The sequence below is a fragment of the Streptomyces sp. NPDC111656 genome, from assembly GCF_055656965.1.
Map to the genome: position 1 here is coordinate 282,792 of NZ_JBVKCA010000002.1, position 56,806 is coordinate 339,597.

Below are 56,806 nucleotides of genomic sequence, written 5' to 3' on the forward strand. Positions count from 1 at the left end.
AGTGCGACATCGCCGTCGATCCGATCGACGGCACCACGCTCACCGCCAAGGGCATGGAGAACGCGATCGCGGTGCTGGCCGCCGCCGACCGCGGCACCATGTTCGACCCGTCCGCGGTCTTCTACATGGACAAGCTGGTCACCGGGCCGGAGGCCGCCGACTTCGTCGACATCAACGCGCCCGTCTCGGTGAACATCCGCCGGGTCGCCAAGGCCAAGAAGTCCTCGCCCGAGGACGTCACCGTCGTGATCCTCGACCGGCCGCGCCACGAGGGGATCATCAAGGAGATCCGCGAGACCGGCGCCCGGATCAAGCTGATCTCCGACGGCGACGTCGCGGGCTCGATCCTCGCGCTGCGCGAGGGCACGGGCATCGACCTGCTCCTCGGCGTCGGCGGTACGCCCGAGGGCATCATCTCCGCCTGCGCCGTGAAGTGCCTGGGCGGCACCATCCAGGGCAAGTTGTGGCCCAAGGACGACCAGGAGCGACAGCGCGCGCTGGACGCCGGGCACGACCTCGACCGTGTGCTGCTCACCGACGACCTGGTCTCCGGCGAGAACGTGTTCTTCGTCGCCACCGGGATCACGGACGGGGAACTGCTGCGCGGGGTGCGGTACCGGGCGGAGACCGCGACCACCGAGTCGATCGTGATGCGGTCCAAGTCGGGTACGGTGCGCCAGATTCGGTCGGAGCATCGGCTGAGCAAGTTGCGGGCGTACAGCGCGATCGACTTCGATCGCGCCAAGTAGCTCCACGGGGGCGCTCCGCGGGGAGTGCCGGGGAACCGCGGGTTGCGGGTCACTGCGGGTGCGTCGTGACCGGTCGCGCCCACGCGGCGGAGCCGCAAATGTCACAGCCCCGCGCCCCTTACGGGGCACGTGCAAAGGGGCCTGCCCTGTGCGGAGGGCGGCCCCTTTGGCGTACGTGCGGTCAGCCGGCTGCGGCTATCGTGCCGCGGGCGGCCTTCTTGAGTTCCAGGTCGCGGCGGCGGCGCCGGGCGAGCACCACGCGGCGCTCGGCGGCGGTGAGGCCGCCCCACACCCCGTACGGCTCGGGTTGCAGCAGCGCGTGTTCGCGGCACTCGACCATCACGGGACAGCGGGCGCAGACGCGCTTCGCCGCCTCCTCGCGGGACAGCCGGGCCGCCGTGGGTTCCTTGGAGGGCGCGAAGAACAGGCCGGCCTCGTCCCTGCGGCACACCGCCTCCGTGTGCCATGGGGCTTCCTGATCCCTGTCCCGCACTGGCGCCCGCTGGGCCGGAACGGCAGCTACCTGCAGGGACTGATGCGGCGGTTGCAGCACGGTCTACTCCTGACGACGGCTTCGCGGGCGTGCCGGGCACCGGGGGAAGTCCCACAGCGCCCTCCAAGAGGCGATGCAGCAAGCCCTACCCGCTGTGCGCGCGCCTATGCACTGAGTTCCCGAGAGCGGAGCCGGTCGTTCAAAACGGGGCGCGGGTGAGTGGACCAATGCGCCCCGCGCGCCGTCGCGTTCACAGGCGTCAACGGTCGAGGTGCTTGCGCAAAGTCCTGTCCACGCGGTCCATCGTGCGGTCGAGGATGTCGGCGACGAGCTTGCCGCGCTTGGGCCGCGCCTCGATGTTCCCCAGCACCGCGAAGCCTTCGACGTAGACCACGGGAGCGTCGGGGTCGCCCCCGTCCGTGGTGTGCGTCTCGAAGTTGCCGAGGACGCCGCCGCCGCTGCCGCGCAGCGAGACGTTCTCCGGGACCTTGATCTCGACGTTGCCGAAGACCGAGATCGCCTTGATCACGACCTGTTGGTACTCGAAGATCGCCTCGCTGAGGTCGATGTCGACGGAGCCGAAGACGGCGTACGCGTGGATGCGGCGCCCGGCGCGCCAGCGGCCCTTGCGCACGGCGGCGCTGAACACCGCCACCACGTTCTCGTCGGCCTCCGCCGGGATGCCGCCCGGCTGGGGGCGGTTGGGCACGGACGTGTACGCGGGGGTCGCGCGGCCCGCGCGCGCGGCGGGCAGGTCCTGGACGAACCGGTCGAGCTCTCCCACCGTCTTCGTGGCCAGCACCCCCTCGATCCGCTCGGCGTGCTCGTCGGCGGTGAGGCGCCCCTCGGCGAGGGCATCGCGCAGAATGTCGGCGATCCGGTCACGGTCGGCGTCGGAGGCCCGGAGTTCGGCGTCGGAGGCCCGGGTTTCGGTGCGCTTCTGAAGGTCCACGACAGCAGCGTACCCAAACGCGATAGATCGCGACTACCCCTTCTCCCGACCTGTGGAAAACCGCCCCCTCGCGCCAACTGAGCCTTACCTCACAGACTCGGCGTCCGCGTCAGGTTCTACGCTGGTGGACGCTGCCAATGGAGGCATGCCGCTGTCTGTCGAGTGAGGAATGGGCTAGTGCCTGAGTTCGCGTACACCGATCTGCTCCCCCAGGGAGAGGACACCACCCCGTACCGGCTGGTGACCTCCGAGGGTGTCTCCACCTTCAAGGCCGACGGGCGCACCTTCCTCAAGGTCGAGCCGGAGGCGCTGCGCAAGCTCGCCGCGGAGGCCATCCACGACATCCAGCACTATCTGCGACCCGCGCACCTGGCGCAGCTGCGGCGCATCATCGACGACCCCGAGGCGTCCGGCAACGACAAGTTCGTCGCCCTGGACCTGCTGAAGAACGCGAACATCGCGGCCGCCGGCGTGCTGCCGATGTGCCAGGACACCGGCACCGCGATCGTCATGGGCAAGCGCGGGCAGAACGTGCTCACCGAGGGCGGCGACGAGGAGGCCCTCTCGCGTGGCATCTACGACGCGTACACCAAGCTGAACCTGCGCTACTCGCAGATGGCTCCGCTCACCATGTGGGAGGAGAAGAACACCGGGTCGAACCTTCCGGCGCAGATCGAGCTGTACGCGACCGACGGCGGCGCCTACAAGTTCCTGTTCATGGCCAAGGGCGGCGGTTCGGCGAACAAGAGCTTCCTGTACCAGGAGACGAAGGCCGTTCTGAACGAGGCCTCCATGATGAAGTTCCTGGAGGAGAAGATCCGTTCGCTGGGCACGGCCGCCTGCCCGCCGTACCACCTGGCGATCGTGGTCGGCGGCACGAGCGCCGAGTACGCCCTGAAGACCGCGAAGTACGCCTCCGCGCACTACCTGGACGAGATTCCGGCCGAGGGCTCGGAGCTCGGTCACGGCTTCCGGGACAAGGACCTGGAGCAGAAGGTCTTCGAGCTGACCCAGAAGATCGGCATCGGCGCGCAGTTCGGCGGCAAGTACTTCTGTCACGACGTGCGCGTGGTGCGTCTGCCGCGGCACGGCGCGTCCTGCCCCGTCGCGATCGCGGTGTCCTGCTCCGCCGACCGTCAGGCCGTCGCGAAGATCACCGCCGAGGGCGTGTTCCTGGAGCAGCTGGAGACCGACCCCGCGCGCTTCCTGCCGGAGACCACGGACGAGCACCTGGACTCCGCCGGGGACGACGTCGTCCGGATCGACCTGAACCAGCCGATGGACGACATCCTCGCGGAGTTGACGAAGTACCCGGTCAAGACCCGGCTCTCGCTCTCCGGCCCGCTCGTCGTGGCGCGCGACATCGCGCACGCCAAGATCAAGGAGCGGCTGGACGCGGGCGAGGAGATGCCGCAGTACCTGAAGGACCACCCGGTGTACTACGCCGGTCCGGCCAAGACCCCCGAGGGTTACGCGTCGGGTTCGTTCGGCCCCACCACCGCCGGCCGCATGGACTCCTACGTGGAGCAGTTCCAGGCCGCGGGCGGCTCCAAGGTGATGCTCGCGAAGGGCAACCGTTCCGCGCAGGTCACGGGCGCCTGTGACGCGCACGGCGGCTTCTACCTCGGCTCCATCGGCGGCCCCGCCGCGCGGCTCGCCCAGGACTGCATCAAGAAGGTCGAGGTCGTCGAGTACGAGGAGCTCGGCATGGAAGCCGTCTGGAAGATCGAGGTCGAGGACTTCCCGGCGTTCATCGTCGTCGACGACAAGGGCAACGACTTCTTCCAGGATCCCGCCCCGGCCCCGACGTTCACGACGATCCCGGTGCGGGGGCCCGGGCTGTCGTAAGTCCTCGGGTGCGGCGGGGACACTTCTCGCCCCCGCCGCCCCTACCCGTCCCCTCCCCCGGGGGCTCCGCCCCTCCGACCCCGCCGGGGCTGCGCCCCGGACCCCGCTTCGGCCCTGGACGGCCTCGTCCTCGAACGCCGGACGGGCTGAGTGGTGCCGTCCGACGAACAAGTCGAACGACTCTTCCAGGACCCGGCGCCCCAGCCGACGTTCACCTCGATCCCGGTTCGGGCCCCTGGGCCGGCGTAGCGCCCGCGGTGCGGCGGGGACGGCCCGCGGCGGAGCCGCTGATGGATTCAGCGCCCCCCGCCGCCCCTACCCGTCCCGTCCCCAGGGGCTCCGCCCCTTCGACCCCGCTGCCCGCGTCGATTCCGGTGCGGGCCCCTGGGCCGACGTAGCGTCCCGGGACGTCAGAGGCGGGTGTTCGCTGCCCGGGCGCGTCCCGCCACGCCCCGATGCTGTCCCACTTCGTCCCAGGAACGAGTGGGACAGCATTTTTGTGAGCTTTGCCGGAAACCCTCCGTCATGACCGGATCACAGCCTGTGGTCCGCAGGTCATCTCGGAGGGAAATCCCATGATTGGTCGCACTTTGCGCAACGGCCTGGTGGCCGCGATCGCGGCTGTCGCCGTCTTCCCGGTGACAGCCGTCGCCTCCGCCGCCCCGGCCGCCCCACACGTTCCCGGCCGGGGCGCCGCATCCTCGCCGGTCGCGTCGTCGAGCTGGTACCCGGCGTCCCCGCAGTCCTCGATCCCCGGCCTCCAGCGTGCCCCGCACACCCTGCCACTGGCCCCGAGGCACCACCACAAGCACTACGCGATCACCCACGCCCGGCACCACCTCACCCGGCACGTCCTGGGCCGGGTGACGACCCACCACATGCGTCTGCACGTCCGGTCCGGCCCGGGTACCGGCTACCGGATCGTCGGCTCACGGCGGGCCGGCCACGTGGTGACTCTCGTCTGCAAGAAGAGCGGTTCCTCCGTCATGGGCAACTCCCGCTGGTACAAGCTCGCCCACGGCCGGGGCTACGTCTCCGCCCACTACGTCCGCAACAGCCGCGCCGTCCGCTGGTGCTGACGAACACCTCGCCGCTCGCCTCCTGACGTCCGACGCCGGCCGGCGGGGCGCGGTCCGCCCCGCCGGTCGGTAGGACAAGTCGATCAGCCGACGACCCCACTCCCCTGACGAAACAGCAGGTCAACTCACCTTCATATTCGGTTCGCATTCGGGCGATCGGGGTGTGCCCGGGCGCCTTGCGAGGGAACACATCAGGGCGGTCACCCCGGCAGGGCGAGGGAGCGAGAGGAAGAGCCACGTGAGGGTCAAGAGACAGCCGCTGCCCGACTCGTTGGACGAGACAGAACACAGCAAGACGGTAGGTACAAGAACAGAACATATGGAAATGGAGGACATCGACGAGGAGCAGCTGCTGATGGAGCGGCTCCGGTGCCTCAAGCAGCGGACGGGGCTGAGTCTGGCCGCGCTGGCCTCCGTGACCCCGTTCAGCAAGTCGACCTGGCACCGCTACCTGAGCGGTGATCAGTTTCCGCCGCGCTCGGCGGTCGAGTCGCTCGGCCGCCTGGCGGACACCGACCCGGGTCCCCTTCTCTCCCTGTGGGACGCCGCGTCCCGGGCCCAGTCCAGGGCGGCGACCCCGCCCCTGGGGGCCCCGGTCCCACAGGCCGCGGTTCCGGACGCGCCGGTTCGGGGCCGGCGCGTCCGGGGGTCCAACCGGGCCGTCATCGCCCTCGCGGCGATGGCGGCCACGGTGGTGGTCACCGCGGGCGCCACCGACGTCCTCGACCCCGACCAGCCCGTGGCCCCCGCCAGCACCTTCTGCCGGGGCCACGGCTGCCAGGGGCAGTTCCCGACCTCCGAGGTCTGCGGCCGTGACGCGCGTACGGAGAGCACCGTCACGCGCGCCGGGCAGGTCGTGCTGCTGCGTTTCTCCCCCTCGTGCGCGACGGTCTGGTCGGAGGTCCGCACCAGGACCGGCGGGGCGCGGGAGATCTCGATCAGATCGGACCAGGACGAGCTGTCCGCCGCCTACCCGGGCGACCCCTCGGACGGCTACAGCAGCCCGATGCTGGCCGCGTCGAGCCCTCGCGGGGCGGAGGCCTGCGCCAAGGTCGGCGGGACGTCGGCGTGCACCGGCCCGCTCGGCGGCTCGCGGACCTGACTCCCGGGGAGAGCGGCTCACGGAGTTGAGTTCCCGGGAGAAACGGGAGCCGCCTTGCCGGGAACACGGGGCACGTCCGCGATGCTGTCCCCACTGGAGGTGATCGTCGATGGCCGACGAACAGGCAGCCCCGTACCGGATCGAGCACGACTCCATGGGTGAGGTCAGGGTGCCCGCGGACGCGAAGTGGCGGGCCCAGACCCAACGGGCCGTGGAGAACTTCCCCATCTCGGGTCAGCGTCTGGAGCGCGCGCACATCGAGGCGCTGGCGCTGATCAAGGGCGCGGCAGCCAGGGTCAACGCGAAGCTGGGGGTGGTCGACAAGGACGTGGCCGAGGCCGTCCAGGAGGCGGCGGCCGAGGTCGCCGAGGGTCGCTGGGACGCGCACTTCCCGGTGGACGTCTTCCAGACGGGTTCCGGAACGTCCTCCAACATGAACACCAACGAGGTCATCGCCACGCTCGCGACCGAGCGGCTCGGCAGGGACGTACACCCCAATGACCATGTGAACGCCTCGCAGTCGTCGAACGACGTGTTCCCGTCCTCGATCCACATCGCGGCCACCGCCGCCGTCACACGGGATCTCGTTCCGGCCCTGGAACACCTCGCGGCCGCCCTGGAGCGGAAGGCCGAGGAGTTCGCGGACGTCGTGAAGTCGGGGCGTACGCATCTCATGGACGCCACGCCGGTGACGCTCGGGCAGGAGTTCGGGGGGTACGCGGCGCAGGTGCGGTACGGCGTCGAGCGCCTCCGGGCCTCGCTGCCCCGGCTCGCCGAACTGCCGCTCGGTGGGACCGCTGTGGGCACCGGGATCAACACGCCGCCCGGGTTCTCCGCGGCCGTCATCGCGGAGGTGGCGCGGGCCACCGGGCTGCCGCTCACCGAGGCCCGTGACCACTTCGAGGCACAGGGCGCGCGGGACGGGATCGTCGAGACGAGCGGGCAGCTGCGGACCATCGCGGTCGGGCTGACGAAGATCGCCAACGATCTGCGGTGGATGGCGTCCGGTCCGCGCACCGGGCTGGCCGAGATCAGCCTGCCCGACCTCCAGCCCGGCTCCTCGATCATGCCCGGCAAGGTGAATCCCGTCATTCCCGAGGCGGTGCTGATGGTCGCGGCCCAGGTGATGGGCAACGACGCGACGGTCGCCGTCGCCGGGGCCGCCGGCAACTTCGAGCTGAACGTCATGCTTCCGGTCATCGCGAAGAACGTCCTGGAGTCGATCCGTCTCCTCGCCAACGTCTCGCGCCTGCTCGCCGACCGCACCGTCGACGGGATCGTCGCCCACCGCGAACGGGCCCGCGAGTACGCCGAGTCCTCGCCGTCGGTCGTGACACCGCTCAACAAGTACATCGGCTACGAGGAGGCCGCCAAGGTGGCCAAGAAGGCACTGGCGGAACGCCGGACGATCCGCCAGGTCGTCCTGGATTCCGGATACGTGGAGCGCGGTGACCTCACCCTGGAACAGCTGGACGAGGCGCTCGATGTCCTGAGGATGACGCATCCGTAAACGGCGTTCACCCCCGGATGACCTTGGAAGCCATGGGGTGACGCCTTCGTTACGTCATTCGCTCCATGACGCGAACCGTGACGCGCACCGCAGCGTCGTATGCCTGTGGCACCTAATATCTGGTCATGGCAGAGGGTGGAGCGGTGAGGCGAGTGGCGGCGGGCGGGTCGACGGTGTACTGGGCCCCCGGGAGTCACATTCTGTGGCGGTACCGGGAGAACGCCGGTGAGCACTTCCACATCTGCCGCCCCGTGACCGTCGTACGGGACGACGAGGAACTGCTCGCGGTGTGGATGGCGCCCGGCACCGAGTGCGTGAAGCCCGTGCTCGCCGACGGTACACCGGTGCACGGAGAACCGCTGGAGTCCCGCTACACCAAGGCGCGAACGGTGCAGCGGGGCCGCTGGTTCGGCAACGGGGTGCTGAAGCTGGCGCGGCCCGGCGAGCCCTGGTCGGTGTGGCTGTTCTGGGAACCGGGCTGGCGGTTCAAGAACTGGTACGTGAACCTGGAGGCGCCGCTCGCCCGTTGGGAGGGCGGGGTCGACTCCGAGGATCACTTCCTGGACATCTCCGTGCACTCGGACCGCAGTTGGCACTGGCTCGACGAAGACGAGTTCGCACAGGCGCAACGGGCCGGATTGATGGATACTCAACTGGCCGCACAGGTAAGACAGGCAGGGCACTGCGCGGTGGAGGTGATCCGTGCCTGGGGCGCGCCGTTCTCGGACGGCTGGCAGCACTGGCGCCCGGATCCCGCCTGGCCGGTTCCTTCCCTGCCGGACGACTGGGACCGTACGCCCGCGCACGTGTCCTCATGAGACCCTTGATGCGCCCCCGTGGTACAACCGTAGGATCGTCCTCCGCAAGGGCGCACAGCAGCAACTCCCGCAGCATGCGCTGGGCTTGACCATACGTCACCGAGGGGCGGCAGGACGTGAGCGAGGGGTACGAGGGCCACGGCGGTACGGTCGGCGGACGGCCCACCGGGCCGCACAGGGCGTTCGGCCCGACGACGGCGTTCACGTCGACGACGGGCAGGCCCCGTCCTGACGACGCGCAGAATCCGTTCCCGGGACACACATTCCGGGTATCGGGGCTGCGGGACGAACTGCACGCACGGCGCGCAGCCCCGGACGGATGGATTCGACACGCGTGACGGAGCACCCCACCTCGCACGAGCGCCGCCAGAGCGGCGCCGGCCGGCCCTCCACCCCCGCGGACCCCCGCGGGGCGCTCCTGCGTACCCCGGAGCCGCAGCGCGCGCCCGGCGCCTTACCCGCACAACCCGCCCGCACCGGCGACGCCGCGCCCACCGGTTCCGCTCCGAGCACGCCCTACGGCCAGCACGGATCGTCCGCCACCCAGGCGTCGGCGAGCACCGACACACCGTCGCCCTCGGGCACCGGCGCGTCCACGCCGCCGCCCGCCTCTCCCGGCCCCGAGCACTCCCAGCCCTCGGCCAGCGAGCCCGACGCGCACCGCCCGCGCCCGGCTCCCGAGGGCATCCCGGCCCAGCCGGGCGTGGAGGGCGACCGGCCGTCCGGGAACTCCACGGGCACGGACCGGCGTACCGGGCAGGGGCTGCCGCACGCGGGCCCGATGCCGATGCGTCGGGACGGGGACCGGCTGCGCTTCGTGGGCGCGGCGACCCGGCGGATCGCCCGCGGCATCGACCTGGACGAGATCGTCATGGGGCTGTGCCGGGCCACCGTGCCGACCTTCTCGGACGCGATCCTCGTCTATCTGCGCGACCCGCTGCCGGTCGGCGACGAGCGGCCCACCGGGCCCCTCGTGCTGCGACTGCGGCGCACCGACCGGATCCCCGAGGAGCGCGACACCGACAACGGCTTCATGCCCGCGCTGCGGCCCGAGCCGAACGAACTTTCGGCGATGACGGCCGAGCTGTGCGAGGTGCGCCCCGGCGGCGCCCTCGCCGAGGTGCTGCGCGGCGTGCGCCCGGTCTTCGCGGACGCGCCCGCCGCCCGGGCCGCGCTGCCCGAGCTGCTTGGCGACGAGCTGATCGTGCCCACCGGCCAGCGCGCGATCCTCGCCCCGCTGCGCGGGCGGCGCCGGGTGATCGGCGCGGCGCTCTTCGTACGCCGCCCCGAGCGGATGGCGTTCGAGACCGACGATCTGCTGGTCGCGGCCCAGCTCGCCACGCACAGCGCGCTCGGCATCGACAAGGCGGTGCTCTACGGCCGCGAGGCCTACATCGCCGACGAGCTGCAGCGCACCATGCTGCCCGAGACGCTGCCGCGCCCCACCGGAGTGCGGCTGGCCTCGCGCTATCTGCCGGCCGCGGAGACCGCCCGGGTCGGCGGCGACTGGTACGACGCGATCCCGCTGCCGGGCAGCCGTGTCGCCCTCGTCGTCGGTGACGTCATGGGCCACTCGATGACCTCGGCCGCGATCATGGGCCAGCTGCGCACCACCGCGCAGACCCTCGCCGGGCTCGACCTGCCCCCGCAGGAGGTGCTGCACCACCTGGACGAGCAGGCCCAGCGCCTGGGCACCGACCGCATGGCGACCTGCCTGTACGCCGTCTACGACCCGGTCGCGCACCGGATCACCATCGCCAACGCGGGCCATCCGCCGCCGGTGCTGCTGCACCTGGGCGGCCGGGCCGAGGTGCTGCGGGTGCCGCCGGGCGCCCCCATCGGCGTAGGAGGAGTGGATTTCGAGGCGGTCGAGCTGGACGCGCCCGCCGGGGCGACGCTCCTGCTGTACACGGACGGCCTGGTCGAATCGCGCCTCAGGGACGTGTGGACCGGCATAGAGCAGCTGCGCGAGAAGCTCGCCGCCACCGCGCAGCTCACCGGCCCGGACCATCCGCCACCACTGGAAGCGCTCTGCGACGAGGTGCTGGACATGCTCGGTCCGGGCGACCGGGACGACGACATCGCGCTGCTCGCCGCCCGCTTCGACGGGATCGCGCCGAGCGATGTGGCGTACTGGCACCTGGAGCCGGAGGACGCGGCCCCCGGGCGGGCCCGGCGTCTGGCCCGCCGGGCGCTGTCCCGCTGGGGTATGGAGGACATGAGCGACTCCGTGGAGCTGCTCGTCAGCGAGGTCGTCACCAACGCCGTGCGCTATGCGTCACGACCGGTCACCCTCCGTCTGCTGCGCACGGACGTGCTGCGCTGCGAGGTGGGCGACGACGTGCCGCAGCTGCCCAGGCTGCGGCAGGCGCGCGCCACGGACGAGGGCGGGCGTGGCCTGTATCTGGTCAACAAACTGGCCAGACGGTGGGGCGCCACGCGCCTGAGCACCGGAAAGGTGGTCTGGTTCGAACTGAACCGGGGCTGAATGGGCCGGGGGCCGAGGGGTACGCGATCCGTCTCGCCCCACGGCGGCCCGGTTGCCGACATCCTGTCGGCAGAGTTGACTGCTGAGGTGAGCGAAGCGATCTGAAGACTCTCTTTATGACGGGAGGACGCTCGTGACGCAGACACCCCAGAAGGCTCCGTACACCACGAACAACGTCGGCATTCCGGTGGAGAGCGACGAACACTCGCTGACCGTCGGTCCCGACGGCCCGATCCTGCTCCAGGACCACTACCTCATCGAGAAGATGGCGCAGTTCAACCGGGAGCGGGTCCCCGAGCGGGTGGTGCATGCCAAGGGCAGTGGCGCATACGGGTTCTTCGAAGTAACGAACGATGTCAGTCAGTTCACCAAGGCCGACCTTTTCCAGCCGGGCAAACGCACCGAAATGCTGGCCCGTTTCTCCACCGTGGCCGGCGAACAGGGGTCGCCCGACACCTGGCGCGACCCGCGCGGTTTCGCGCTCAAGTTCTACACCGAGCAGGGCAACTACGACCTGGTGGGCAACAACACCCCGGTCTTCTTCGTCCGTGACACGATCAAGTTCCAGGACTTCATCCGCTCGCAGAAGCGCCACCCGGCGACCGGGCTGCGCAGCAACGACATGCAGTGGGACTTCTGGACCCTCTCGCCCGAGTCGGCACACCAGGTGACCTGGCTGATGGGCGACCGGGGCATCCCGAAGACGTACCGCAACATGAACGGCTACGGCTCCCACACCTACATGTGGATCAACGGCGCCGGTGAGAAGTTCTGGGTGAAGTACCACTTCAAGACCGACCAGGGCATCGACTTCCTCACCCAGGCGGAGGCCGACGAGCTGGCCGGGTCGGACGCGGACAAGCACCGCCGGGACCTGTACGAGTCGATCGAGTCCGGGAACGCGCCGAGCTGGAGCCTCAAGGTCCAGATCATGCCGTTCGAGGACGCGGCGGACTACCGTTTCAACCCCTTCGACCTGACCAAGGTCTGGCCGCACGGGGACTATCCGCTGATCGACGTCGGCCGGATGACCCTCGACAGGAACCCCGAGGACTACTTCATCCACATCGAGCAGGCCGCCTTCGAACCGTCCAACCTGGTGCCGGGCATCGGCCCCTCACCGGACAAGATGCTGCTCGGCCGGCTGTTCTCCTATCCGGACACACACCGGTACCGGATCGGCCCGAACTACGCCCAGCTGCCGCCGAACCGCCCGCACGCCCCGGTGAACTCGTACGCCAAGGACGGCCCGATGCGCTACGAGCCGTCGCTCGCGGCGCGCCCGTACGCGCCCAACTCCTACGGCGGCCCCGCGGCCGACTTCTCCCGCTTCGGCGACCCGGTGAGCTGGGAGGCCACGGGCGAGCTGGTGCGCGAGGCGTACAAGCTGCACCGCGAGGACGACGACTGGGGCCAGCCGGGCACGATGGTCCGCCAGGTCCTCGACGACGCGGCCCGCGGCCGCCTGGTCTCGAACGTCAGCGGCCACCTGAAGGCCGACGTCTCCCGCCCGGTCCTGGACCGCGCCCTGCAGTACTGGCGCAACATCGACAAGGAACTGGGCGATCGGATCGCCCACGACGTCAACGGAGGCTGAGCGCCCGGGTATGCGGTGCGTGGCGCCCGAGGTGGAATCGATCCGACTCCACCTCGGGCGCCACGCGCTTGTGGCGTTGTAGGGGCGGCAGCATCCGGACGTGAGGACGAACCGTGCAGCTTCAAAACGTACTGAACCGTCTCGACCGGTGGCTGGAAGTCAACGCGCCGGATGATTTCAGCACGTTGAACCCGCCCGCGACGGCGTCGGAAATCGATGCGATCACCGAGGACAGGTTCCAGCTCGTCCCCGAGATCCGGACGTGGCTGGAGCATCACAACGGCGTATCGACCCACTTCCGGCACAGCGGCCCCGGCGGCTTCATTCCGGGCGGCCACTATCCGGTCGACGCCGAGCGCATGCTGCTCGGCCGGCGGGACATGGAGCAGGACGTGGCGTGGAGCCAGGAGGACGACAACGCGGACTTCGTCGTGGGCCGGACGGCTCATGTGAAATGGGTGCCCCTCAGCAGTACGCACGTCGGCACGCAGCTGATCGTGGACCATCGCGAGGGGTCGGCGTACGGCGCCGTCCTGGAGATCGACCAGGATCTGGAACTGTGGGGGGTCGTGCGCTGGAAGAGCCTGTCCGAGATGTTCCAGGAGACACTCGAATCCCTGGAGACCGGACGGCCCGTCGTCACGGCGATCGGCAGGGAGATCCGTCCCGAGACGGTCCGCGAGTCGGACGGTACGAGCAACGTCGTCTGGACGTGACGTGGGAGGGCCCACCGAGTAGTAGTCGACAGCGGCCGGACGCCACGCCCGGTGGGTCACCGGGCGCCCTTCTCCTTCGGCCCTGGCGGGCCTTTTTGACGGTTACTGCTGGTTGTTCGGGTTGAACGGGTCCTCTGGTGTGATCTCGTCGGTCGGGGTCTCCGCCGGAGTGGTCGGGGGCGTCGTCGCCGGGGTGGTCGGGGGCTCGGACGTCGGGGTCGGCGGCGCGCTGGTGGTGGGCGGCTCGCTCGTCGGCGGCTCGGTGGTCGGGGTCTGCGACGGCGTCTCGCTCGGCGTCTCGCTGATCGTCGGCGGGGTGGTGGGCGCCATCGCCGCGCCCTGGGTGGTGTCCAGGTCGAAGGTGGTGACGCCGCCCATCGCGTTGAAGGTGTACGCCGCCCATATCTGGGCCGGGAAGCCGCCGCCGTTGACACGGCCGCCGCCCGCGGCGCCCTTCAGGGAGACCTGCGTACCCTGCTTGACCACCTTGCCGGCGCTGTCCTTGCGGTCCTTGGGAACCTCTCCGAACAGACCGACCGAGGTGACCAGGTTCGGCGTGTACCCGGTGAACCAGGCCGACTTGTTGTTGTCGGACGTACCGGTCTTGCCGGCGACCTGCTGGTCGTTGCGGTCGACCGCCTGAGCCACCGAGACCTGGGCCGTACCGTCGTTGACCACGCCGGTGAGCACCGAGGTGACCGTGTCGGCCGCCTGGGAGCTGATGACCGGATCGCCGATCGGGTTCGGGAAGTCGACCGTACGGTCCTTGTGCTCGGCCGAGGCGACGAGGGCCGGGGTGACCTTCCGGCCGTGGTTGTCGAGGGTCGCGTAGATGCCGGCCATCTCCAGCGGGCTCGCGCCCATGGTGCCGAGGGTCTGCGCGGGCACCGCCTGCACGCCCTTGGTGTCCATGCCGAGCTTGCCGGCGACCTTGAGGACCTCGTCCATGCCGACGTCGACGCCCATCTGCGCGAAGACGGAGTTGATGGACTTGTTCATCGCGGTCTGGACGGTGACGTCGCCGTAGTCCTGGTCGTCCTCGTTGGGCGGCGCGAAGCCGATGCTGCTGCCCTCGACGGAGCGACCGCTGGTGCCGTCGTAGACCGTGTCCGCCGTGATGTCCTGGCCGTCCTGCGTCTTGGCCTGCTCGTCCAGGGCCGCCGCGAAGATCAGCGGCTTGAAGGTGGAGGCGGGCTGATAGTCGCGGCGCGTCGCGTTGTTCACGTAGTGCTTGAAGTAGTCCTCGCCGCCGTACATCGCCACGACCTTGCCGGTCTTGGGGTCGACGGACGCAGCACCGGCCTCGACATCACCGTCGACCTTGCGCTTCTTGGCGTCCAGCTTGCCGGTGAGCTTCGTCTTGACGGCGACTTCCAGCTGCGTCTGCTTCTTCTTGTCGATGTTGAGCGTGATCGTCCAGCCACCCGCGTCGACCAGCGCCTTGGCGTCTTCGTAGTTGGCGGCGGCCCCCTGGGCCACGAGCCGGTTGGCCAGCGCGCTGTTGGCCGAGTCCACCAGGTATCCGGTCTGGCCCTCCATGCCGGGCACGCCCTTGGGGTCCTGCGGGACCGGGAACTTCGCGGTCGCGCGCTTGGCGGCGGGCAGCCAGCCCTCCTCGACCATGTTGTTGAGGGTGTAGTTCCAGCGGGCCGTGACCAGCCGCTTGCCGGTGTCCGTGGCGACACCCCAGTCGTACTGGCTCGGGGCCTGGAGCAGCGAGGCGAGGTACGCGCCCTGCTCGACCGTGAGGTCGCTCGCGTCCTTGCCGTAGTACGCCTGGGCCGCCGCCTGGATGCCGTAGGAGTTGCGGCCGTAGTAGCTGGTGTTGATGTAGCCCGCGAGGATGTCGTCCTTGGACTGCTGACGGTCCAGCTTCAGCGAGATGACCAGTTCCTTCAGCTTGCGCGTGACGGTCTGGTCCTGGGTGAGGTAGTAGTTCTTGACGTACTGCTGGGTGATCGTCGAGCCACCCTGCTTGCCCTTGCCGGACAGGGTGTTGATCAGACCGCGGGCCGTGCCCTTGAGGTCCACGCCGGCGTCCTTGTAGAAGGACTTGTTCTCCGCGGCGACGAAGGCCTTCTGGACGTCCTTGGGCACCTTGTCCAGGCCGACGATCTCGCGGTTGACCTTGCCGGTTCGGGCGAGCGTGCTGCCGTCGCTGTACTTGTAGATGTTGCTCTGCTGCGTGGCGGCCGCGTTGCCCTGGGGTATGGACACCACCATGTAGAGCACGACGAAGGCGCCCATGCCGAGCAGACAGAATCCCAGGAAGGTGCCGAGGATCGTCTTCCAGTTCACGAACCGGCGTATGCCGGTGCGGCGTGGCTTTCCTCCGGACGAGGGCATGGCCGCCGCGCGGCGGCCACCGTGCTGCCGCGCTCGTCTCTCTTCCGCTCGTCCCATGGCTGCGTCCGCTCCGCTCGCTCTCGTGTCGCGCTCTCTTGTACGCGTGTCCTGCCGCGTTCACTCACGCGCTCGGGTGTCGCGTTCGTGTTCGCGCGTCACACAGGTTCGCCGCTGAGGTCAGCTCAGCAAACTAACACCACGCGCTATGACAAAGGGCTGCCGATCCGGTCTTTTGCGGACGTGACAATCAGCACGTACCACTCAGGACATCGCATCCGCCCCATCTCAATCGACGTGCGGGAGGGGTGGAAGGTTGTCGTGCCGGGTAAAGTGATATCACTTAGATAGGCCTGGATGGCCATGGACGGGCGGGGGCCATACGGGCTTCCGCCGTACGTACGACAACGGGGGGCACCCATGCCGGAACACGACTCCACTCCCAACGGCTCGACCGCCGGCGACTCGACTCCCGGCGACGCCTCGGCTCTCGCGGAGATCCCGCGGATGCCCGATCCGCGGGTACGGGAGTTCGTCGCGCACAGCATCGGCGGCGGGCTCGCGCTGCTGTTCGGCCTGGTCGGGCTGCTGCTCGGCGCCGGCGCGATCGCGGCCGCCACGACGGTCGACGCCGGCGGGGCCAAGGCCGCGCTGATCGTCCCCGGCATCCTGATCGGCCTCGCCGCGTTCATCGCGATGTGCGGGCTGAACACGGTGGCGCCCGGTGAGGCGCGGGTCGTCCAGCTCTTCGGGCGGTACCGGGGGACGGTCCGCCAGGACGGGCTGCGCTGGGTGAACCCCCTCACCTCCCGCACCAAGATCTCGACCCGGGTCCGCAACCACGAGACCGCCGTCCTCAAGGTCAACGACGCCTACGGCAACCCGATAGAGCTCGCGGCGGTCGTGGTCTGGAGGGTCGAGGACACCGCGCAGGCCACCTTCGAGGTCGACGACTTCCTGGAGTTCGTCGCCACACAGACCGAGGCTGCCGTACGGCACATCGCGATCGAGTACCCCTACGACGCCCACGACGCGGACGGTCTCTCGCTGCGCGGCAACGCCGAGGAGATCACCGAGAAGCTCGCCGTCGAACTGCACGCGCGCGTGGAGGCGGCCGGGGTCTCGATCATCGAGTCGCGCTTCACGCATCTCGCGTACGCTCCCGAGATCGCCTCCGCGATGCTTCAGCGCCAGCAGGCCGGGGCGGTGGTCGCGGCGCGGCGGGAGATCGTGGACGGGGCGGTCGGGATGGTCGAGGCCGCGCTCGCCCGGATCGCCGAGCGGGACATTGTGGAGCTGGACCCCGAGCGGAAGGCGGCGATGGTGTCGAACCTGTTGGTGGTGTTGTGCGGTGACCGGGCTCCGCAGCCCGTCCTGAACACGGGGTCCCTCTACCAGTGACGGATCCCTCCGAGGGTTCGGTCCCCGAGCGTCGGCCACAGCCGCGGCAGCCGCAGCCGCGTAAGCAGGTTCTGCTGCGGCTGGATCCGCTTGTCCATGAAGCGCTGGCCCGGTGGGCGACGGATGAGCTGCGCTCGGCCAATGCGCAGATCGAGTATCTGTTGCGGCGGGCGCTCGCGGAGGCGGGGCGGTTGCCGGGTGGGGCGGGGCCGATTCCACGACGGGGTCGACCGTCCGCTCCCACGACGGACGCGACGGAGGAGTAGTCACCGCCGGGCCCCTCTCCCCGCCGCGTCCGCCTGTCTGCTGCGTGCGGGTGGGTGGGTGGGTGGGTGGCTGGTCGCGCCGCTCCCCGCGCCCCTCAAAGCCGGAGGTCGCCCATCGCCTGCAGGCCGGTGGGGGCTGATCGCGCCGTTCCCCGCGCCCCTCAAAGCCGGAGGTCGCCCATCGCCTGCAGGCCGGTGGGGGCTGATCGCGCCGTTCCCCGCGCCCCTGGAGGCCGGAGGTCGCTCGTCGGCTGCGGGTCGGTGGGGGCCGGTCGCGCCGTTCCTCGCGTCCTTGAAAGCTTCGGATCGCCCGGTGTTCCAGGGCGAGGACGGAGGCCGTTCGCCCACCCGCCTCGGGCCGCACCTTTCAGCCCGTCCGGCGTTTGAGGACGAGGCCGTTCAGGCCGATGCGGGGGGCTGGGGGCGCAGCCCCCAGGGATGGGACGGGTAGGGGCGGCGGGGGCGAGGGAATCGTGGTGACGGAACCGTGACAATCGGGCGTGACCTGCACGGACGCAGGGTCCACCATGATCTATTCGCGGCGTGTATACGTGCCGTGTATACGCCGTGTGTAGAGTGCTCGACATGTCCATCGGTCACACCCTCCTAGGACTCCTGGAGTCCGGGCCCCGCCACGGTTACGACCTGAAGCGGGCCTTCGACGAGAAGTTCGGTCACGACCGGCCGCTGCACTACGGCCAGGTCTACTCGACGATGTCGCGGCTGCTCAAGCACGGACTCGTCGAGGTCGACGGGATAGAGGCGGGCGGCGGCCCGGAGCGGAAGCGGTACGCGATCACCGACGCCGGGATCACCGACGTCCAGCAGTGGCTCGCGACGCCGGAGAAGCCCGAGCCGTATCTGCAGTCGACCCTCTACACGAAGGTCGTCCTCGCGCTGCTCACCCACCGCGACGCGTCCGAGATCCTCGACACGCAGCGATCCGAGCACCTGCGGATGATGCGCATCCTGACGGACCGCAAGCGCAAGGGCGACCTCGCCGACCAGCTGATCTGCGACCACGCCCTCTTCCATCTGGAGGCCGACCTGCGGTGGCTGGAACTCACCGCCGCGCGCCTCGAAAAACTCGCCGAGGCGGTAACCCGATGACCCCCGCAGGCTCCCTGCTCACGGCCCACGACCTGCGCAAGGCGTACGGCCCCACCAACGCCCTCGACGGCGCCGAGTTCTCCATCCACCCGGGCGAGGTCGTCGCCGTGATGGGCCCCTCCGGCTCCGGCAAGTCGACCCTCCTGCACTGCCTGGCCGGCATCGTGACACCGGACTCCGGGTCCATCGTCTACAACGGCCAGGAAATGGCGACCATGAACGACGCCCAGCGCAGCGCGCTGCGGCGCAGCGAGTTCGGGTTCGTGTTCCAGTTCGGGCAGCTCGTTCCCGAACTGACCTGCGTCGAGAACGTCGCCCTCCCGCTGCGCCTCAACGGCACCGGGCGCAAGGACGCCGAGCGAACCGCCCTGTCCTGGATGGAACGTCTGGAGGTCGACGACCTCAAGGGCAAGCGCCCGGGCGAGATATCCGGCGGCCAGGGACAGCGGGTCGCCGTGGCCCGGGCACTGGTCACCAGCCCGCGCGTACTCTTCGCGGACGAGCCCACCGGAGCACTCGACTCCTTCAACGGCGAACGCGTGATGGATCTGCTCACCGAGGCGGCCCGCTCGACCAACGCCGCCGTCGTCCTCGTCACGCACGAGGCACGGGTGGCCGCCTACTCGGACCGCGAGATCGTCGTACGCGACGGAAAGTCCCGAGACATGGAGCGGATCGTATGAGCGCGGCTCCCAACGTCCGGCAGTGGTCCAGAGACCTGGCCATGGGCGCCAAGTTCGCCTTCACCGGCGGACGCGAGGGCTGGATGCGTGCGGTCCTCACGGCCGTCGGGGTCGGGCTCGGCGTCGCGCTGCTGCTGCTCACCACGGCGCTGCCGAGTGCGATCCAGGCCCGCAGCGACCGCGAGAAGGCCCGTACGGACATCACGTTCACCGATGTGGGCATACCCAAGGCGTCCGATCGGACCCTTCTCGTCGCGGCCGTCGACGACACCTACCGCGACAAGGACATCCGCGGACGCGAGGTGCAACCCGAGGGGGCCCGGGCGCCGCTGCCGCCGGGGGTGAAGAAGATCCCGGCGCCGGGCGAGATGGTGGTCTCCCCCGCGCTGGCGGACCTGCTGAAGTCCGACAGCGGGAAACTGCTGCGCGAGCGGCTGCCCTACCGCACCATCGGCACCATCGGGGAGCCCGGTCTCGTCGGCGCGAGCGAACTCAGCTTCTACGCGGGCGCCGACAACCTCGCCCCGAGGATCGACGGCTCCAGAGTGACCCGTATCGACCACTTCGGGGAGCCCCTCGGACCGCCCGACGAACTGGACCCGGTACTCCTCCTCCTGATCATCGTCGTCTTCGTGGTGCTGCTGCTGCCGGTCGGTGTCTTCATCGCCGCGGCCGTGCGCTTCGGCGGCGAGCGGCGCGACCGGCGGCTCGCGGCACTGCGCCTGGTCGGCTCCGACAGCCGGATGACCCGGCGGATCGCCGCGGGCGAGGCCCTCTCGGGCGCCGTCCTCGGGCTCGCCTTCGGCACGGTCTTCTTCCTGCTGGCCCGTCAACTGGCGGGATCCGTCGAGATCTTCGGCAAGAGCGTGTTCCCGAGCTATCTGAACCCCACGCCCGCACTGGCCGCCCTGGTCGCCGTCGCGGTGCCCGCGGCCGCGGTCCTCGTCACCCTGCTCGCACTGCGCGGGGTCGTCATCGAGCCGCTCGGAGTGGTCCGTGCGGCCAAGCCCGCGCGGCGCCGGCTGTGGTGGCGACTGCTGCTGCCGATCGGCGGACTCGCGATGCTCTACCCGATGATCGGCAAGGGCAACACCAGCGGAAACTTCAACCAGTACCTGGTGATCGGCGGTGTCCTGCTGCTCCTGATCGGCGTCACGGCGCTGCTGCCCTGGATCGTCGAAACGGTCGTCGCCCGGCTCGGATCCGGCTCGGTGTCCTGGCAACTCGCCATCCGCAGACTCCAGTTGAGCAGCGGGACGGCGGCCCGCATGGTCAACGGCATCGCGGTCGCGGTGGCCGGCGCCATCGCCCTGCAGATGCTGTTCGCCGGGGTCGAGGGCGACTACACCAAGGACACGTCGAACGACCTCGAGCGGGCACAGATGCAGGTCCGCCTCCCGTACGACGTCCCGCTCGACCAGGCCCGCGAGCAGTTCGCGCGGACCAAGGGCGTGCGACAGGTCACCGCGATCGGCACCGGTTCGCTGGGCGACAAGAAGCGGAACCCCAATACGGCCACGAGCGTGACCGTCGGCAACTGCGCGTCGCTGCGCGAGGTGGCCACTCTGAAGACGTGCCGCGACGGCGACGTCTTCCTCGTCAAGGGCCCCGACAGCGACCTGGACGCGGCGAAGCTCGGCAAGCCCGGCCGAACCCTCTACATCGACCCCTCCTACGACGAGAGCTTCAGGGGCAGGCAGGCCGCCTGGACCGTACCGCAGGACATCAAGGAAGCCCGGGTCCGCACGGACGCGACGAACGGTCTGGGCGGCGGCATCCTGTTCACCCCGAGCGCGCTGCCGGCCGGGGCCGCACAGGCGATCGAGGGCGACGCCTACCTGCAGATCGACCAGTCGACACCGGACGTCTACGATCTCGTTCGCAACACCACGGCGAAAGTCAGCCCGCTGGCCCACGCCTGGACCTGGGCGTCGACCGAGCAGGACAACCGCTACACCTCCATCCGCACCGGCCTGTCCGTCGGCGCGGCCTGCGTCCTGTTCCTGATCGGCGCGAGCCTGCTGGTCTCCCAGCTGGAACAGCTGCGCGAGCGAAAGAAACTGCTCTCCGTCCTGGTCGCCTTCGGCACTCGACGCCGCACGCTGAGCCTGTCGGTGCTCTGGCAGACGGCGATCCCGATCGCGCTGGGTCTGTTGCTCGCTTCCGTGGTCGGCGTGACCCTGGGCGTGGTCCTGCAGAAGATGACGAGCGTCTCGGTGCGCGTGGACTGGCCGAGCCTGCTGTCGATGACCGGCATCGGCGCGGGAGTCGTCCTGCTGGTGACCGCACTCAGCCTGCCACCGCTGCTGCGGCTGATGCGTCCGGACGGCCTGCGCACCGAGTGACGGGGCCCGTGGGCCGGGGCGCTCAGGCGTCCCGGCCCCACACCCGTACCGGCAGGGGTCGCAGCGCTTCCCGGAGCGCTGCGGCCAGTTCTTCGTACTCGCCGCCGCGCGCGGCCCCGGCGCGCATCGCCAGCGCGATCCGCCGGGTCGGCGCCGGGTCCGCGAAGTAGCCGGTGAGGAGCTGGTTGCTGCGGGTCGTCTCGACCTTGACGGCGGTGCGCGGCAGCAGGGTGCAGCCGAGGCCGCCGGCGACGAGCTGGACCAGGGTGGACAGGCCCGCGGCCGTGGTGGTGACCGGCGCGTCCTCCCGGCCCGCCTCGCGGCAGATGTCGAGGGCCTGGTCGCGCAGGCAGTGCCCCTCGTCGAGCAGGAGCAGGTTGAGCTCGCGCAGGGCTTCGCGGGGGATTCCCTCCCGGCCGCCGAGCGAGTGGTCGAGGGGGGTTACGAGCACGAAGTCCTCGTCGAACAGCGGGAGTTCGGTCATGCCGGGCACACCGAGGGGGACGGCGAGCAGCAGCAGGTCGAGACGGCCGGAGGTCAGCCCGTCGAGGAGGTTGGCCGTCTGCTCCTCGTGGACCTGGAGGTCGAGGTCCGGGTAGCGGTCGTGGACCAGGTTGAGGACGGTGGGCAGGAGGTAGGGCGCGACGGTGGGGATGACGCCGAGGCGCAGCGCCCCGGTGAACGGCGCCCGTACCGCCTCCGCCTCCTCCATGAGCGCGCCGACCTCGGCCAGTACCGCCTTCGCGCGTACGGCGAGACGCGCGCCGGCGGGTGAGAGCAGCACCTTGCGGGTCGTACGCTCCAGGAGGGTCACGCCGAGTGTCTCCTCCAGGACGGATACCGCGCCCGACAGCGCGGGCTGGCTCATGCCGATCGCGGCGGCCGCGTCACGGAAGTGCAGGTGCTCGGCCACGGCGGCGAAGGCGCGCAGCTGGGCGAGGCTCGGCTGACGGCGCCCGTTCCCCTTGGAGCTTGCGTTGCCCATCGGGCTGGCCATGGCCGTACCTCTTACTCATAGTCACTGATAGTTTCAGTCAATCAACACGACCGAGTGTAGCTATTTCCGTAATCAATGCAGCGTGTGCCAACATCAAGTTCGTCCAACCCCTGGGAAACGCCCCCAAAAAGGGTTTTTCCTCGCTGCAAGGAGAGCGTGTGCTCACTGTCGGTGACAAGTTCCCCGAGTTCGATCTGACCGCCTGTGTCTCGCTGGAGAAGGGCGAGGAGTTCCAGCAGATCAACCACAAGACCTACGAGGGTCAGTGGAAGGTGATCTTCGCATGGCCCAAGGACTTCACCTTCGTGTGCCCGACCGAGATCGCGGCCTTCGGCAAGCTGAACGACGAGTTCGCCGACCGTGACGCTCAGGTGCTCGGCTTCTCCGGCGACTCCGAGTTCGTGCACCACGCCTGGCGCAAGGACCACGACGACCTGCGTGACCTGCCCTTCCCGATGATGGCGGACTCGAAGCACGAGCTCATGCGGGACCTCGGCATCGAGGGCGAGGACGGCTTCGCCAAGCGTGCGGTGTTCATCGTCGACCAGAACAACGAGATCCAGTTCTCCATGGTGACCGCCGGTTCCGTCGGCCGTAACCCCAAGGAGGTCCTCCGGGTCCTCGACGCGCTCCAGACGGACGAGCTCTGCCCGTGCAACTGGACCAAGGGCGAGAACACCCTCGACCCGGTGGCGCTCCTGGCGGGTGAGTAACCCTCCATGTCCCTCGACGAACTGAAGTCCGCCCTGCCGGACTACGCGAAGGACCTGCGTCTCAACCTCGGCTCGGTCATCGGCAACTCGGACCTTCCGCAGCAGCAGCTGTGGGGGACGGTGCTGGCGTGCGCGATCGCGGCGCGGTCGCCGCGGGTGCTGCGGGAGCTGGAGCCGGAGGCGAAGGCTCAGCTGTCGCCGGAGGCGTACACCGCCGCCAAGTCGGCTGCCGCGATCATGGCGATGAACAACGTCTTCTACCGCACGCGGCACCTGCTGTCGGACCCCGAGTACGGGACCCTGCGGGCCGGTCTGCGGATGAACGTCATCGGCAACCCCGGTGTCGAGAAGGTCGACTTCGAGCTGTGGTCGTTGGCGGTGTCCGCGGTGAACGGCTGCGGTCAGTGTCTTGACTCCCATGAGCAGGTGCTCCGCAAGGCGGGCGTCGACCGGGAGACGATCCAGGAGGCGTTCAAGATCGCTTCCGTGATCCAGGCGGTCGCCACGACCCTGGACGCCGAAGCCGTTCTCGCGGAGTAACCTCCGCGTCTTCTCTCAGGCCCCGTTCACCCTGGCCGGGTGGACGGGGCCGCGGCTTTCCCCGGGGGCTCCGCCCCCAGACCCCGGGTGGGTTCTTCGACTGCGGGCCCGGTGGGGGCTGGTCGCGCAGTTCCCCGCGCCCCTAAAAGCCTGGGGCGCCGGGGCGCAGCCCCGTGCCCCAGGGGCGCGGGGAACTGCGCGCCAAGCCCCCACTCACCCGCAGCCAAACGGATCCGGGTGGGCGGGGATGCGGGGCGAAGCCCTGCCGTAGGGGCGCGGGGAACTGCGCGATCAGCCCCCACCCGCCCGCGGACAAACGAACCCGAGCGGCCGGGGATGCGGGGCGAAGCCCCGCCCCAGGGGCGCGGGGAACTGCGCGATCAGCCCCCACCCGCCCGCGGACAAACGAACCCGAGCGGCCGGGGATGCGGGGCGAAGCCCCGCCCCAGGGGCGCGGGGAACTGCGCGATCAGCCCCCACCCGCCCGCGGACGAAGGACCCGTCCGGGGTGGGGTGGAATCGTCACGGAGATGGGGGGCGTACCGGGGCCACATCCAGCGCTGTGGCGCCCCGCGGCTCCGGCGCGTGCCGGAGTGCCGGCTCGCGGGAGTACGAACGCAGGTATCCCACCACCGTGTTGGTGACCGCCACCAGCGGCACCGCCACCACGGCCCCGCCGATCCCGGCGACCAGCCCACCCGCCGCGACGGACAGCACCACCGCCAGCGGATGCACCCGCACGGCCCGCCCCAGAATGAACGGCTGGAGGATGTGGCCCTCGATCTGCTGGACCGCGAGCACGACGAGCAGCGTCATCAGCGCGGTGAACACACCCTGCGTCACCACCGCGACCACCACCGCCAACGCCCCCGACACCACCGCGCCCACCAGCGGAATGAACGCGAAGAGGAAGATGAAGACGGCGAGGGGCACGGCCATGGGGACGTTCAGGAAGTAGATGCCGAGGCCGATGAAGATCGCGTCGATCAGAGCCACTATCACCGTGCCGCGCACATAGGCCGTCAGGGTCCGCCACGCACGGGGCCCCGCCCCGGCCACCCCCGGTCGCGCCGCCGCCGGCACCAGCTTCAGCGTCCACTCCCAGATCCGCTTGCCGTCGTAGAGAAGGAAGAGCGTCGAGAACATCGTCAGGAGGATGCCGGTCAGGGCTTCCACTATGACCGTCACGCCCTCCAGCCCCGCCGACGTGATCTGGTCCGTGTTCGCGCCGATCGCCTCCCGCAGGTTCTTGGCGATCTCGTTGATCTGCTTGTCCGTCACATGGAACGGGCTGTTGAGGAGCCACTTGCGCAACTCGTCGATGCCGTCCTGGATCTGGTTCGAGAGGTTGTCGATGTTCTCCTGGACCTGCCAGACCACGAACCAGCCGACCAGCCCCATGATGACGAAGCCGAGGATCGCGGTGAGCGCGGTGGCGAGGCCCCTGGGGAATCCCACCCTCTTCAGGCGCGCCACGGTGGGCTGAAGGAGCGCGGTGATGAGCAGCGCGGCGACGAAGGCCAGCACGACCAGCTGTACGGCGCTGATCACCCGCATCAACACCCAGAGCGTGCCCGCGAGAACGAGCAGCCGCCAGCCGGCCTCGGCCGCGACCCGTACGCCCCACGGCACGGCCAGGACGGGATCGGGCCGGGTGTCCGTCTCCGGCCCACGGGAGTAGTGGGGGACGGAAGCGGGGGCGGAAACGGCGGAGGGCTCCGACTCGGAATCGGATCCGGGTGCACGTTCGGGGGTGGCTTCGGGAGCGGCGTCGACAGGGGGCGCGGAAGGCTTCGCGTCCGTCCGTACCGTCGTCGTGGCGCCGCGCGGCGACCGGTCGTCGGTCTCGTCGATCAGGTCGAGCGAGCCCCCCGACTCCTTCTCCACCTCGGCGCGGCGCTCGTCCAACCGCGCACCCAGCTCGGTCAGCCCGGCGCCGAGCCGACCGAGCAACCCTGGCACTCTCGACATGATCCGTCCTTTTCCCCCGCTACTCCCCACCACTCCCCCCTGGAGTCGTCGGTTCCGACCGTACATGGCCGAAGCCCCTCACCCTAGGACGGGGAGGGGCTTCGAAAGGTTGAGCGGCCGAAGGTGACGACGGCTCAGTAGTTACCGTGGGCCTGCCAGTACGACCAGGCGCCGCAGGGGCTGCCGTAGCGGTCGTTCATGTAGTTGAGGCCCCACTTGATCTGCGTGGCCGGGTTGGTCTGCCAGTCGGCACCGACGGACGCCATCTTGCTGCCGGGCAGCGACTGCACGAGACCGTAGGCGCCGGAAGAGGGGTTCTGCGCCCTGTAGTTCCAGGTGGACTCGTGGTCCACGATGTTGCTGAAGCACTGGAACTGACCGCTGGGGATGATCTGGCGCGCGAGGGCCTGGACCTCGGCGACGGTGTACGAGGACTGCGGGGCCAGGCTGACGGCGGCACGCGTCTCCGAGCGGCTGGCCGCTTCCGCGGCTTCCTTCCGCTTCTTGGCGTCCGCCGCGGCCTTCTGCTTCGCGACCGCGTCCTTGGCCGCCTGCTTGCGGGCAGCCTCCTCCGCGTCCTTCTTGGCGCTCGCGTCCGCGGCGATGGCCTGTGCGTCGGCCTGCTGCGTCAGGGACGCGGTCTGCACCTGGGCCTGCTGGCCCGCAGGTATGTCCGCGAGGAGGGTCGAGTCACTCGCCGTCGCCTCAGCGTCGATAGACGGCTGGCCAGTGCTGCCCGAGGCAACACCACTCACGGCTCCGACAGCGGTGACCGCGGTGGCCGAGGCCACTGCGAGTCCCCGGACCGAAATCCGGCTCACACGGTTTCCTTCCAGCATCGCCCGCTTAGGTGACCCTCGCGGACGCAATCGTGCCCCTGAACACTGGCCTCCCAACTGCGGGGTCACGGGAGGCACGGGCCCGGTGGGCAACTCCCTTGACGGAAGCGCCGCGTGGTGCGCGGGCGGCATACGACGACTCTATGGAGTTCTGGTGTTCCTGAGGTGCGGTACCGCTGGGGGTACACGTGTGTCGTATGCGGGGCCTGACAGGACTGAGACTCTGCCGTAACCCGACGCCGCGAGGCAATTCCCCGTTGCGTGTGAAAGCTCACACCCCGTTTGCCCCAGGAGTTTTGCGGAAACAAGCGCGCACGAAGACGCCGCCCGGCTAGGCTCTTCGCCTTTTGCCGGGCGGCGTCAACTACCGTGCATCCACCACGTTTTGACCAACCGGGTCAAGTGGTGCCAGATGGAACCAGGCGGGTCAGATCTGTCCGTCCTCCAGCATTTCGGTCACAAGCGCCGCGATCTGGGACCTCTCGGAGCGGTTCAGCGTCACGTGCGCGAAGAGCGGATGACCCTTCAGCTTCTCCACGACGGCGACCACACCGTCGTAGCGGCCGACGCGCAGATTGTCCCGCTGTGCCACGTCATGGGTGAGAACCACCCGCGAGTTGGCGCCGATGCGGGACAGAACGGTCAGCAGCACGTTCCGTTCCAGTGACTGGGCCTCGTCCACGATCACGAAGGCGTCGTGCAGGGAGCGGCCGCGGATGTGGGTGAGCGGCAGGACCTCCAGCATGCCGCGCGCGGTGACCTCCTCGATCACATCGCGCGAGGTGACCGCCGACAGCGTGTCGAAGACCGCCTGCGCCCAGGGGCCCATCTTCTCGGCCTCGGAGCCGGGCAGATAGCCGAGCTCCTGCCCGCCCACCGCGTACAGCGGCCGGAAGACCATCACCTTCTGGTGCTGGCGCCGCTCGAGCACGGCCTCCAGACCCGCGCAGAGCGCGAGCGCGGACTTGCCGGTGCCGGCCCGGCCGCCCATCGACAGGATCCCGATGTCCGGGTCGAGCAGCAGATCGAGCGCGATGCGCTGCTCGGCGCTGCGACCCTTGATGCCGAAGGCCTCCCGATCGCCGCGCACCAGCCGGACGTTGCCCTCGGAGGTGACTCGGCCGAGGGCCTTGCCGCGCTCCGACTGGATCGTCAGACCGGTGTGCACCGGCAGGTCGGCCGCTTCGGGGACGTACGCGTGTCCCTCCTCGAAGAGGATGTCCACCTGCTCGCCGGACAGGGTCAGTTCGGACATTCCGGTCCAGCCGGAGGAGCCCGTGATGGCCAGTTCCGCGCGGTACTCCTCGGCGAGGAGACCGACGGACGAGGCCTTGATCCTGAGCGGCAGGTCCTTCGAGACGACGGTGACGTCGTACCCCTCGGCCTGCAGGTTGCGGGCGACCGCGAGGATGCGGGAGTCGTTGTCCCCCAGGCGGTACCCGCTGGGCAGGACGCTGGGGTCCGAGTGGTTGAGCTCGACGCGTACGGTCCCACCGAGTTCCCCGATCGGGATGGGGGCGTCGAGGCGGCCGAACCGCACCCGGAATTCGTCGAGCAGGCGCAGGGCCTGCCGGGCGAAGTAGCCGAGTTCCGGATGGTGCCTCTTGGCCTCCAGTTCCGTCACCACGACGATCGGAAGCACGACCTCGTGCTCGTCGAAGCGGCTCAGGGCGTTCGGGTCGGCCAGCAGGACGCTGGTGTCGAGAACATAGGTGCGCCGGTCTGGCATACGACGCTTTGTGCTGGTCACCACGGAAGGACGTACCCCCTCGGATGAGGTCGGGGAGCGACGGAGAGGAGCTGGACCGGTCCTGGCCGCATTGCGCGGGCCGGAGACCGGCCCTCCGTCTCGTCCGTACTGACCGCACGGTCGGGCTGGTGCAAAGGGCCTCCCGGGCGGACGGCCCCGTGCCGTCCGCTGAGATACGACACCCGTGGTTCGGGCGTCGACCTGCATGGCTTATGCCCTCGAACATGCGCGGCCATGCAAGAGCATGTGACCACGCGTTCGTTAACTCCGGATGACGCGCACCCCTCGCACCCCCCTGGGTCAGCCTCCGTAGCGGCGGTGTCGCGCCGCGTAGTCGCGCAGGGCGCGCAGGAAGTCGACCTTGCGGAACGCCGGCCAGAAGACTTCGCAGAAGTAGTACTCCGAGTGGGCGGTCTGCCACAGCATGAATCCGGACAGCCGCTGCTCGCCGCTGGTGCGGATCACCAGGTCGGGGTCGGGCTGGGCACTCGTATAGAGGTGCTTGCCGATGAGGTCGATGTCCACCGACTCGGCGACGTCCTCGATCGAGGAGCCCTTGTCGGCGGCGTCGAGGAGCATGGAGCGCACCGCGTCGGCGATCTCCTGGCGGCCGCCGTAGCCGATGGCGACGTTGACCACTATCCCGTCGACGTGCGCGGTGGCCTCCTCGGCCTCCTTCAGTGCGGTCTGCATCTGGGAGGGCAGGATGTCCGGCGTGCCCACGTGGTGCACGCGCCAGCGGCCGTCGGCGGCGAGGGTGCGTACGACGCCCTCGATGATGCCGAGCAGGGGGACGAGCTCCTCCTCGGGGCGGTCGAAGTTGTCCGTCGACAGCAGCCAGAGGGTGACGACCTCGACGTCGGTCTCCGAGCACCAGCCGAGGAACTCCTCGATCTTGTCGGCACCGGCACGGTGCCCCTGGGCGGCCGTGCTGCCCGCCGCCTTCGCCCAGCGTCGGTTGCCGTCCATGATGACGCCGATGTGCTTGGGCACCTGGTCGTGGTCGAGGTGGCCCTCCACCCTGCGTGTGTAGAACCTGAGCAGCAGCCGGCGCAGGTTGTCCCGCAGGTTCACGTGTTGTCAGCCCCTCCGTGCGGATCGGACGGGCGCGGCAGAGCGGCCTCGCTCAGCGCAACCCCTGTCCATATGACGGTCCCCGGGGGCGAAGCCTACCCCCGCGAAACCAACGGCCCGGCAAGGGCCCGTCCGGTCGATCACGGTGGAGGAAAGCAGCGGCGCCTCGTCGATGTCGGTGAACGGGGTGGGGGCGCTGTGTCACCAAGGCCGGTCGCCGGGGTCAGGGGGGCGCACGGGGGCGCAGGCCGAGGCTGCGGTGGGGTGGGGCGTGAGGGCACAAAAAACGGGCCGGTCCGTGGGGGGGAGACGGACCGGCCCGAGGGGGGGTTTCCACCATAACCCTTCGTAAGTGATGCTGCGTGCATCGGCGTGCCACAACTACTCTCCGAAACCGGACGACGACGCCATGGTGGCCCCGGAACCTCTCATTCAGGGCTTGACCATGGCCGAATCGCAGCGGATTCAAAGGGAATGGAGAGGTAAACGGAGAGATCCGGAGAGTCTGCGACCAACTGGGTCTTCCCTGCCGACTCGCCCCCACGTACTCCGGGAGAGTGACGCGCCTCCGTGTCGCCCGCTTGACGGCGCCGCTAACTTCGCACCCATGGCCACTCTCACCACGCCGGGGACCCCCGCACCGGTGCCGCTGGAGGTCGCCGCGTCGGCCCGCGCCCGGCGCCGTGGACTGCTCGGCCGCGACGGGATCGACGGGGCCCTGCTGCTCTCGCCGGCCGCCGCGGTGCACACCCTGGGGATGCGGTTCGCGATCGACGTCGCCTATATGGACCGGAAATTCCGCGTCCTGGCGGTGCGGACGATGAAGCCGGGGCGCATGGGGCGCCCCCGTCCACGCTCCCGCCACATTCTGGAGGCGGAGGCCGGGGCGATGGAGCGATGGGGCGTACGACGCGGGGCACAGGTCACGGTGCACGACCGGTGATGTGGCGCCAGGCGGGGGCGCAGCACCGCGCAGCCCCCTCCACTGCGCGGTGCCACACGCGCAGCTTTGCTCACGCGAATTACCTTGGTCTGAACTTACGCGAGGCGAACACCCTCAACGACCCACCCCCGATAACGATGTGGAAACCCTGTGCAGAAGTCCGTCATACGGACGGACATCTCACCCATGAAAGGTCGCATCAGGGTGTTTTCGGTCAATCGGTTCCCGGGTGCTCCAGCGGACAGATTCTGACCTCATTCCCGCCTACCTTCGCCGCATGACCCTGAAGATCACATGGAACGAGGCGAGCGCGCGCCGCATGGAGCGCCAGTGCCTGGCCGTTCCGGCGCGCGGCGGGACTCCGGTCGCCGACGTCGTCGGTGCGATGCTCGGCGCGCACGCACAAGTCCTGTCGGCGGCCGAGGTGTCCGTGGGCATACGCGCCGACGGGGTCACGCGGGCAGACGTACGCGCCGCGCTCTGGGAGGACGGCTCGCTGGTGAAGACGTACGGCCCACGCGGCACCGTACATCTGCTCCCCACCGCGGAACTCCCCCTCTGGACCGCCGCGTTGACGGCGATCCCGTCCGGCCGGAGCCCCTCCGCGCCCGCCGTCCGGCTCACCGAGGAGCAGGCGGACGAGGTCGTGGCGGCGATCGGGGACGCCCTGGACGGCGCGCGGCTGACCATCGACGAGTTGAGCGACGCGGTGGTGGCGCGCACCGGGTCCTGGGCCGGGGACCTGGTGATGCCCGCGTTCCAGGGCATGTGGCCGCGCTGGCGGCAGGTCATGCACCGGGCGGGTCAGCGCGGCGCGCTGTGCTTCGCCCCCAACCGGGGCCGCAAGGTGACATACACCCGGCCCCCGCACTTCGAGCTGCTCGCCGCGGACGAGGGGCTCGCTCTGCTCGTGGAGCGCTATCTGCGCGCGTACGGACCGGCGACGCCGGGGCGGTTCGCCAAGTGGGCCGCGGCTCCGCGCGGTTGGGCCACGGAGCTCTTCGCCTCGCTGGCGGGTGCGGGGGTCATCGAGGAGGTCGACTTCGAGGGGTCGGCGTGGGTCGCGGCGGGCGACACGGAGTTTCCGGGGGCGCCGGTGCGCGGGGTGCGGCTGCTTCCGTACTTCGACGCGTACGCCATCGCCGCGGGGCCCCGCGAGGTGCTCTTCCCCGGGCCTGCGTACGCGCGTGCGCTCGCCGGCGGTCAGGCCGGGAACTTCCCCGTGCTGCTGGTCGACGGTGTGGTGGCCGGGGTCTGGCACCAGCGGCGCCGGCGACGGCGTACGACGGTCACCGTGGAGCCGTTGGAAGGGCTGACCGCGGAGCGGGAACGGGAGTTGGCGCAGCAGGTGGAACGGGTGGGCGAAATCCTGGAGGCGAGGGCGGAGTTGGTGGTGGGGAGGGTGACGGCGGGCCCGCACGCCTGAGCCACCGCTCCCCTACGGATGACGCGGCTTGCGCGCCTCGACCAGGAAGCGGGCACTGTGGGCGACGAACGGGCCCTTTGTCTCGATCCGCTCGTGCAGGGCACGCAGCTCGGTCCGGTACCGGTCGACGGTGAAGCCGGGGACCATCCAGATCACCTTGCGCAGGAAGTGGACGACGGCACCGATGTCGTGGAACTCGATGCGCAGCCGCTCCGCGCGCAGGTCGACGACGTCGAGCCCGGCGGCCTCGGCGGCGGCGCGGGCGCGGTCCGGGTGCCGGCCGTTCCTGACGTCCTCCGGCAGCGGGCCGAGGAAGTACTCGACGAGTTCGAAGACGCTCGCCGGGCCGATCTGCTGGGAGAAGTACGTGCCGCCGGGGCGCAGGACACGCGCGATCTCGGACCAGTGCGTCGTGACCGGGTGCCGACTGGTGACCAGGTCGAAGGCGCCGTCCGCGAAGGGCAGCGGGGCGTCCTCCGGAGAGGCGACGACCACGGCGCCACGGGGGTGGAGCAGGGCGGTGGCCTTCGCGACGTTCGGGGGCCAGCCCTCGGTGGCGGCGATGAGCGGGGGCAGCGTCGGCGCGGAGGCCAGCACCTCACCACCACCGGTCTGGACGTCCAGCGCGGCGGACACGTGCGCCAGCCGCTCCCCCATCGCCCGCGCATACCCCCACGAGGGCCGCTCCTCGCTGGCACGCCCCTCGAACCACGAAAAGTCCCAGCCCTCGACGGACACGGCCACCCCCTCGTCGACGAGGGCTTCGAAGGTACGGGTGGTGGTCATGGGGGGATCTTCTCAAGGGGGTGGGAGGGGAGACGAGGGGTTTTTCTTCGGGCAACGGGGTTCCGGGGCGAGGGGTCCAGGGCCCTCGTCGCCGGTGCCTTCACTCCCCAGGGAGTACGAGCAGGGTGTGGGCGTCGTCGCCGTGGTGGACGGTGCCTTGGTGGTGGAAGCCGTGGCGTTCCAGGAGGCGTATGGAGGCGGTGTTGCCTGTGAAGGGGTCGGCGTACAGGGGGCGGGTTCTTTCCAGCTCGAGGAAGCGGGTCAGAGCCTTGGTGCCGATCCCCCGGCCCCAGTACGGGCGGCCGAACCAGTAGCCGATGAAGCGCCGCTCGCCCTCCCACCAGGAGACGAGGTTCCCTGCCGGCACACCGTCCACGGTGACCGTCCGCACGAGGACGGTGTCGTCGCCGAGGATCCTGGTCCTCCAGTGGGCCATGAACGCCTCGCGCGTCCGGGGCTCGAACCTCGACCGCCGGGCCGCCTCGGGATCGTGCTCGTAGGCCAGGAACAGGTCGAGGTCGGTCTCGACCGTGTCCCTCAGCCGTACGTCGTCATCGCTCATACCGACGAGTGTGGCAGCGGGCACCGACAACGACCCGCCTACGTGATGAGCGGCCGTACTTCCTCCGCCGCGAACCGTACGAAGGCCTCGGGGTCCGGTTCGTCCGCGGTGGGCTGGAGGACCACGGTGTCGGCACCCGCCTCCGCGAGGCGCTGTACGGCCTTGGCGACCGCGCCCGCGTCCCCGGCGACGCCGTGCTCCGGCAGCGGATCCTCACCGTTCGCCTCGATCTCGGCGCGCAGCCGGGCCGCCGCGTCCGGTCCGGTGGCCGTGTGCAGGTAGACGACCACCCGGTGGTGGTCGGTCCGGCCCGCCGACTCCCGCCCCTCGTCGATGAGTCGGCGCGCCCGCCGTACCCCTTCCGGCCCGGTGGCGGCGGTGAGGACGGTGCCGTCGGCCGCGGCCCCGGAGAGCCGCAGCGAACGCGGCCCGGTGGCACCCGCGAGCACCTCCGGTGCCCCGGCCGGCGGCCAGTCGAGAGCGACGCCGTCCAGCTTCACGTACCGGCCGTCCGTGCTGACCCGTTCGCCCCGCAGCAGCGCGCGCAGCGCGTCGAGGTGCTCGCGCAGCAGCGTCACGGGCGACTCCGCTCGCGCCCCGACCTGCCCCATCCAGTCCTGTACGCCGTGTCCTACGCCCAGGATCGCGCGCCCCGGGAACATCCGGTGCAGCGTGGCGGCCTCCATCGCGGTGACCGCGACGTTGCGCAGCGGGACGGGCAGCAGGCCCACGCCGACCCGGACCCGTTCGGTCCAGGCGAGGGCGGCCGCGGCGGCCGAGATGCCCCCTTCGAGGAAGCAGTCCTCCCACAGCCACAGCTCCTCCAGGCCCGCGTCGTCCGCCGCGCGCGCGAGGGCCCGCAGACGCTCGGGGGGCAGTTGGGGCCGGAACACCACGCCGAGAACAGTCATGGAGCCTTCCTACCGATGCCCCGGCTCGCGGACAACACCTTTACGCCTCGGCGGGGGCGGTGCTGTCTCGTTCGTAGCGCAGGAGTACGACCCCGTTGCCGAAGGCCCGTGTCTCGACGAACCGGAGACCGGTCGGGGTGTGCGTCTCGGGGAACAGGGGTTTGCCGCGGCCGATCAGCACCGGATGGACGTACACCCGGAACTCGTCGACCAGGTCGTGCCGCAGGAACGCGGCCGCGAGGTCGGCGCCGCCGAGGCCGAGGTCCCCGCCGGGCTGTTCCTTGAGCGCCCTGACCTCGTCCGGTACGACGTCCCGGACGATCGTGGTGTTCCAGTCGGCCCGCTCCAGCGTCCGCGAGTACACGTACTTGGGGATGTCCCGCCAGATCCCCGCGAACTCGACCGTCTCGGGCGTACTGTCCGGGCTGTCCGGATCCTGGTCGGCCGTCGGCCAGAAGTCGGCCATCAACTCGTGCGTCACGCGGCCTTCCAGCAGCCCGCCGAGCTTCCTGACCTCCACGTTGAAGTGGCGGTGCAGCTCCGCGTCGACGCGATGCCAGTCGATCTCACGGTTCGGTCCCTCGATGAATCCGTCCAGGGACACCGACATCATCAGGACGATTCTTCTCATGACACCAGGTTCTCAGCTCTGGGCCCCCGAGGAAGCACCGTTCACCGCGCCGCGTGGGAACGTCACCTCCACCCGGCGGTTCTTCCGACGGCCCTCCTCCGAGGTGTTGTCCGCGATCGGGTAGTCCTCGCTGTAGCCGCGCACCTCGAAGGTGACGTCCGTCGAGCCGAGCGCCGCCGCCAGTTCGTCGTGGACGATCTCCGCGCGCTTCTTGGAGAGGACCAGGCCGTGGGCGTACGAACCGAGGTTGTCGGTGAACCCGAACACCCTGACCGTCGTCGCCTTCTGGTTCTTGATCTCGTCCGCGATCGCCTGGATACGGGAACGGGCGTCGGGGTTCAGCTTCGAACTGTCCTTGGGGAACAGCACCTCGGCCTGCAACGCGAACGTCACGTCCGAGTTAGTGTCCTCCCGCCGCTCCTCACCCCCGAGGTCCTCGACGACCGACTTGATGTCCAACACCTTGGCCGGCGCGAGCGTGGCGCCGTCGGCGAGCTTCAGGCCGGGGCTGGTGGGGTCGACGGTGGGGGGTGGGGAGGTGGTGACGCTGCCCGGCGGGGCACTCGGGTCAGTGCCGTCGGCGTGCGCCGGGCCGCCGGCGAGGCTCAGCGCGGCCAGTACGGCGAGGGCCGTGAGCGTGGTCGCGGCGCTACGGGGTGGGAGGGCCATGGTCACTCGCCGTCGGAGATCTGGATGGAGGCGGGGGGCATGGAGCCGACCTGGAAGTCGACGTTGGTGGTTTCGGCGGGGGGTGCGGGGAACTGGGCGAACCAGTCGGCCGACTGGCCCGCTTCCACGCCACCGCCGTCGAACTTCGTACAGAGGCAGCGCCCCTGGGTGTCCCGCAGGACGAGGTACTTCTTCTTGCCCTTGCTGTCGATCAGGGAGGCTCCGGCGAGGGAGGCGCCGTTTCCGCTCAACTCTCGCTCGTCACCACGCCAGTTCGACGCAATCCAGAACTGGCCGCCGCCGTTGGTCACCTTGCCGCTCACGGTGACATAGCCGCCCTGGTCACGGGCGGCCGAGGTGACGGTGAGTGTGATGTCGCCGCCCTTCACCTCCGCCAGTGCCGTCTCCTGACTCGGTGTCGAAGACGCCTGCGGCTTGCTTCCGCCGCCTTTGCTCGACTGGGAGGTCGAGGTCCCGCTCGGCTTGTCGCCGCCGTCTCCCCCGCCGCAACCGGACACCGTGAGGAGCAACCCAGTCGTGATGGCCACCGCGGCCAGTGCCCGTCGGCCCTTCATGGTGTGCCGGAGATCCATCGGTACGGCTTCCTCTCACTCGGCCAGATGCACAGAGAACAGCACGGAAGCGTCCGGAAGGTCGACCGGATCGAACTTTCCGGGGTCGATGTCGACGGTCTGCCCGTCGCAGTTCAGTTCCACGGGCTTCTTGGGATCCGCGGCCGGATCGAAGTCGCAGCGCGGCTGGATGACAGCGGTCGCATGGGCCGTCGCGTGCTTGTCCGTGCCGGGAATGATCGACTTGCCCACCGTGTACCGGGTCTCGATATCCACCCGGTAGCCCAGAAATCCGTTCACTGCGGTCGGGGTAAAACCCTGGACGGTCGAGTCGTTCTCGGCGGCCAGCCGATCAGCCGCGGCCGCGGCCCCCGTGCCCTTGAACAGGTCGCCCTTGAGCCAGTCCAGCCAGGGGTCGTCCGTGCCCACGGCCCCCGCCAAGCCCGTCATCAGCTCGTCGCGGGAGTCCCGTGCGGCCGCCAACGCCGCAGCGTCCGCCGCGGATTGAGCTCCATTCCGGGCGGACGCTGCTTGGGCGAACACGAAGAAGGCGAGCGCAGCGAAGAGAAGAATCCCCGACAGCCAGATGTAGATGGGGAGGGTCTGTCCTCGGTCGCTGCGGGCCGGGTGGATCAGCCGCCGCCACCGCCGGTGACCTGGGTGACTGCCGTCCGGATCGCTCCCGAGATCATCCCGTCCAGGCCGATCTGATCGATCAGCGTGAAGATCCCCGCGATGATGATCATCAACCCGGCGTACTCCACGAAACCGGCGCCGGCGTCCCGTCCGCGGCCCCGCATCCGACCGGCGACGGTCTTCGCCCAGGTCTCCACCCGGACCCCCACCCTCAGCGTCCAGTCCCTCGTCACCATGGCCCCTGTCCTCCCACCCGACGCCACCAATACCGACCCGAGCACCGTACGTGAGACCGCGCCTACTCCGGGTGGGCCCAGGGGCCCAACTTCCCGTTGGTGGAGTCATCGGCTCCACCCCTCACGTGCCGTGCCCAACCAGTGGGCGATCGCTTCGCTGCGCGAGGAACTGTGCAGCTTTGCGAAGATGCGGTTGATGTGGTTCTTGACGGTCTTCTCGCTGATGAAGCAGGCGGCGGCGATCTGCTGATTGCTCATGCCGGACGCGATGAGATCCATGACCTCCACCTCCCGTGAACTCAGGCCGAAGTTGAGCCGGTTGGGCACGCGGCGGTGGAGCCTCGCCGCGAAGCCGGACCGGACCTTCGACGACTGTCCCACAACCAGTTGCAGATGCGAAGGAAAATCGTTCGGTTCGTACGAAACACCGAGTGAATCCGGGACAGTCGCCTTCGCGGGCCGTACCGCGTGCCGTACCTCCCGTACGGCGGAGATCAGTTCGGCGGCCGTGAACTCACCGTGGACGAGATAGCCGACCGCACCCCGCCGCAACGCCTCGGCCACGACCTCGGGTTCGCGGCTGTAGGTCAGCATCATCACGGGGGCGAGCAGGGAGAGGGCGGGAAGGGCCGTCAGGCCGTCCGTGCCGGGCATGCGGACGTCGAGGAGGACGACGTCCGGACGCAGTCGGGTGGCGGCCGCGATGGCCGCCTCGCCGTCGGCCGCCTGCGCGACGACCTCGAGGTCCGGGTGGCCGTCGAGCAACGCGGCCAGGCCGGCCCGGACGACCGGGTTGTCGTCGGCCACGAGTACACGGAGGTTCGGGCCGGGAAGTGCCTGGTCAGGCATGTGCGGCCTCCTCTTGGGGGGTGGGGGGACGGTGGGGGACGGCGGAGGATCGCGGGAGGGTCAGGTGGATCTCCGCGCCTCCTTGCGGGGAACGGTTCAGGTCGATACGGCCGCCCAGCGACGCGGCTCGCTCCGCCATGCCGAGCAGACCGAAGTGGCCGGATCTGGTCAGGTCGTCGAGGGTCAGGTCGTCGAGGGCGACGGGCGGGGGGAGGCCGACTCCGTCGTCCGATACGCGTACGGCGCACTCGGCTTCCGACACGTCGAGTTCCACCGTCACCCGCGTCGCGTCCGCGTGGCGGTGCGCGTTCTCCAGCGCCTCGGACACGATCGCCAGGATGTGGTGGGCGGTGGCGTACGGGAGGATCGGGGGCTCGCCCCGGTGGCGGAGGGAAGTGGGGAGGTGGGTGCGGGACTCGAAGGCCCGTACCCGGGTGCCGAGTTCGGACAGGACGTCCGTGTTCGCACTCGTGAGGTCCGTGTGGCGGCGCAGGTCGGAGAGGAGGTCGCGGGACTCCGCGGCCGCCCGGCGCGCCGCGCCCGCGACCATCGTCGCCTGCCGCCCCAGCGTGTGCGGGTCCGCGTCCCCGGCGGCGGCCGAGGCGGCGAGGGCCTCGGCCGCCAGGGCCAGGCCGTGCAGGGTCTTCGCGACCGAGTCGTGCATCTCGCGGGCCAGGCGGGCCCGTTCGGACTCCACCGCCTCGGCGACGGCCAGGCGGGAGTTCGCCTCCGACAGCGCCTGGCTCGCCGTACCGAAGCGGAACATCAGGTTTCGCAGGGTGACGCCGATGATGCCGGCGCCGACGCAGAAGCCCGCGACGAGGAGGGTGCTGGCGCCGGCCCCCGGGTGGTGTTGCCAGGCCCTGTACACCGTCACCAGCACGATCAGCTGCAGGCCGGTGAAGATGCCCGAGCCGCGCCAGCCGTACAGCAGGCCTGCCAGAAGTGGGGTGCAGACCGTCGCGTACGCGAGCGGGGACGCGGGGGACGCCGTCAGGAGCAGGACCGCGCCGAAGGTCAGGTCCACGGCCATGAGGCCGGGGTGCGCGAGGAGCCGGGGGCCGAACCGCTCCCAGTCCCTGAGCATGGCGTACGAGCCCATGACGCCGAGGACGGCGGCGGCCAGGACCGTGTAGCGGGGCGGGCCGTTCACGGCGTTGGTCATGGCGAAGGGGGCGCCGATGGCGATCGCGGCGAGGCGGACGCCGAAGGCCTGGCGGCACAGGGCCTGGAGGGCGTTGAGCTGGAGGCGGACGCTTCCGGGGGCCGGGGCGTCGTCGGCCAGGTAGCCGTCCTCGGTGCTCGCGAGGTGCCGTCGCGCCCACAGCCGGGTCAGCCACGGCGGGGGCTGCGACAGCCACTGAGGGAGCGTCCAGGGCGGTGACGGCCTCGGCAGGGGAGTACGGCGGCTGGTCATCAGCGGCCCAGGATCGAACCGAAGTTCGTGCCCGACCCCAGGAACATGCCCGTGGCGATCAGGATCATCGTCGCCGGGAGCATGAAGACGAGGGTCACCATCGTCGCCTTGGGGATGGTCTTGGCGGCGCGGCGGCGGGCGTTCTGGGCGTCCGTGCGGCGCATGTCCGTGGCGAGTTGGATGAGGGTCTCGGCGATGGGGGAACCCAGCTCCTCGCCCTGCTGCAGCGCCGAGACGAACTGGGCGACCTGCTCGGAGGAGTTGCGCTTTCGCAGTTCGTCGAAGGCCTGACGGCGGCTGACGCCCATGTCCATCTGGCGCAGGGTGATGCGCAGTTCGTCCGCCCAGGGGCCCTCGTACTTCTCCGCGACCCGGTCCAGCGCCTGGCGGAAGCCGAGGCCCGCCGAGACCACGACCGCGAGGACGTCGAGGAAGTCGGGGAGGGTGCGGTCGATGACCTCCTTGCGTTCGCGGACGGCCTGCCAGATGAGGGCGTCGGCGGCGACGAGCCCGAAGGTCAGGGTGAGGACGGCGAACAGGAGCTGGCCGTTGGAGAGGAAGACGAGGCCGAGTACGACGCCGAAGACGCCGTACACCGCGCGGCGGGCGGCGTAGCGGTTGAGGGTCAGGCCGCCGGGGTTGCCCGCCATGTCGATGCGGCGGCGTTTGGCCTCGACGCGGCGGGGGCCCATCAGGCGCAGGACCGTGGGCGCGAAGCGCATGCCGAGGCGGTCGACGGCGGACTCGGCCGTGGAGACGCGGGTTCCACCGACCTCCAGGGCGAGCGCGAGGTCGCTCGGGAGTTTGGCGTCGGCGCGGATCATGCGGATGCCCAGCAGGGCGCCCGCGACGGCCCCGGCCGTCAGGAGGGCGAGCAGCAGCGCGAGCAACGTGACCCCTCCTCTCTCAGACTTCGATCTTGCCGAGGCGGCGGATGACGAAGAAGCCGACGGTGTAGAGGCCGAGCGAGATCAGGACGAGGGTCTGGCCGAGGCCGGAGCCGGTGACGCGGGCGAGGGCGCCCTCGTTCGAGGAGTTGATCAGGAGCAGCGAGCCCAGACCGAGCATCGGGACCGTGAAGGCGGTGGCGTTGACCTCGGAGAGCATGGTGCGGACCTCGCGGCGGGTCTCCTTGCGGTCCTCCAGGGTGTGGGTGAGGTTGCGCAGGGAGCTGACGACCGAACCGCCCGCCTTGTTGGCGAGGACCAGGGTCGTGACGAGGACGATCAGCTCACGGGACGGGAGGCGCTCGGAGAGTTCACCGAGGGCGTCGTCGATGGTGCGGCCCAGCATCAACTGATCCGCCACGTGGGCGAGTTCCTCGCCCGCGGGGGCTTCGAGCTCCTCCGCCGCCATCGCCAGTGCCGTCCGCAGGGCCAGCCCCGCGGCGGTCGCGTTGGCCAGCAGACGGGCCACGTCGGGGAGTTGGCCGATGAAGGCCTCGATGCGTTTCTGGCGCTGCCAGTTGAGGAAGATGGCCGCGCTCCACACGCCCACGAGGGCGGCGATCGGACCGAAGAAGGGGGCCAGCACCGACGCGGCGATCAGCCACAGCGCGACGACGACGGCGGTGACGTACGTGGCGAACTCCCCCGCCGTCACGTCCAGGCCCGTCGCCGACAGGCGCAGGTGGATCGTCCGGCCGAGGCGGGTGCGGCGCAGTCGGCGGTCGATCGCGGCGAAACGGCGTACGCGGCCGGCCGCGGTGCGCAGCGGGCCGCCGCCGGAGAGGCGGTCGACGAGGGCCAGGCGCTGGGCACGGCCCGAGGCGTACATGTGGACGCCCGCGACGGCGAGGGTGCCGCACAGCACGGTGGCGCCGAGGGCGAGGAGTGCGGGGTTGTTCATGGCTGCCTCCCTTCGGGGGCGGGGTTGGTCATCCGATGGCCCGCCTCGTGTCGAGTACGTCGAGGACCTCGGCCACGCCGAACGCGGGCGGCAGCGGTTCGCCTGCGACGTACAGCTTCTCGGCGGCCTGGCGCGGCAGCTGAAGGTGCTCGAAACGGCCGTGTACGACACGGTCGGGTCCTGCGGGGCGCGGGACGAAGCGGGTGACGGGGACGACGCGGAACTGTTCGCGGCCGTGCGAGACGACCAGGGCTATCTCGCTGACCTTGCGGGAGCCGTCGGCGTGGCGGGTGAGCTGGACGACGACGTCCACGGCCGAGTTGATCTGGTCCTTCAGCGCCTCGAAGGGGATCTGGACCTCGGACATCGAGCCGAGGGTCTGGAGCCTCATGAGGGCGTCCTCGGCGGAGTTCGCGTGGACGGTGGCCAGGGAACCGTCGTGACCGGTCGACATCGCCTGGAGCATGTCGAGGGTCTCGCCGCCGCGGACCTCGCCGACGATGATGCGGTCGGGCCGCATACGGAGGGAGTTGCGGACCAGGTCGCGGATGGTGATGTGGCCCTTGCCCTCGACGTTCGGGGGGCGGGACTCCAACCGGATGACGTGTTCCTGCTGGAGCTGGAGTTCGGCCGAGTCCTCGATGGTGATGATGCGCTCGTGGGACGGGATCAGGCCGGAGAGGGCGTTGAGCAGGGTCGTCTTGCCGCTGCCGGTGCCGCCGCTGACGATGACGTTGAAACGGGCCCGCACGAAGGCCGCGAGCAACATCAGCATCTGCTCGTCGAGCGAGCCCAGGCCGATGAGCTCGGGCAGGGTGTACGCGCGGGGGAAGCGGCGGATGGTGAGGGTGGGGCCGGTGAGGGCGAGCGGCGGGATGATGACGTTGACGCGCTCGCCGGTGGGGAGGCGGGCGTCGACCATGGGGTTCGACTCGTCGACGCGGCGGTTGACCGTGGAGACGATGCGCTCGATGGTCTGCATCAGCTGGTCGTGGGAGGCGAAACGGAGAGGGAGCTGTTCGACCCGTCCCGCCCGCTCCACGAAGATGGAGTCCGGCCCGTTGACCATGATCTCGGTGATCGACGCGTCGGCGAGCAGCGGTTCCAGGACGCCGAGGCCGAGGGCCTCGTCGACGACCCGCCGGATCAGCTGGGAGCGCTCGGCGGAGGACAGGACCGGGCCCTCACGGCTGATGATGTGGCCGAGCACGCGCTCCAGGCGCACCCGGCGTTCGGCCGCCGCCAGGCTCGACATCTCCGCGAGGTCGATCTCCTCGAGGAGCTTGGCTCGGTAGACGGCGACGAGGTGTCCGTCCTCGCGGGCGGGGCCCGACTCGTCGGGGGTGGAGAGTCGGCTGCGCAGGCTCATGGGTTCAGCTCCTCCCGGTCATTCGTCTCGTTCGTCGGCTCAGTTGTCGGTGGGCATGGTGGCGTGGCGGGTGACGGTGTAGGGGCCGAAGAGGGGAATGACGGACGGGACGTGAACGGTGACCGTCGCGGTGGTCGTGTCCGCGCCCTTCGCGGGAGGGGGAACAACCGGCTTCAGCCATCCGCTCACTGCGGCCTGACCTGCGGCGGTCCCCTCTGCGGGGCCACCCTGCTGGGAGGCGACCCGTGCCGCCGCCCGCGCCCCCGTCCCCGCCTGGTTGATCCCGTAGCCGATGAGGCCGAGTTGGATGGCGGCCATCCCGATGACGAGCAGGATGGGCAGGAACCCGGCGAACTCCAGCATGGAGACGCCCCGGTCGTCGCGGAGCCGGCGCCTCAGCCACCGTAGGGGCCTCATCCGTCGTTCCCCTCCAGCGCGGCGCCCGCGTTCCCGTCCACGTGCCAGCCCGCGTCGAAGCCCGGGAAGAACAGCGGCACGTCGACCTTCACGGTGGCCTTCATGACCGAGCCCGCCGGGCCGCAGGTGATCTCGGCGCCCTGCCAGGAACCGGGCAGATGTTTGCTTCCAGCGGCCGCGCACGCGCCCTGATAGTCCCCGTGGTTGACCGCGTTCGCCGCCGTCGCCGCCCGCGCCGCCTCGTCCGCCGCGTTCCCGGCCAGCGAGTACGAGTAGCCGTACAGCACGCACTGCCACAGGATCGTCATCACGACGAGCAGGATGGGGAACATGCCGGCGAATTCGAGGGTGACCGCGCCCCGGTCGCCGCCCTTGCGCCGCAGGGCCAGTGCGCCCCGGTCCGACGAGGTCTTGCGGCGCCTGCCGCCGCCCCCGCCGGTCTCCTGGGCGACCACGAGACCGAGTTCCCCCGCCAGCGTCCACAGCGCCTGCTTGACCGTCGAGCGGGTGTCCAGGTCCTGGAGGCGCCCCGCGTCGACGACGGACTGGAGTTCCTTGAAGGCGGCGGGGACGGGGGTGCGGGCGACCTTGGTGCCGGTGACGCGTTCGACGAGGGAGGGCTGGATCTCCGTACCGCGGGCGAAACGGTTGACGACGGTGGTCGTCTCCTCCGCCTTGCGGATCTGGAGGCGGTCCCACATGCGGACCATGCGTTTGGCGGCGCGGACGGCGACCACGTCGGGGGTGACGAGGAGGAGGGCCCGGTCGGCCATCTCGACGGCCGCGGCGGTCGCGGAGTTCATCTGGGCGCCGCAGTCGACGACCACGACGTCGTGGCGGGAGCGCAGGGCGCCCAGGACCTGGCGGGTCACCCGATCGGTGACCTCCTCGCCGCGCTCGCCCTCGGCCGGGGCCAGCAGGAGGCCCACTCCGCTGTCGTGGGTGTAGACGGCGTCCTGGAGGACGCGGGGGTTGATGTCGCTGATTCCGGCGAGGTCGGCGATCGACCGCCGGAACTGGACGTCCAGGTACGAGGCCACGTCCCCGGACTGGAGGTCGAGGTCCACCAGCGCGACGCTGCGCCCCGACGCCTGGGCGGCGAGGGCGAGTTCGACGGCGGTGACCGTCGCTCCGACGCCGCCCTTCGCCCCGGTGACCGTGACGACGGTGCCGCCGGGGCCCGTGTACAGCTCGGGGGTGCCGCTGCCGAGGTGGCGGCGCATGCCGAGCGACCACCCGGCGGCGGCCTGGACGCGTTCGGCGAGGGCGTCGTAGCCCAGCGGGAGGCCGATGATGCCGCGGGCGCCGGAGTCCATGGCGGCGGTGAGGACACCGGTGCTGGTGTCCGCGGTGATGAAGACGACGCCGATCGCGGGGAAGCGCATGACCACGTCGCGGATCAGGTCCAACGCCGGTACGGGACCTATGCGTTCGTGGACCAGGACGACTTCGGGCAGTTCGTCGAGGGACTCGGCGGCGAGCCGCGCCAGGGTGTCGAGGAGCGCCGTCGAGTCGGGGACGGGCGGGGCCGGCTCGGCGTCCGCGAGCTGGCTCAGCAGGGTGGCGAGCGCGCGGGCCGAGTCGACGTCGCTGACGGCCGGGAGGATACGGATGGTCATCGGCACAGCCCCGTGGGCGTGGACCTCATGCGCGGCCTCCTACTTGTCCTCGTCGAGGGTGTACGTACGGTCGCCGGGGGCGACGGTGGCGTCGGAGCCGCCCGCGACCAGGGCGAGGCGGACATGTTCGGCGAACGACTCGGCGTACGCGACGCGTTGGGCGTCGGCGGTGTCGAGCGCGAAGGTGATGGGGACGGCCTGGGTGGCGCTGTTGCGCCGGTCGTTGCTGGACTGGCCGGGGTCGAGGGCGGTGAGTTTGCCGACGTCGATGACGCGGGCGTTCGCCACGATGACCTTGGACTGGTCCTTCTGCTTGTCGTTCTCGGCCTTGAAGGTGGCGTAGATGTTGACCCTGGAGCCCGGGTCGATCTTTCCGGCCACACCGGTCGCCGCGTCGATCATGATCGCGATCTCCTGCTGGCCCGCCTCCAGCGCGGGCCGGTCCACGATCATGTCGGTCTGGAGCAGGGAGCCCTTCTGGAGCTGGGTGACGGCGATCTTCCCCCGGATCTGGCCGAGGTTGGTGACCGCCGTGCTCGACAGCCAGCGCTCGGGCATCGAGACCCGCTGGAACTGGTCGGCCGACAGCTCCTTGTAGGGCGCGATGTCGTCCTTCAGGCGGTACGCCGCCACCTCCGGGCCGACCTTGGAGTTCACGTCGCGGATCACCGAGAGCACTCCGGCGAAGGCGCCCAGGGCGCACAGGACCGAGAGGACCAGCAGGATGACGCCGCGGCGCTGGCGTGAGTTCATGACGCGGACAACCTCGATCGTGGGGCGGGGACGGCGGGGTCGAGCGGTCGTTCCTGGTGCTCTTCACGTGTACTGCGGGTGCTCAAGTTGCGCCTCGGGGCAGAGCGCGTACTGAGGATGCTGCCCGCACCGTGGCCGTCGGAAGCTCGGGAGGCGGGGGCAGCGGCGCGGCACAGAACCCGCAGCGGTCACCGATGAGTTCGAGACCGCACCAGTGGCACTCCTCCCGGCGGACGGACGACACGAGCTGGTAGAGCACGGAGACGTCGTACAGTCCGGCGGCGAACTCGGCGAGCTTGGTGGTGCCCCACCAGCGGGCCGACTCCTGCGGCAGCGGTACGGTCAGGGCGCCCTGCACACGCCAGGCGGGTGCGAGGGTCGCGGTGACCCAGTCGGAGGGCGGCTGGCCCGCGGCGACGAGCAGCCGGGTGCCGAACTCGGGACCGGTCAGCTCGTCCTGCCCGATCCGGGCCAGCTGCGGGCGTGGATGGGACAGTACGGCGAACTGGGCGCCCGGTACCCATGACTTGGCGTGCGACTTCAGCGTCACCGGGACCCGGTCGAGCTTGGCGACCGAGCCGAGCAGGGCGCCGGCGTAGATGTAGTGGGCGAGCAGCCGGGCGGAGGAGGCGAGCACGCCCGGGCTGAAGTCGCAGACCGACAGCTGCCGCAACTGCTGGGCCAGCAGCGCCACTCCGAGCGGCGGCAGGTCGATGCCGAGCAGGGCGATGCGGTCGCTCTCGAGGACGGAGCGGACGGTGTGCAGCCGCCGGGTGACCGCGTCCTCGACCGAGACCGGGTAGAGCGCGATGACGTATCCGTGCTGCTCGATGAGGGCGTGCATGCCCGTGAGGGAGCTTTCGAGACTGTCGAGGGGCTGGACCACGGCGGGTGGGGTCTGCCGGTCGTGCGGCGGGAGCACCAGATCGGGACTGGTGACGGCTATCGCGGTCGGCACGCTGCACACACCCCGTTCACTGTGGCGGGGTGGTCGACCACCGCCTCAGATGGCCCCTGTGACGTCCTCTTGCATCAGCACCATATCCACGGCATGGCCGCCTCAACACCGAATCTTCCAGATCAACTCACGGAAGGTACGGGCTTGATCAACGGAGAGTGAGACGAATATGCCACAAGTCGCCCACCCTGTGGGCCGGTTGGAGCGCCCTGCCACCCCTGTCACCCACCAGAGGTCTTGACAACCCAATTGGTCTGGACCAACTTGTACGCCAGCAACGTACGACGGTGGCCACCGTTGCGCACCCCGGCTTCCCCCCTTCTCCTCCCCCTCCCCTCCCCTCCCCTCACCGGAGGTCCCAGTGGACCGCGTCATACGTATGCCCCGACCGCCCCGACGCAGATGGGCGGGCGCCCTCGCCGCCGTCGTCACCGCCTCCGTCCTCTCCCTCACCGGTCTGGCGGGCCAGGCCCAGGCGGCGGACGTCAACAACGCCAAGAACGGCGGCTACGAGTCGGGCCTCAGCAACTGGACCTGTACGGCGGGCAGCGGTACGACCGTCTCCTCGCCGGTGCACGGCGGCTCGGCCGCGCTCAAGGGCACGCCAGCCGGGCAGGACAACGCCCAGTGCACCCAGGCCGTCGCGGTCAAGCCCAACTCGACGTACACGCTGAGCGCGTGGCTGCAGGGCGGGTACGCCTACCTGGGCGTGACGGGCACCGGCACCACGGACGTCTCGACCTGGACCCCCGACTCCGCCTCCTGGAATCAGCTCTCGACCACCTTCACCACGGGCGCGTCGACGACTTCGGTGACGGTGTACACGCATGGGTGGTACGGCCAGGCCCCGTACTACGCCGACGACCTCTCGGTCTTCGGCCCCGACGGCGGCGGAGGCGGCGACCCGGCCCCCACGGTCCCGGCGGCACCCACCGGTCTGACGGTCTCCTCCACCACGTCCTCCTCCGTCTCCCTCTCCTGGAACACGGTGTCGGGCGCGACGGGCTACAACGTCTACCAGGCGGGTACGAAGGTCCAGTCGACGACGGGGACCTCGGCGACCGTCTCGTCCCTCGCGGCCTCCACCTCGTACTCCTTCCAGGTCACGGCGACGAACGCGGCGGGTGAGTCGGCGAAGTCGACGGCGGTGACGGGCACGACGACCGCGTCCTCGGGCGGCGGTGGCGGCGGTTCCCTGCCCAAGCACGCCGTCACGGGCTACTGGCAGAACTTCAACAACGGCGCGACGGTCCAGAAGATCTCCGCCGTGCAGTCCCAGTACGACATCATCGCGGTGGCGTTCGCGGACGCGACGACCACGCCGGGCGCTGTGACCTTCAACCTCGACTCGGCCGGGCTCGGCGGCTACACCGTCGACCAGTTCAAGGCGGACATCAAGGCCAAGCAGGCCGCGGGCAAGAAGGTCGTCATCTCCATCGGCGGCCAGAACGGCGCGGTGTCGATCAGCGACTCCACGTCCGCGACGAACTTCGCGAACTCCGTCTACTCCCTCATGCAGACGTACGGCTTCGACGGCGTCGACATCGACCTGGAGAACGGCCTCAACGCGACGTACATGACGCAGGCCCTGCGGTCCCTCTCCGCCAAGGCGGGCTCGTCCCTCGTCATCACCATGGCCCCGCAGACGATCGACATGCAGTCCACGTCGAACACGTACTTCCAGACCGCCCTGAACATCAAGGACATCCTGACGGTCGTCAACATGCAGTACTACAACAGCGGTTCGATGCTGGGCTGCGACGGCAAGGTCTACAGCCAGGGCTCGGTCGACTTCCTCACCGCCCTCGCCTGCATCCAACTCCAGGGCGGCCTGGCCCCCTCCCAGGTGGGCCTGGGCCTCCCGGCCTCGACGAGCGGCGCGGGCAGCGGCTATGTGTCTCCGACGGTGGTGAACAACGCCTTGGACTGCCTGGCCAAGGGCACCAACTGCGGCTCCTTCAAGCCCTCCAGGACCTACCCGGACCTGCGCGGCGCGATGACCTGGTCGACGAACTGGGACGCGGCGGCGGGCAACGCGTGGTCGAACTCGGTGGGGGCGCACGTGCACGCGCTCGGCTAGAAAGGTGCCCTTCGGCCGGACACGGTGCCGGCCACCCCACACAGGGGTGGCCGGCACTCGTCTGTCGGCGTTGCGTTTGATAATGCGCCGATGTGATGAATCCACCTGCGACGGATGACGGGTTCGGTGAACTCCGCACGGTGTGCGACCACTTCATCGCTTCCTGCGCGTCCCGAGTCAGGGGCACGGTGCGCTTGCACCTGGGCCGTGGCACGGCCCCGACCCGGTCGATCGTCGCGGAGCGCCCTCGGTACACAGGGGATCGGGAGGCGTGGGAGCAGGGGCGGCCCTGACACCCCGGCCCGCCGGTACCGACACCGCTACCGATGCCGTCCCGGGCGAGGCGGGTCACGTTACGTCGCGATGACCGATGCCCTCCTGAATCGGGGTGCCTAGTGTCATCTCGTCCCTGGTGGCAACGGATCGGAATCGGACCCGCATGCGTCTGCTCACGTACCTCGTCGGCTGCAGTGTCGACGGCTTCACCGCCGGTCCTGACGGACAGTGCGACCCCTTCGGCTTCGACGGCGATCTCAAGGCCGCCGTTCTGGCCGAGTACCCCGAGACCGTCCCGGACCATGCCCGCAGGCCGCTGGGCGTCGTCAGCACGGCGAACAGATTGTTCGACACGGTCGTCATGGGGCGCGGCGTCTACGAATCCGCTCGGGCGGCCGGTGCCGACAGCCCGTACCCCTGGCTGCGGCAGTACGTGGTCTCCTCGTCCCTGAAACGGCCCGCGTCAGGCGTCGATGTCGTCGCCGGGGACCCGGCGGAGTTCGTCCGCGGGCTGAAGCGGCGGCCGGGTATGGGCATCTGGCTGTGCGGCGGCCCGGTGCTGGCCGGGCGCTTGCTGCGCGAGGTGGACAAGCTCGTGGTCCACCACCGCCCGGTGGTGTTCGGGGCCGGCGTTCCGCTGTTCCACGCGGCATTCGACCCTGCCGCCTTCACGCTGACCGACTTCCGGGTCTTCGCCACCGGCGCGACTGTCACTACGTACACCAAGCAGTAGGAGCTCACGTGTTGTTTCGCCCCACGACCGAGGCCGATCAAGAGAGTGTCGCAGCAGTCATCGTGGATGAACCGGTGGGCTGGATCGACGCCGACCGCTACCTCGACGAGTTGAAGCAGGGGATGTACCGGCCGGAGTGGACCTGGATCGCCGAGGACGACGGGCGGATCGTGGGCCGTTCCCTGTGGTGGGGGCAGCAGGACAGCGCTCACCCCGTCGCCCTGGACTGTCTGTATGTCGACCCGACGCTCCCCGACCGCGCGGAGGTGGCGGCCGGGCTGCTGACCGCCGCGCTGCGGGCGTTCGCCGACGCCGGTGCGCCCAGAACTCCGCTGTACAACCTGACGCTGCCCGTCGGCTGGCGTGACACCCCGGCCGCGGTGGCCGCCGTGGAGTGGCGGCGCCGGGCCGCCGTGGCAGCAGGCCTCACGCACGAGGTGGAACGGCTGCGCCTGCAATGGACGGCCGCCGTCGGCCTCCCCGCGTCCAGGGGCCGGCTGACGTTCGCCCCCGCTTCGGACGAGGAGTTCCTCCGGCTGTTCCGTCGGATAGCCGTCGGCAGCCTGGACGACGAGACCCGCAGGAACATCGCCGTCAAGGGCGCCGAAGCCACAGCCAGGGACGAGATGGACTTCTATCTCGGCTGTCCCGGTCGGCGCGAGTGGTGGCGCGTGGCCCACACCCCGGACGGGCAGGTCGCGGGCCTCGCCCTCCCCTCCGCGACACCGTATGCCCGCAACGTGGGCTACCTGGGCGTCGTCCCCGAGTTCCGCGGCCATGGGTACGTGGACGACCTCCTCACCGAGATCACCCTCATCCACGCGGAGTCCGGTGCCGAACTGATCACAGCCACCACGGACACCGGCAACGCCCCCATGGCCGCGGCCTTCGCCCGCGCCGGCTACCGGACTTCGGAGATCCGCATGCTGTATTCGGCGCCGGTGGCGTAGGGCGGAGAGCCGGAGGCCCCTTCGCCCGAGGGAGACGGACGGTTGATGAAGGGCGGTTGATGAAGGGCGGCAGCGGGCGCGCCGTATGAAGAGAGCCGTATGAGCCGTATGAAGAGAGGAGAGCCGACTCTGATGCCGGTTTTCATCGAAGAGTTCACCGTGGCCGAGAGCGACAGCGGTCCCTACGCGCTCACCACGGGCCCGGACGGGGCGCTGTGGTTCACGCTGGTGCACAGCGGGGGCATCGGGCGTCTCGTACCCGGAGGGGTACTCACGCACCATCAACTCGATCCGGACTGCGGGCCGACGATCATCGCCGTCGGGCCGGACGACGCCTTGTGGTTCACCGAGCACCGTGCGCACCGCATCGGCCGGATCGCCCTCGACGGCAAGGTCGAGGAATTCACCGTGCCGACCGCGGAGTGCGGTCCGTTCGGAATCGCCGCCGGGCCGGACGGAGCGCTGTGGTTCACCGAGACCGCCGCCGACCGGATCGGCAGGATCACCACCGACGGCCGGGTGACCGAGTTTCCGCTGCCGGCCACGGGGACCTACCCCTCCGCGATCACCGCAGGCGCCGACGACGGGATGTGGTTCACCCTGAACCAGGCCGACGCGATCGGGCGGATCGGCATGGACGGAGCCGTCACTCTGCACCCGTTGCCGACCAGGTCCGCCGCCCCGGTGGGCATCGCGACCGGGCACGACGGGGCGGTCTGGTTCGTCGAGATCGGTGCTGGGCAGATCGGGCGGATCACTCCCGACGGCGGGATCACCGAGTTCCCGCTGCCCGACCGCACGTCCCGGCCGCATGCCATCACACCCGGCAGTGACGGCACGTTGTGGTTCACCGAGTGGGCCGGCAACCGGGTGGGCTCCCTCACCGCCGACGGCACTGTCACCGTGCACGACCTGCCGACCCCGGGCTCGGAGCCGCACGGGATCGCCCTGGGCCCGGACGGAGCACTGTGGACAGCGCTGGAAATCGGCGCACTCGCCCGCGTCGGCGTCGGTGTCCACACGCAATGAAGCAACGAAGCAACGAAGCAACGAAAGGGAACGCTCATGAAGTACGCACTCGTGATCTTCGAGACCGATGAGTCGCGCCACCGGATCCGGACCGACCGGGCCGCTCACCGAGCGGCGTACGAGACCTGGATCGGCAAGATCGCGGCGGCAGGCAAACTGATCAGTGGCGATGCCCTGGACACCGAGTCGGCCTCCGCGACGACCGTGCGCAAGACCACCGAAGCAGCCCCCGCCACGGTGACCGACGGGCCCGCACACCCCGGCGAGGAGACCCTGGGCGGCTGGTTCGTCGTCGACGTGGCCGACCGTGAGGAAGCCGTGGAACTCGCCAAGGGGCTCGGCACCTTGGAGACCATCGAGATCTGGCCGGTGCTCGAAGGCGCCTGAGGACGGCCCGTTGCGGCATCGCCCCTCCCCGGACGTACAGTGTCGATCATGATGCTCGGTTGCCGGCGGGGGGCGGACGGTGCAGGGGCGCACAGAAGAACGACACCATATTGAGCGAATGCTCGCCAACTCCCGGCACGGAACTAGCAGTTCACTGCTGTTGCACGGCGAGGCCGGCATCGGCAAGACCACTCTCCTTGAGCATGCGGCCGCCCACGCGGACGGCATGCGCGTGCTGCGGGTCGAGGGCATCGAGTCGGAGATGGACCTCGCTTTCGGAGGGCTCCATCAGCTCTTCCTGCCGGTGCTCGATCTGCTCGACCGGCTGCCGGGACCGCAGGCCGGGGCTCTGCGCGCCGTCTTCGGCCTGAGCGACGAGCCCGTACGGGACCGTCTCACCCTGGGGCTCGCCACCCTGTCGCTGCTGTCCGAGGCGGCCACGGACGACCCCCTGCTGTGCCTGGTCGACGACCTGCAATGGCTCGACCGGCCGTCCGGGGACGCGCTGACCTTTGCCGCCCGGCGGCTGAGGGACGAAGGCATCGTCATGCTCTTCGCCACCCGCGGCACCTCGCCGGAGAGCGGATCGAAGGCGCTGCCGCGCGTACACGTCACCGGCATCGACCGGCGGTCGGCCGTGGCGCTGCTGCCCGGCCTCGCCCCGCCGGTCGCCGAGCACATCCTCGACCAGGCGCAGGGAAACCCGCTGGCGCTGCGGGAGTTGGCCGCCGCGCTGACCCCGGCACAGCGCGCCGGACAGCTGGGGCCGCTGGCGCCGGCCGAGGCGCGGCCCGAGCTGCCCCATCAGCTCCAGGACGCGTTCGCACAGCAGATCCGCCACCTTCCCGACGCGACCCAGCGCACTCTCGCGGTGGCCGCGGCCGACGACACCGGGGACCTTCCCACCGTGCTGGCAGCCGCGGGCCGGCTCGACGGGGAGGTCAGGGATCTGGAGCCCGCCGAGCGTGCCGGACTGGTGTTCGTCTCCGCGCAGAAACTGCGGTTCCGGCACCCCCTCATCCGGTTCGCCGCCTACCAACAGGCCCCGCTGGCCTGGCGGATCGCGGCGCACCGAGCGTTGGCGGCGAACCTGGACGGCGCCCAGCACGCGCACCGGCGCGCCTGGCACCTGGCCGCCGCGACGACCGGCCCGGACGAAGAGGTCGCCGCGGAGTTGGAACGGGTCGCCGAGTGGGCCGGAAGCAGGCAGGCGATGGCGTCCGCGTCCGCGGCGTACGAGCGAGCCGCCCGCCTGACCGCCGATCCGCACCGGCACGCCCGCCGCCTGATCACCGCCGCGCAGAAGGCGAGCGAGGCCGGCCAGGACGAACGGTGCCGCGCTCTCACCGACCAGGTGCCACTGCCGTTGCGGGACCCAGGGATGGCGGCGGACTTCGCCCGCGTACGCTCCGTGGTCGAGCTCGGCTACGGCAGCCCCCGCCGGGCCGCCCGCATCCTGGCCGACTGCGCGGACACGATCTCGGCCGACCGTCCCGACAAGCTCGCGCCACTGCTGACCGACGCCATCCACGCGGCCTTCTGCGCGGGCGACGCACCCCTCATGGTGGAGATCGGCTTCCGCACACCCCACCTGCCGATCCTGGCCGTGCCCGCCCACCTCCTGGCGGGCGACCTGCCCGGCGCGCGCCGTGCCCTGGACACTCTCGTACGGGCCGGACGCCTCGCCGACGTCGGGCTCATGGACCAGTTGGTGACCGCGATCCACTGCCACCTGATGGCCGATCACGCGACCGCGCACGAACTGGCCGCAGCGGCGGTCGCCCACTGCCGCGAGCAGGGCATCGGCGGATGGCTGCCCACCACGCTGCATCTGCGCGCCCAGGTAGAACTGGCGCTCGGCCGACTCGACGACGCGCACGCACACGCCACCGAAGCGCTCCGGCTGGCCGAGGGCTACGACCTGGACCACCGAGCAGCCCATCTGCGCGCCCTGTTGGCGGTGCTGGCCGCCGTCCAAGGGGAAGAGGCGCAGACCCGGAAAATGGCCGAACAGGCACTGGAGTACACCCGCCCGCGCGAGGTCGGACGGGGCGCGGCGGAGGCGCTGTGGGCGCTGGGGCTGCTCGACCTCGCCCTCGGGCGGGCGCAGGACGCGCTGCGCCATCTGGAAGCGGCCCGGCAGGCGGCGGGCCACCCCTTCCTGGCCCGGCACCTGTTGCCGGATCTGATCGAGGCGGCCGTGCGCGCCGGACATCCGGAAGGAGCGAGGGCACCCGCGGACCAGCTCATGACATGGGCGGCCGACCTCGGACAGCTCCGCTTCACGGCCCAAGCACACCGCTGCGCGGCCCTGACCGGCCCGGACACACAGGCCGAGCAGCACTATCTGGCCGCCTTCGACCTGCACACCGACGGCGACGACTTCGATCGGGCGCGCACCCAACTCCTCTACGGCGAATGGCTGCGCCGCTCGCGCCGCAAGATCGACGCCCGCGACCAACTGCGCACCGCACTGAAAATCTTCGATCAGCTGAACGCCCGACCCTGGGCCCACCGCGCTCGCACGGAACTCCAGGCAGCCGGCGAAACCCACGACCCGTCCGACGCCACCGACTCCCCCCTGAGCCGCCTGAGCGCCCAGGAGCGCGAAGTCGTCCGCCTCGCGGCCACCGGCGCCACCAACCGCGAAATCGCCACGCACCTGTTCCTGAGCCCACGCACCGTCGGCCACCACCTCTACCGCGCGTTCCCCAAGCTCGGCATCAGCTCCCGAACAGAACTCGCCGACCTGCTCACGCCCTGACGGGCGCAGAAGAACAGGCAGGCCGGGCGCCCTTCCCGACCACAGGCACAAGCTGGGCCGAGCCGGGACGCCGGCTGCGACCGAGAAAGACCCACCTGGGCGGCAGGTGTTCCTGTGAAGCGCGAGGACCGCCGGACGGCTATCCCATCGGGCGGTAGTACCCCAGCACCCACGCCAACTGTGCGAACCACCCGCGCAACAACTCCCGCGGCTTCGCGGTCACCACGCACTCGTAGACCCTGCCGTCCAGGTGGACCACGGCGACCATCAGGGCCTTGCCGTTGGGGCTCGCCTTGTAGTGGACGCTGCGGATCTCGGCCCAGGGGAAGTCGACCGTGATGTCGTACATCTCGAAGGCCACACCCGACGCGTCGACGACGACCGAGTTGTGCTTGTCGACCGCCAGGAACTCCGGGCCGGGCGCCGCGGGCTGTGGCGGCTGCGGGGCGTACTGCGGCGGGGGCGGGCCGAAGCCGGGTGGGGTGGAAGCGGGCGGCTGGTCTGTCACTCCGGCAACCTATCCCCGCGTACGCGGATCCCCTACGTGGAGGGCTCCCCGTGGGCTCCCAGTGGCATCCCCGCGGGCCCCCTCTGGACCTTCTTTCCGTCCGCTGAAACATTTCCGGGGGGCCGGCGCATCAATGAAGTGAAGGCGGCGGTACCAAAGACACGGGGGCGGGATGAGACAGGTCCGGGGGGACGAGTACGCCGAGTTCGCGGCGGCGCGGGCGGGGCATCTCTACCGTTCCGCCTGTCTGCTCACCGGCGGGGACACCCATCTCGCCGAGGACCTGGTGCAGGAGACCCTCGGTCGCCTGTACGTCCGCTGGTACCGGGTCTCCCGCGTCGGCAACCCCGCCGGATACGCCCAGACCGTCCTCACCCGCACCTTCCTCGCCCACCAGCGGCGCCGCAGCAGCCGGGAACGCGCCACGGACGAGTTCCCCGACCTCCCCGACCCGCGCGCGGCCGACACCGACACGCCCCTGCGGCTGACCCTGGTCGAGGCACTCGGCCGGCTGTCCGCCAAGGACCGGGCCGTGGTCGTGCTGCGCTACTGGGAGGACCGCAGCGTCGAGGAGACCGCCGAGGCCATGAACGTCAGCTCGGCCGCCGTACGCACCCGCTGCACCCGCGCGCTCGCCCGGCTGCGGCTGCTGCTCGGGGACGCCCTCGGCGAGCACGCCAGACCCTGACGCCGACGACCGTACCGAGACTTCCGACCCACAGCTTTGACAGACAGCCCTTACGGAGAGCAGAGAGGGTGATGCGCCATGCCCGTTGACGACCGCGACCACGACCACCGGTACCACGACCACGACAAGGACCACGACCAAGAGGATCGTTTCGAGGTACGGCTCGGCGAGGCCCTGCACCAGGCCGGCGGGGCCTACGAGACCGACCGCCGCGCCCTGGTCGCCGCCGGCGCGACGCGCGGCCACCGACTGCTGCTGCGGCGCAGGGCCGCCGTCGTGGCGGGCGTGGCCTCGGTCGCGCTCGTGGGCCTCGGCGGGACACTCCTCGTACCGGGCGGCGACGACGGGCGGCAGTCCGTGGCCACCGGTGCCAAGACCCCTGTCGCTTCGGCCACTCCCAAGGCGTCGTACACCGGCGACGAACTGATCGGCATCCTCGAGAAGCTGCTCCCCCGGGGCGAGTTCAGCTCGGCGCAAGCACGCGGCACGGACGACAAGCTGCCGCCGTACGCACAGGTCGTCCACGACGACGGCAAGGGCAAGGCGGCCATCGCCGTCGGCTTCAACCGGGTCCTGCCGGGCAGCGAGCAGGCCCGCCAGACCATCGAGTGTCCGGACAAAGCCCTGACGCCGTACGACAGTTGCGTCGTGACCAGGCTGCCCGGCGGCTCGGCGCTCAAGATCTTCCAGGGGTACGAGTATCCGGACCGCCGCGCGGACACGAAGCTGTGGACGGCGGACCTCGTCACCCCCAAGGGTCAGCACGTCAGCGTGAGCGAATGGAACGCCGCGGCCGAGAAGGGCGCGCCGGTCAGCAGGGCCGAACCCCCGCTGTCCACGGCGCGGTTGAAGACACTCGCCACGGCCGCCGCGTGGCTGGGCGTCGTCGACGCGATCCCGGTGGACCCCAAGGCCCCGACGGCGGCACCCGCACAGCCCTCGGGCATCGCTGGCGGCGCGATCGCTTCCACGCTCGTCTCGCTGCTCCCCAAGGGCGTCAAGGTGGTCGCCAAGAGCGGCCCGGACAGCGGGTACGCCTATGTCGTCGTCGACGACGGCAAGGGCGGGAGCCTGGTCCAGATCAACGTGCAGCCGAACATGTCGGACGTCGAGGACCAGCTCTTCGGGGCGGATGCCGAGACGCTGGCCGACGGCACGAAGGTCGTCACGCACAAGGAGCCGGGCGAGAAGGGCGGCGCCGGCGTCGTCATGTGGACCGCCGACACCATCAGGACCGACGGGTTCCGTGTGGTGGTCAGTGCCTTCAACTCCGGCAGCCAGGAGACCGCCGCGACGCGCACCACCCCCGCGCTCACGACGAAGCAGCTCCGGGCGATCGCCGTCAGTACGAAGTGGCGCGGTCTGGGCTGAGTTCCCCCGCCGCTCTCACGCGTCGGACCCCGTC

At 70.3% G+C, this 56,806-nt stretch carries 52 protein-coding genes (1 of these 52 running past the window's edge); 26 read left to right on the top strand and 26 right to left on the bottom strand.

The window, feature by feature from the left end; all coding sequences use genetic code 11:
- Positions 1–749: the 3' portion of a class II fructose-bisphosphatase gene (gene glpX, locus ACZ7M3_RS06815; RefSeq protein ID WP_351307212.1), read on the top strand. Its footprint begins 286 nt before the window's first position; the window shows 749 of its 1,035 coding nt (coding positions 287–1,035); the start codon falls outside the window, past its left edge; the stop codon is at positions 747–749.
- Positions 750–930: 181 nt separating this feature from the next.
- Here glpX and ACZ7M3_RS06820 read toward each other — a convergent pair whose 3' ends face one another.
- Both ACZ7M3_RS06820 and ACZ7M3_RS06825 read right to left on the bottom strand, forming a co-directional pair.
- Positions 931–1,302, bottom strand: a complete 372-nt coding sequence (locus ACZ7M3_RS06820) for a WhiB family transcriptional regulator (protein ID WP_075028724.1) — start codon at positions 1,300–1,302, stop codon at positions 931–933.
- 199 nt (positions 1,303–1,501) lie between these two features.
- Positions 1,502–2,194 (bottom strand): DUF1707 SHOCT-like domain-containing protein, encoded by a 693-nt coding sequence (locus tag ACZ7M3_RS06825; RefSeq protein WP_097224877.1) that lies wholly within the window; start codon positions 2,192–2,194, stop codon positions 1,502–1,504.
- Positions 2,195–2,371: 177 nt separating this feature from the next.
- Between ACZ7M3_RS06825 and ACZ7M3_RS06830 the strand changes: the two genes are divergently transcribed.
- The 8 genes from ACZ7M3_RS06830 to ACZ7M3_RS06865 all read left to right on the top strand — a co-directional run bounded on the left by ACZ7M3_RS06830 (position 2,372) and on the right by ACZ7M3_RS06865 (position 13,352).
- Positions 2,372–4,042: a fumarate hydratase gene (locus ACZ7M3_RS06830; RefSeq protein ID WP_388524421.1), complete on the top strand. Its 1,671-nt coding sequence runs from the start codon at positions 2,372–2,374 to the stop codon at positions 4,040–4,042.
- A gap of 575 nt (positions 4,043–4,617) precedes the next feature.
- Positions 4,618–5,121 carry an SH3 domain-containing protein gene (locus tag ACZ7M3_RS06835; RefSeq protein WP_351307217.1) on the top strand — a complete coding sequence of 168 codons (504 nt, stop codon included), beginning with the start codon at positions 4,618–4,620 and terminating at the stop codon, positions 5,119–5,121.
- Positions 5,122–5,446: 325 nt separating this feature from the next.
- The gene (locus ACZ7M3_RS06840; RefSeq protein WP_351307219.1) at positions 5,447–6,223 is read left to right on the top strand and encodes a helix-turn-helix domain-containing protein; all 777 of its coding nucleotides are present in this window, start codon (positions 5,447–5,449) and stop codon (positions 6,221–6,223) included.
- Positions 6,224–6,332: 109 nt separating this feature from the next.
- Positions 6,333–7,733, top strand: coding sequence for a class II fumarate hydratase (locus ACZ7M3_RS06845; protein WP_472061337.1), 1,401 nt, complete (start codon positions 6,333–6,335; stop codon positions 7,731–7,733).
- A 125-nt stretch (positions 7,734–7,858) separates the two neighbouring features.
- The gene (gene fomD, locus ACZ7M3_RS06850; protein WP_452962937.1) at positions 7,859–8,551 is read left to right on the top strand and encodes a cytidylyl-2-hydroxypropylphosphonate hydrolase; all 693 of its coding nucleotides are present in this window, start codon (positions 7,859–7,861) and stop codon (positions 8,549–8,551) included.
- A gap of 319 nt (positions 8,552–8,870) precedes the next feature.
- Entirely contained in the window at positions 8,871–11,039 is a 2,169-nt protein-coding gene (locus tag ACZ7M3_RS06855; protein WP_472061339.1) for a SpoIIE family protein phosphatase, read from the top strand.
- A gap of 133 nt (positions 11,040–11,172) precedes the next feature.
- Positions 11,173–12,636, top strand: coding sequence for a catalase (locus ACZ7M3_RS06860; protein WP_472061341.1), 1,464 nt, complete (start codon positions 11,173–11,175; stop codon positions 12,634–12,636).
- A gap of 113 nt (positions 12,637–12,749) precedes the next feature.
- Positions 12,750–13,352: an SMI1/KNR4 family protein gene (locus tag ACZ7M3_RS06865; protein ID WP_472061343.1), complete on the top strand. Its 603-nt coding sequence runs from the start codon at positions 12,750–12,752 to the stop codon at positions 13,350–13,352.
- A 102-nt stretch (positions 13,353–13,454) separates the two neighbouring features.
- Here the strand turns inward: ACZ7M3_RS06865 and ACZ7M3_RS06870 are convergent, their stop codons facing one another.
- On the bottom strand, positions 13,455–15,755 hold the full coding sequence (locus ACZ7M3_RS06870) for a transglycosylase domain-containing protein (protein ID WP_472061345.1): 2,301 nt from the start codon (positions 15,753–15,755) through the stop codon (positions 13,455–13,457).
- Between the two features lie 447 nt (positions 15,756–16,202).
- On the opposite strand from ACZ7M3_RS06870, the gene ACZ7M3_RS06875 reads away from it, so the two are divergent.
- The 5 genes from ACZ7M3_RS06875 to ACZ7M3_RS06895 all read left to right on the top strand — a co-directional run bounded on the left by ACZ7M3_RS06875 (position 16,203) and on the right by ACZ7M3_RS06895 (position 21,500).
- A complete protein-coding gene (locus ACZ7M3_RS06875; protein ID WP_472062165.1) occupies positions 16,203–17,096 on the top strand; it encodes an SPFH domain-containing protein in 894 nt (297 codons plus the stop codon).
- A complete protein-coding gene (locus ACZ7M3_RS06880; RefSeq protein WP_472061347.1) occupies positions 17,093–17,362 on the top strand; it encodes a type II toxin-antitoxin system antitoxin in 270 nt (89 codons plus the stop codon). The genes ACZ7M3_RS06875 and ACZ7M3_RS06880 overlap by 4 nt, the downstream gene beginning before the upstream one ends.
- A gap of 585 nt (positions 17,363–17,947) precedes the next feature.
- Positions 17,948–18,472: a PadR family transcriptional regulator gene (locus ACZ7M3_RS06885; protein ID WP_067368291.1), complete on the top strand. Its 525-nt coding sequence runs from the start codon at positions 17,948–17,950 to the stop codon at positions 18,470–18,472.
- Positions 18,469–19,155, top strand: a complete 687-nt coding sequence (locus ACZ7M3_RS06890; protein ID WP_472061349.1) for an ABC transporter ATP-binding protein — start codon at positions 18,469–18,471, stop codon at positions 19,153–19,155. Before ACZ7M3_RS06885 ends, ACZ7M3_RS06890 begins: the two co-directional genes overlap by 4 nt.
- Positions 19,152–21,500 carry an ABC transporter permease gene (locus ACZ7M3_RS06895; RefSeq protein ID WP_472061351.1) on the top strand — a complete coding sequence of 783 codons (2,349 nt, stop codon included), beginning with the start codon at positions 19,152–19,154 and terminating at the stop codon, positions 21,498–21,500. Before ACZ7M3_RS06890 ends, ACZ7M3_RS06895 begins: the two co-directional genes overlap by 4 nt.
- 22 nt (positions 21,501–21,522) lie before the next feature.
- On the opposite strand, the gene ACZ7M3_RS06900 is transcribed toward ACZ7M3_RS06895, so the two are convergent.
- Positions 21,523–22,497: a LysR substrate-binding domain-containing protein gene (locus ACZ7M3_RS06900; RefSeq protein WP_472061353.1), complete on the bottom strand. Its 975-nt coding sequence runs from the start codon at positions 22,495–22,497 to the stop codon at positions 21,523–21,525.
- Positions 22,498–22,655: 158 nt separating this feature from the next.
- On the opposite strand from ACZ7M3_RS06900, the gene ACZ7M3_RS06905 reads away from it, so the two are divergent.
- Both ACZ7M3_RS06905 and ACZ7M3_RS06910 read left to right on the top strand, forming a co-directional pair.
- Complete coding sequence (locus tag ACZ7M3_RS06905) at positions 22,656–23,210, top strand: peroxiredoxin (protein WP_054235005.1); 555 nt, start codon at positions 22,656–22,658, stop codon at positions 23,208–23,210.
- A gap of 6 nt (positions 23,211–23,216) precedes the next feature.
- Positions 23,217–23,750, top strand: coding sequence for an alkyl hydroperoxide reductase (locus ACZ7M3_RS06910; protein WP_060894603.1), 534 nt, complete (start codon positions 23,217–23,219; stop codon positions 23,748–23,750).
- 522 nt (positions 23,751–24,272) lie between these two features.
- Here the strand turns inward: ACZ7M3_RS06910 and ACZ7M3_RS06915 are convergent.
- From ACZ7M3_RS06915 to ACZ7M3_RS06930, 4 genes are all read right to left on the bottom strand, one after another.
- Complete coding sequence (locus ACZ7M3_RS06915; RefSeq protein ID WP_472061355.1) at positions 24,273–25,721, bottom strand: AI-2E family transporter; 1,449 nt, start codon at positions 25,719–25,721, stop codon at positions 24,273–24,275.
- 134 nt (positions 25,722–25,855) lie between these two features.
- Positions 25,856–26,542 carry an aggregation-promoting factor C-terminal-like domain-containing protein gene (locus tag ACZ7M3_RS06920; protein WP_435812792.1) on the bottom strand — a complete coding sequence of 229 codons (687 nt, stop codon included), beginning with the start codon at positions 26,540–26,542 and terminating at the stop codon, positions 25,856–25,858.
- 445 nt (positions 26,543–26,987) lie between these two features.
- On the bottom strand, positions 26,988–28,313 hold the full coding sequence (locus ACZ7M3_RS06925) for a PhoH family protein (RefSeq protein WP_385382642.1): 1,326 nt from the start codon (positions 28,311–28,313) through the stop codon (positions 26,988–26,990).
- A gap of 297 nt (positions 28,314–28,610) precedes the next feature.
- Positions 28,611–29,384 (bottom strand): isoprenyl transferase, encoded by a 774-nt coding sequence (locus ACZ7M3_RS06930; protein WP_472061357.1) that lies wholly within the window; start codon positions 29,382–29,384, stop codon positions 28,611–28,613.
- Between the two features lie 607 nt (positions 29,385–29,991).
- Between ACZ7M3_RS06930 and ACZ7M3_RS06935 the strand changes: the two genes are divergently transcribed.
- Positions 29,992–30,327, top strand: coding sequence for a DUF192 domain-containing protein (locus ACZ7M3_RS06935; protein ID WP_472061359.1), 336 nt, complete (start codon positions 29,992–29,994; stop codon positions 30,325–30,327).
- A 277-nt stretch (positions 30,328–30,604) separates the two neighbouring features.
- A complete protein-coding gene (locus ACZ7M3_RS06940) occupies positions 30,605–31,753 on the top strand; it encodes a winged helix DNA-binding domain-containing protein (protein WP_472061361.1) in 1,149 nt (382 codons plus the stop codon).
- Positions 31,754–31,765: 12 nt separating this feature from the next.
- Here the strand turns inward: ACZ7M3_RS06940 and ACZ7M3_RS06945 are convergent, their stop codons facing one another.
- From ACZ7M3_RS06945 to ACZ7M3_RS07025, 17 genes are all read right to left on the bottom strand, one after another.
- The gene (locus ACZ7M3_RS06945) at positions 31,766–32,539 is read right to left on the bottom strand and encodes a class I SAM-dependent methyltransferase (RefSeq protein ID WP_472061363.1); all 774 of its coding nucleotides are present in this window, start codon (positions 32,537–32,539) and stop codon (positions 31,766–31,768) included.
- A 100-nt stretch (positions 32,540–32,639) separates the two neighbouring features.
- On the bottom strand, positions 32,640–33,101 hold the full coding sequence (locus ACZ7M3_RS06950) for a GNAT family N-acetyltransferase (protein ID WP_472061365.1): 462 nt from the start codon (positions 33,099–33,101) through the stop codon (positions 32,640–32,642).
- Between the two features lie 38 nt (positions 33,102–33,139).
- On the bottom strand, positions 33,140–34,012 hold the full coding sequence (locus ACZ7M3_RS06955; protein WP_472061367.1) for an LLM class flavin-dependent oxidoreductase: 873 nt from the start codon (positions 34,010–34,012) through the stop codon (positions 33,140–33,142).
- A gap of 40 nt (positions 34,013–34,052) precedes the next feature.
- A complete protein-coding gene (locus ACZ7M3_RS06960) occupies positions 34,053–34,643 on the bottom strand; it encodes a dihydrofolate reductase family protein (protein WP_472061369.1) in 591 nt (196 codons plus the stop codon).
- Between the two features lie 12 nt (positions 34,644–34,655).
- Positions 34,656–35,312, bottom strand: coding sequence for an OmpA family protein (locus ACZ7M3_RS06965; protein ID WP_388524481.1), 657 nt, complete (start codon positions 35,310–35,312; stop codon positions 34,656–34,658).
- Positions 35,313–35,314: 2 nt separating this feature from the next.
- Positions 35,315–35,905: a hypothetical protein gene (locus tag ACZ7M3_RS06970; protein WP_450433116.1), complete on the bottom strand. Its 591-nt coding sequence runs from the start codon at positions 35,903–35,905 to the stop codon at positions 35,315–35,317.
- A gap of 15 nt (positions 35,906–35,920) precedes the next feature.
- Positions 35,921–36,520, bottom strand: a complete 600-nt coding sequence (locus ACZ7M3_RS06975; protein WP_472062166.1) for a pilus assembly protein TadG-related protein — start codon at positions 36,518–36,520, stop codon at positions 35,921–35,923.
- Positions 36,517–36,756 (bottom strand): hypothetical protein, encoded by a 240-nt coding sequence (locus ACZ7M3_RS06980; RefSeq protein WP_143602788.1) that lies wholly within the window; start codon positions 36,754–36,756, stop codon positions 36,517–36,519. Before ACZ7M3_RS06980 ends, ACZ7M3_RS06975 begins: the two co-directional genes overlap by 4 nt.
- 105 nt (positions 36,757–36,861) lie before the next feature.
- Complete coding sequence (locus tag ACZ7M3_RS06985) at positions 36,862–37,605, bottom strand: response regulator transcription factor (RefSeq protein ID WP_472061371.1); 744 nt, start codon at positions 37,603–37,605, stop codon at positions 36,862–36,864.
- Positions 37,598–39,022: a sensor histidine kinase gene (locus ACZ7M3_RS06990; RefSeq protein ID WP_472061373.1), complete on the bottom strand. Its 1,425-nt coding sequence runs from the start codon at positions 39,020–39,022 to the stop codon at positions 37,598–37,600. The genes ACZ7M3_RS06985 and ACZ7M3_RS06990 overlap by 8 nt, the downstream gene beginning before the upstream one ends.
- Positions 39,022–39,912: a DUF5936 domain-containing protein gene (locus ACZ7M3_RS06995; RefSeq protein ID WP_095852807.1), complete on the bottom strand. Its 891-nt coding sequence runs from the start codon at positions 39,910–39,912 to the stop codon at positions 39,022–39,024. The genes ACZ7M3_RS06990 and ACZ7M3_RS06995 overlap by 1 nt, the downstream gene beginning before the upstream one ends.
- 16 nt (positions 39,913–39,928) lie before the next feature.
- The gene (locus ACZ7M3_RS07000) at positions 39,929–40,870 is read right to left on the bottom strand and encodes a type II secretion system F family protein (RefSeq protein WP_472061375.1); all 942 of its coding nucleotides are present in this window, start codon (positions 40,868–40,870) and stop codon (positions 39,929–39,931) included.
- Between the two features lie 28 nt (positions 40,871–40,898).
- Positions 40,899–42,239: a CpaF family protein gene (locus ACZ7M3_RS07005; protein ID WP_351310330.1), complete on the bottom strand. Its 1,341-nt coding sequence runs from the start codon at positions 42,237–42,239 to the stop codon at positions 40,899–40,901.
- A 39-nt stretch (positions 42,240–42,278) separates the two neighbouring features.
- Positions 42,279–42,656 carry a TadE/TadG family type IV pilus assembly protein gene (locus ACZ7M3_RS07010; RefSeq protein WP_355308837.1) on the bottom strand — a complete coding sequence of 126 codons (378 nt, stop codon included), beginning with the start codon at positions 42,654–42,656 and terminating at the stop codon, positions 42,279–42,281.
- Entirely contained in the window at positions 42,653–44,275 is a 1,623-nt protein-coding gene (locus tag ACZ7M3_RS07015) for an AAA family ATPase (protein ID WP_472061377.1), read from the bottom strand. Before ACZ7M3_RS07015 ends, ACZ7M3_RS07010 begins: the two co-directional genes overlap by 4 nt.
- Positions 44,276–44,314: 39 nt before the next feature.
- Complete coding sequence (gene cpaB / locus ACZ7M3_RS07020) at positions 44,315–45,028, bottom strand: Flp pilus assembly protein CpaB (RefSeq protein ID WP_472061379.1); 714 nt, start codon at positions 45,026–45,028, stop codon at positions 44,315–44,317.
- 82 nt (positions 45,029–45,110) lie between these two features.
- Positions 45,111–45,986, bottom strand: coding sequence for a hypothetical protein (locus ACZ7M3_RS07025; RefSeq protein ID WP_472061381.1), 876 nt, complete (start codon positions 45,984–45,986; stop codon positions 45,111–45,113).
- Between the two features lie 379 nt (positions 45,987–46,365).
- Between ACZ7M3_RS07025 and ACZ7M3_RS07030 the strand changes: the two genes are divergently transcribed.
- The 6 genes from ACZ7M3_RS07030 (at position 46,366) to ACZ7M3_RS07055 (ending at position 54,205) form a co-directional block, all read left to right on the top strand.
- Positions 46,366–48,066 carry a chitinase gene (locus tag ACZ7M3_RS07030; RefSeq protein WP_472061383.1) on the top strand — a complete coding sequence of 567 codons (1,701 nt, stop codon included), beginning with the start codon at positions 46,366–46,368 and terminating at the stop codon, positions 48,064–48,066.
- Positions 48,067–48,505: 439 nt separating this feature from the next.
- Complete coding sequence (locus tag ACZ7M3_RS07035; protein WP_472061385.1) at positions 48,506–49,075, top strand: dihydrofolate reductase family protein; 570 nt, start codon at positions 48,506–48,508, stop codon at positions 49,073–49,075.
- 62 nt (positions 49,076–49,137) lie between these two features.
- Positions 49,138–50,025, top strand: a complete 888-nt coding sequence (locus ACZ7M3_RS07040) for a GNAT family N-acetyltransferase (protein WP_472061387.1) — start codon at positions 49,138–49,140, stop codon at positions 50,023–50,025.
- A 132-nt stretch (positions 50,026–50,157) separates the two neighbouring features.
- Positions 50,158–51,054 (top strand): Vgb family protein, encoded by an 897-nt coding sequence (locus ACZ7M3_RS07045; protein WP_472061389.1) that lies wholly within the window; start codon positions 50,158–50,160, stop codon positions 51,052–51,054.
- A gap of 36 nt (positions 51,055–51,090) precedes the next feature.
- Positions 51,091–51,441 (top strand): YciI family protein, encoded by a 351-nt coding sequence (locus tag ACZ7M3_RS07050; RefSeq protein ID WP_472061391.1) that lies wholly within the window; start codon positions 51,091–51,093, stop codon positions 51,439–51,441.
- 79 nt (positions 51,442–51,520) lie between these two features.
- Positions 51,521–54,205, top strand: a complete 2,685-nt coding sequence (locus tag ACZ7M3_RS07055) for a helix-turn-helix transcriptional regulator (RefSeq protein ID WP_472061393.1) — start codon at positions 51,521–51,523, stop codon at positions 54,203–54,205.
- Between the two features lie 139 nt (positions 54,206–54,344).
- Here the strand turns inward: ACZ7M3_RS07055 and ACZ7M3_RS07060 are convergent, their stop codons facing one another.
- Positions 54,345–54,713 (bottom strand): hypothetical protein, encoded by a 369-nt coding sequence (locus tag ACZ7M3_RS07060; protein WP_472061395.1) that lies wholly within the window; start codon positions 54,711–54,713, stop codon positions 54,345–54,347.
- A 172-nt stretch (positions 54,714–54,885) separates the two neighbouring features.
- On the opposite strand from ACZ7M3_RS07060, the gene ACZ7M3_RS07065 reads away from it, so the two are divergent.
- Positions 54,886–55,401, top strand: coding sequence for a SigE family RNA polymerase sigma factor (locus ACZ7M3_RS07065; protein WP_343324921.1), 516 nt, complete (start codon positions 54,886–54,888; stop codon positions 55,399–55,401).
- Between the two features lie 78 nt (positions 55,402–55,479).
- Positions 55,480–56,772 carry a hypothetical protein gene (locus ACZ7M3_RS07070; protein WP_472061397.1) on the top strand — a complete coding sequence of 431 codons (1,293 nt, stop codon included), beginning with the start codon at positions 55,480–55,482 and terminating at the stop codon, positions 56,770–56,772.
- The last annotated feature ends 34 nt before the right edge of the window (positions 56,773–56,806 follow it).

What these genes read in the sequence shown, in the direction of transcription:
- ACZ7M3_RS06835 (WP_351307217.1), top strand. Translation starts at nt 4,618, where the DNA reads ATGATTGGTCGCACTTTGCGCAACGGCCTGGTGGCCGCGATCGCGGCT.
- ACZ7M3_RS06840 (WP_351307219.1), top strand. Translation starts at nt 5,447, where the DNA reads ATGGAGGACATCGACGAGGAGCAGCTGCTGATGGAGCGGCTCCGGTGC.
- ACZ7M3_RS06845 (WP_472061337.1), top strand. Translation starts at nt 6,333, where the DNA reads ATGGCCGACGAACAGGCAGCCCCGTACCGGATCGAGCACGACTCCATG.
- fomD (WP_452962937.1), top strand. Translation starts at nt 7,859, where the DNA reads ATGGCAGAGGGTGGAGCGGTGAGGCGAGTGGCGGCGGGCGGGTCGACG.
- ACZ7M3_RS06855 (WP_472061339.1), top strand. Translation starts at nt 8,871, where the DNA reads ATGGATTCGACACGCGTGACGGAGCACCCCACCTCGCACGAGCGCCGC.
- ACZ7M3_RS06870 (WP_472061345.1), bottom strand. Translation starts at nt 15,755, where the DNA reads ATGGGACGAGCGGAAGAGAGACGAGCGCGGCAGCACGGTGGCCGCCGC.
- ACZ7M3_RS06875 (WP_472062165.1), top strand. Translation starts at nt 16,203, where the DNA reads ATGCCCGATCCGCGGGTACGGGAGTTCGTCGCGCACAGCATCGGCGGC.
- ACZ7M3_RS06885 (WP_067368291.1), top strand. Translation starts at nt 17,948, where the DNA reads ATGTCCATCGGTCACACCCTCCTAGGACTCCTGGAGTCCGGGCCCCGC.
- ACZ7M3_RS06890 (WP_472061349.1), top strand. Translation starts at nt 18,469, where the DNA reads ATGACCCCCGCAGGCTCCCTGCTCACGGCCCACGACCTGCGCAAGGCG.
- ACZ7M3_RS06895 (WP_472061351.1), top strand. Translation starts at nt 19,152, where the DNA reads ATGAGCGCGGCTCCCAACGTCCGGCAGTGGTCCAGAGACCTGGCCATG.
- ACZ7M3_RS06900 (WP_472061353.1), bottom strand. Translation starts at nt 22,497, where the DNA reads ATGGCCAGCCCGATGGGCAACGCAAGCTCCAAGGGGAACGGGCGCCGT.
- ACZ7M3_RS06910 (WP_060894603.1), top strand. Translation starts at nt 23,217, where the DNA reads ATGTCCCTCGACGAACTGAAGTCCGCCCTGCCGGACTACGCGAAGGAC.
- ACZ7M3_RS06915 (WP_472061355.1), bottom strand. Translation starts at nt 25,721, where the DNA reads ATGTCGAGAGTGCCAGGGTTGCTCGGTCGGCTCGGCGCCGGGCTGACC.
- ACZ7M3_RS06935 (WP_472061359.1), top strand. Translation starts at nt 29,992, where the DNA reads ATGGCCACTCTCACCACGCCGGGGACCCCCGCACCGGTGCCGCTGGAG.
- ACZ7M3_RS06940 (WP_472061361.1), top strand. Translation starts at nt 30,605, where the DNA reads ATGACCCTGAAGATCACATGGAACGAGGCGAGCGCGCGCCGCATGGAG.
- ACZ7M3_RS06945 (WP_472061363.1), bottom strand. Translation starts at nt 32,539, where the DNA reads ATGACCACCACCCGTACCTTCGAAGCCCTCGTCGACGAGGGGGTGGCC.
- ACZ7M3_RS06950 (WP_472061365.1), bottom strand. Translation starts at nt 33,101, where the DNA reads ATGAGCGATGACGACGTACGGCTGAGGGACACGGTCGAGACCGACCTC.
- ACZ7M3_RS06955 (WP_472061367.1), bottom strand. Translation starts at nt 34,012, where the DNA reads ATGACTGTTCTCGGCGTGGTGTTCCGGCCCCAACTGCCCCCCGAGCGT.
- ACZ7M3_RS06960 (WP_472061369.1), bottom strand. Translation starts at nt 34,643, where the DNA reads ATGAGAAGAATCGTCCTGATGATGTCGGTGTCCCTGGACGGATTCATC.
- ACZ7M3_RS06965 (WP_388524481.1), bottom strand. Translation starts at nt 35,312, where the DNA reads ATGGCCCTCCCACCCCGTAGCGCCGCGACCACGCTCACGGCCCTCGCC.
- ACZ7M3_RS06970 (WP_450433116.1), bottom strand. Translation starts at nt 35,905, where the DNA reads ATGGATCTCCGGCACACCATGAAGGGCCGACGGGCACTGGCCGCGGTG.
- ACZ7M3_RS06980 (WP_143602788.1), bottom strand. Translation starts at nt 36,756, where the DNA reads ATGGTGACGAGGGACTGGACGCTGAGGGTGGGGGTCCGGGTGGAGACC.
- ACZ7M3_RS06985 (WP_472061371.1), bottom strand. Translation starts at nt 37,605, where the DNA reads ATGCCTGACCAGGCACTTCCCGGCCCGAACCTCCGTGTACTCGTGGCC.
- ACZ7M3_RS06990 (WP_472061373.1), bottom strand. Translation starts at nt 39,022, where the DNA reads ATGACCAGCCGCCGTACTCCCCTGCCGAGGCCGTCACCGCCCTGGACG.
- ACZ7M3_RS07000 (WP_472061375.1), bottom strand. Translation starts at nt 40,870, where the DNA reads ATGAACAACCCCGCACTCCTCGCCCTCGGCGCCACCGTGCTGTGCGGC.
- ACZ7M3_RS07005 (WP_351310330.1), bottom strand. Translation starts at nt 42,239, where the DNA reads ATGAGCCTGCGCAGCCGACTCTCCACCCCCGACGAGTCGGGCCCCGCC.
- ACZ7M3_RS07010 (WP_355308837.1), bottom strand. Translation starts at nt 42,656, where the DNA reads ATGAGGCCCCTACGGTGGCTGAGGCGCCGGCTCCGCGACGACCGGGGC.
- ACZ7M3_RS07015 (WP_472061377.1), bottom strand. Translation starts at nt 44,275, where the DNA reads ATGACCATCCGTATCCTCCCGGCCGTCAGCGACGTCGACTCGGCCCGC.
- cpaB (WP_472061379.1), bottom strand. Translation starts at nt 45,028, where the DNA reads ATGAACTCACGCCAGCGCCGCGGCGTCATCCTGCTGGTCCTCTCGGTC.
- ACZ7M3_RS07030 (WP_472061383.1), top strand. Translation starts at nt 46,366, where the DNA reads ATGCCCCGACCGCCCCGACGCAGATGGGCGGGCGCCCTCGCCGCCGTC.
- ACZ7M3_RS07035 (WP_472061385.1), top strand. Translation starts at nt 48,506, where the DNA reads ATGCGTCTGCTCACGTACCTCGTCGGCTGCAGTGTCGACGGCTTCACC.
- ACZ7M3_RS07045 (WP_472061389.1), top strand. Translation starts at nt 50,158, where the DNA reads ATGCCGGTTTTCATCGAAGAGTTCACCGTGGCCGAGAGCGACAGCGGT.
- ACZ7M3_RS07050 (WP_472061391.1), top strand. Translation starts at nt 51,091, where the DNA reads ATGAAGTACGCACTCGTGATCTTCGAGACCGATGAGTCGCGCCACCGG.
- ACZ7M3_RS07065 (WP_343324921.1), top strand. Translation starts at nt 54,886, where the DNA reads ATGAGACAGGTCCGGGGGGACGAGTACGCCGAGTTCGCGGCGGCGCGG.
- ACZ7M3_RS07070 (WP_472061397.1), top strand. Translation starts at nt 55,480, where the DNA reads ATGCCCGTTGACGACCGCGACCACGACCACCGGTACCACGACCACGAC.